The following is a 54,596-nucleotide window of genomic DNA, read 5'->3' as shown; positions in this document are numbered from 1 at the left end:
GGTCCGCTCGGGCGACGTCGTGCTGATCCCGCACGGCTGGCACGGCCCGTCGATGGCCACCCCCGGCTACGACCTCTACTACCTCAACGTGATGGCCGGGCCTGGCCAGGAACGGGCGTGGCTGATCTGCGACGACCCGGCCCACGGCTGGGTGCGCCAGACCTGGGAGTCGCAGGACGTCGACCCCCGCCTGCCCTTCGGAGGATCAGCATGAAGACCATCCAGCACTGGATCGGCGGCACCGCCACGGCAGCGGGCTCGACCCGCACGGCGGCGGTCCACGACCCGGCCACCGGGCAGCAGCGGGCGCAGGTCCTGCTCGCCGGGCCCGCCGACGTCGACAGCGCCGTCGCGGCCGCGAGCAAGGCGTTCGCGTCGTGGGGCGACTCGTCGCTGTCCCAGCGCGTCAAGGTCATGTTCGCGTTCCGCGAGCTGCTGGTGAAGCACGAGGACGAGCTGGCCCGCGTCATCTCCGCCGAGCACGGCAAGGTGGTCGACGACGCCCGTGGCGAGATCGTGCGTGGCCGCGAGGTCGTCGAGTACGCCTGCGGCATCGCCGACGCGCTCAAGGGAAGCTTCTCCGACCAGGTCTCCCGCGACGTCGACGTCCACAACTTCCGCACGCCGCTGGGGGTCGTCGCCGGCATCACCCCGTTCAACTTCCCGATCATGGTGCCGTTGTGGATGCACCCGATCGCGATCGCCACCGGCAACACCTTCGTGCTCAAGCCGAGCGAGCGTGACCCGTCGGCCTCCGCACTGGTCGCCAAGCTGTACGCCGAGGCAGGCCTGCCCGACGGCGTGTTCAACGTCGTCAACGGCGACAAGACCGCGGTCGACGCCATTCTCGACCACCCGGACATCGCGGCGGTCTCGTTCGTCGGCTCGACCCCCATCGCCAGGTACGTGCACGAGCGCGGCACCGCGGCCGGCAAGCGGGTGCAGGCCCTCGGCGGCGCGAAGAACCACGCCGTGGTCCTGCCCGACGCCGACCTGGAGTACGCCGCGAACCACCTCACCGCGGCCGCCTTCGGCTCGGCCGGGCAGCGGTGCATGGCGATCTCGGTCGGCGTCGCCGTCGGCTCGGCGGGCGACCGGCTGGTCGAGATCCTGGAGCGCAAGGCCCGCGAGGTCACGGTCGGGCCGGGGTCCGACCCGGCCAGCGACATGGGGCCGGTGGTCACCGCGGCCGCCCGCGACCGGGTCGTCGACACCGTCACCGACGCGGCTGGGCAGGGCGCCACGGTGGTCGTCGACGGCCGGGAGCTGACCGTGGCGGGCCACGAGGACGGCTTCTTCGTCGGGCCGTCGCTGCTGGACCGGGTCACCACGGACATGCGTGCCTACCGCGAGGAGATCTTCGGCCCGGTGCTGGTGATCCTGCGAGCCGACACCGTGGACGAGGCGATCGGCATCATCAACGCCAACCCCTACGGCAACGGCACCGCGATCTTCACCGGCAGCGGTGAGGCCGCCCGCAGGTTCCAGCGTGAGGTCAAGGTCGGCATGATCGGCGTCAACGTGCCGATCCCCGTCCCGATGTCGTACTACTCCTTCGGTGGCTGGAAGGACTCCCTCATCGGCGACAGCCCGATCCACGGGCCCGAGGGCGTCCGGTTCTACACGCGGGCCAAGGTCGTCACCACCCGCTGGCCGGACACCGGCGGGCACACGGCGGCGTTCAGCTTCCCCACCAGCTCCGGCTGATCCCGTCCGGCGGCGACGGCACGGTGCCCTAGGATCGGGTCACTGAGGGTGCTGTGCCGACCGCGGGCTGGTAGGGGGACGCCATGAGCCTGGTACATCTGCCACGCAGGACCGTGCCGTTTCTCAACCGGACGAAGCTGCGGCGCGACCTGGCGGCGCTCGTCCGCAGGCGGCGGTCGGAGGGCCGGTTCTGCGGGATCGTCCTGCATGGACTCACCGGGTCCGGCTGCTTCAGCCTCGCGGCGGAGTTCGGCCACGAGCACCGGGAGCTGTTCGACCGCTACGTCGAGATCGACGCCGAGAAGCCGGACGGGCAGCCGGCGTCGCTGGGCGACATGCTGGGCCAGGCACTGGGCTGGCTGCAGGTCGATCCCCGCGAGCTTCCCGACGCCGACCAGGAACGTCTCGACATGTTCCGCCGCAAGGCCGCGGGGCTCCGGTTGCTGGTGGTCGTCCGGGACGCCACCGACGCCGCGGTGCTGCGGCGGATGCTGCGGGACGTGGGCGCCGAGACGACTGTCGTGGTGACCTCGCCGAACCGGCTGAGCATGGTCGCCGACGGCTACACCGTGTTCGCGGTGGCCCCGCTTCCCCCGCGGGAGGCACGGGAACTGCTCGCCGACACCCTCGGGCCGGCGGCGGACGAGCTTCCCGCCGGTGTCCTGGACGAACTCGCGGCACTGTGCGGCGGTCACCCGCTGACGCTGAAAATCCTCGCCGCCCGACTCGCCACCGAGGAGTACCCGGTCGCGGACACGCTGGCCCGGCTGCGGTCGTCGGTCGGGGAACTCGGCCAGGAGGAGGAAGCCGAGCGGCTGACCAGGGCCATCGGTGTGCTGGTCGAGGGGCTGTCACCGGAGCTGACCGAGGCCTACGGTGCGCTGGCACTGCTGCCGGGGCCGGACTTCTGCGAACGCGCAGCGGCGTCCACTGTGGACTCCCCAGACGTTCGCGCCCTACTCGGCGGGCTGGTGGCCCGTAACCTGCTGGTCCGTGACGGCGAGCGGTACTCCTTTCATCCGTTCGTCCGGGCCGACGCCCGCCGCCGGATCGGACTGGAGGCGGGGCGGGCGGCAACCCGCCGGTTCGTCCGGTGGTACCTGGACCAGGCCGTGCCGATGGACGCCGGGCTGAGCGGGCGCTGGCGGGAAGGCCCGGTGTTCCGGAAGTTCGACGAGACCGGCCGGCCCGTGTCCCGGGCGGCGGCGCTGGCGTGGTTCGAGGCCGAGTGGCGGGCCGTGGCCGAGTCCGTGCGGCTCGCGCACCAGGCCGGGGAGTACGAGGTCGCCGCCCAGTTGTGTGTCGCGGTCTTCAAGTACCTGCACATGCACCGGCACATCGACGCCTGGCTGGACAGCCACCGGTACGGCCTGCGGGCCGCTCGCCAGCTCGGTGACCACGGCCTGATCATGCAGGTGAGTTCGCAACTGGGCTCGGGCTGTCTGGCGGCGGGCAGGCTGGACGAGGCCGAGGAGGCGTTCGCCCGGTCGCTGGAGGCCGCGACGACCGCGGACAAGCCGAACGGTGTGCAGAGCGCGCTCGAATGGCAGGGCAAGATCCGCGCCGAGCGGGACGACGTCGCCGGGGCGCTGGCGCTGTACGACGAGTCGGAGCGGGTGATCGACGACGCGGGGGAGCGGATCGCGCCGGGGCAGCGGGACCGGATGCGGGCCCTGCTGGCGCTGCACCGCGCTCGTGCCCTGCTGCGGGCACGGCGGTGGGCCGACGCCGAGCGGCACGCCGCAGCGGCGGTGGAGTATTTCGCCGCACAGGACGAGCGGGAGAACCACGCCAAGGCCCGGTACGAGTTCGGCCGCGCGATCGCCGGTGCGGGACGCGCCGCCGACGCGATCGAGCCGTTCACGGCCGCGGCGGCCCTGTTCGGCGAGGACGGGCTGCGCCGCCCGCAGGCTCGGACGCTGGAGCGGCTGGCCGACGCGCTCGACGCCCTCGGCAGGGCCGAGGAGGCAGCACAGCGGCGCGGGCAGGCACGGGACCTGCGCCGGGAACTCGGTGACCCGCCTACCGGCGAGTGAGCACCAGGCCGCGTCGGCCGAGCGTCACCTCGAACACCTCGGACTCGCCCAGCACGTGGACCACCGATCCGGCCACCTCGGCCGCGGGCCCGCTCGCGTGCCAGGCGCTGACGGCGCCGTCCCGGTGCTGTACCAGGCAGCCGCCGGCCGTGGGCGACACGGCGACGGCGGCGGCCGGGACGTCACGGAACACCTCCGCCGCGTCGCTGCCCCGTTCCAGCAGGACCACGGTCGCGTTGCTGAGCAGGTCGCGGCGCGGGTGATCCGCGGCCACCACCAGATGACACGCGGCGGCCCGCGGACCGTGACCGGGGCGGGCGACCACGTCGGCAGGCCACCGGCGCACGGTGACACCGTCGTCCGCGGCCTCGACCGCGACCCACCAGGCGCGGGCAGCCGCTCGCTCGGGCACGAGGTCGCCGGCGCGGTAGCGGGTGAGCACGGGGCCGGTGTCCGGTTCGGACAGGCCGAGCAGCCGGTAGAACTCCCGGCGCAGCAGGCCGGCGCTTTGCCCTGGCGTCGAGGTCGCCAGCTCCCGCACCGCCCCCAGCGGCGCCCGGCGTGCCGCGTCGAGCTGGGCGGCGAACCGGCTGCCCGGATCGAGCCGGGGCGCGTGTGCGCCGAGGGCGTCGATCGCCGTTCCCGGTACCACGGCGTCCTCCGGGAACGCCGCGAGCAGCACCGGACGCCCGGCGGCCGCGGCGTAGCCGGTCACGGCGCCGTTGTCGCCGATCACCACGTCGGCCGCGATGATCGTCTGCTGCCAGCCGGCCAGCGGCGGGATCAGCCGCAGCCCCGCCCGCAGGCAGTCGGCCAGCCAGAGCCGGATCTGCGCGGGCCCGTGGGCGTACCAGGTGTTCGGGTGCAGGATCGCCGCGACGACGTGGCCCTCGCCGAGTTCGGCCAGCAGGTCCGCGATGAGGCCCGGCCTGCTGCCGAACAGCGAACGCTCACCCCACGTCGAGGTGACCGCCACGACGGTGGTGTCGTCGTCCGCGCCGAGACGGGCCCGGTACCGGTCGCGCTCGGCGAGGCTGGCCGCGATCCGGTCGTGGCAGGGATCCCCGGCCAGTACCGCGGCGTCCACGGCACCGGGAACGGCCGTGGCCAGCCGGTCCAGCTGCTCCGGGTGGGACAGAACGATCGAGGCGGGCACCAGCGCGCCGTCGCGTTCCAGCCACTGGGCGGAAAGGCCGTACACCGACCCGACCCGGTTTCCGGTTTCCGGTTCCCGGTTCCCGGTTCCCGCAGAATACTTAGTGTAGCCAATTCCGTGTGACAGCAACACGAGCGACGCGCTGATCTCGTGCAGGTTCCCACTGTGGTGTGCCGACAGTGCCAGGTCGAACCGGGTGTGCAGTGCCTGTTCCCACGGCAGCACAACGGCTCCCGCGTCGGCGAGGAACCGCTCGACGTCCGCGGACACCGCCGACGCGGCGGGAAACGTGAACACCAGCTGGATCCTGCGGTCGGAGTCGAACACCGGCAGGATGTCGGCGAACCGGTTCATCGCCGTCACCGTGTGGACGACGACCAGCACCGTCCGTTGTGGAGCGATCGTTCGCCACCGTGAACCTCGGGGCCCCAGTGGAGCGGTGAGCCAGCGAGCGGTCGACACCCGGTCACGGTACCGGGGCCCGGCGGCGCACGAACAGCGTGTACACGCCGAGGATCACCGCGAGGCTGATCACGCTGAGGTAGAGCTGCGCGCGGGCGGTCGCGTCGACGAACAGCATGGAGGCGAGCACGGCGAGGATGAGCGCCAGCGTGAGCCAGCTCAGCCAGGGGTAGCCCCACATGCGTAGTTTCAGCTGCCCGGGCTGCTCGGCTTCCAGTCTCCGGCGGCTGCGCAGCTGGGAGCCGGCGATGATGGCGTAGACGAACAACGCGACCGCGCCAGCGGAGTTGATGATGAAGTAGAAGATCCGGTCGGGGGAGACGTAGCTCATCACCACGGCGACGTAGCCGACCGACGTGGACACCAGGATCGCCTTCCACGGCACGCCGCGCTTGCTGGTGTCGGAGATCCAGCGCGGTGCCCAGCCGTGCCTGCGCAACGCGAACAGCATGCGGGATGCCGTGTAGAGCCCGGAGTTCAGCACCGACAGTGCCGCGGTGAGCACCACCACCGACACGATGGTCTCGGCGGCCGGGATGCCGAACCGGCCGAAGGCCGCGGCGAACGGGCTGGTCTCGCTCGGTATCTCCCGCCACGGCGTGATCATCACCAGCAGCGCGACCGAGCCGACGTAGAAGACGATCACCCGCCACACGATCGTCGAGGTCGCCTTGCGGACGGCGGTCTCCGGCTCACGTGACTCCGCGGCGGCGATGGTGACGATCTCCGCGCCGAAGTAGGAGAAGATCACGATGACCACACCGTGTACCACGGAGAACCCGCCGTTGGCGACGAACCCGTCGAGCCCGATGTTGCCGACCGAGAACCGCGCGCCGGGCCACAGTCCCAGCACGAACAACGCACCCAGGACCAGGAACACGACGATGGTGGCGACCTTGACCGACGCCAGCCAGAACTCGGTTTCCCCGAACGAGCGGGCCGAGGCCAGGTTGGTGCCGGTGAGCAGCAGCATCAGTGCCAGGGAGAACACCCACTGTGGCACGCCGGGGAACCAGCCCTGCAGGATCTTCGCCCCGGCGACGGCCTCGAACGCCACCACGCCGACCCAGAAGTACCAGTACAGCCAGCCGATGGTGAAGCCTGCCCAGCCGCCGAGCGCGTCCCGCGCGTACTCCATGAAGGAGCCGAGTGCCGGCGCCGCGGTCGCCATCTCGCCGAGCATCCGCATGACCAGCACGACGAGCAGCCCGCCGATGGCGTAGGACAGCACCGCGGCCGGGCCGACGGTGTGGATCACCGCCCCGCTGCCGATGAACAGGCTCGCGCCGATGATCCCGCCGAGCGCGATCATCCGGACGTGCCGCTGGTGCAGTGTGGGCCGCAGCCCCTCGGGTGCGTCCGCCATGGTGCCGGACGTTAGTGCACGCAGGCGCGCAGCGCTGCCTCCAGGATGTCCACACCGGTGTGCAGATCGGACGGTTCGATGGTCAGCGGCGGTGCGATCCGGAAGATTCCGCCCATACCGGGCAACTGCACGATGTTGACGTGCAGGCCCCGGTCGAGGCAGGCGGCGGTGACCGCGCGGCCGAGCCGGTCGGCGGGGGCCTTGCTCTGCTTGTCGGTCACCAGCTCGATGCCCTGGAGCAGGCCGCGTCCGCGCACGTCGCCGACGACGTCGAAGCGGTCCCGCAGGCCGAGCAGGCGGTCGTGTAGTTCCTTGCCGAGCGTGCGGGCGCGGTGCACCAGGTCGTCGCGTTCCAGCACGTCCAGCACCGTCAGTGCCACCGACGCCGCCAGCGGGTCCGAGACGTGGGTGGTGAAGAACAGGAACCCGCGGTCGTGGCAGACCTGCTCGATCTCCGGCGAGGTCAGCACCGCGGCGACCGGCAGGCCCGCGCCGAGCGTCTTGGACAGGGTCAGCAGGTCCGGGACGACGCCGTCGCGCTGGTGGGCGTACAGGGTCCCGGTACGGCCGAGGCCGGTCTGCGCCTCGTCGACGATGAGCAGCATCCCGCGTTCCACGCAGTGCTGTTTGAGCCGGGCGAGGTAGCCCTCGGGAAGCTCGATGATCCCGCCGGAGGACAGGATCGGCTCGACCAGGCAGGCCGCGAGGCTGCCCGAGGACTGCTGGTCGAGGAGCCGGAATCCGTAGTCGAGTTCGGCCTCCCAGTCGTAGGAGCCGTCGGCGTTACGGAACGGGGAGCGGTAGGCGTTGGGAGTGGGCAGGGTGAGGCTGCCCGGCATCGGCGGTCCGCTGCCACGGCGGCCTGCGGAGAAGGTGGCCGCGCCCGCGCCGGAGGTCATCCCGTGCCAGGACCGGTCGAACGCGACGATCTCGTACCCGCCGGTGTAGGTCTTGGCCATCTTGATGGCGGCCTCGTTCGACTCCGCTCCCGTGCTGAGCAGCAACATCCGGCTCAGCGGGTCCGGCAGTGTGCCCGCCAGCCGCGTGGCCAGGTCGACCACCGGCCTGCTCAGCATCCCGGAGTAGAGGTGATCCAGTGTCGCCACCGACTCGCCGACGGTCCGGACGACGTCGGGATGCGCATGGCCGAGCAGCGCGCTCATCTGCCCGGACGTGAAGTCCAGGATGGCCTTCCCGTCCGCGTCGTAGACGTACGAACCGGCCGCGCGCTCGATGATGCGCGGGGTGAAGTCGCCGCCGTAGCGGACCAGGTGATCGGCCGCGTGCTGCCAGAACGTCCGGTCGTCCATGCTCATTCGACCTATTAGACTAGGTCTAATTGAATAGGTCAATCCAGATCTCGTCGGCCCGGTACGGGCGTTTCCCGGTAAATTCGGTGTATGACCATCCGTTACCTGCCCGCCGAGGCGATGGCGGCGCTGCACCGGCGGCGCGGGCCGGTCGTCGACACCGGGCTGACGGTGATGTTGCTGGGCCCGGAGGCCAACCGGTTCGTCCTGGCCAATTCCGGCCTGTTCCGGTGGCGGGAGGCGTTCGAGGCGCTCGTCCCGGTCGACGGCGAGACGGCGCTGATCGTCAGCGACGGCGCCGACCACACCCGGCGCAGGCGCCTGGTGCAGCCGGCGATGCACCACCGGCAGGTCGACGGCTACCTCAAGACCATGGCCGACAGCGCCGACGAGAAGATCGGCGCCTGGCGGGCGGGGCAGGTCGTCGACCTCTACGCGCAGTTCCGCTCCGCCATCCGGCGCAGCACGATCGCGTCGCTGTTCGGCGAGCGGATGGCGGCCGACGAGGCGTTCTTCGGTGAGTCCCTGCAGCCGTTGCTCGACCTGGTCGACAACGTGCCGCAGGTCATCGCGCTGCAGCGGCGGCTGCGCCTGCCCGCGTGGCGGCGGGCGATGGCCGCCAGGGCGCGGGTCGACGAGCGGGTGTTCGCCGAGATCGGCCGGGTGCGGGCCGACGGCGGCGGGGACAACGTGCTCGCCACGCTGGTGCACGGGCACGACGAGGACGGCGGCCGGCTGAGCGACCAGGAGATCCGCGACCAGACGGTGTCGCTGATCGCGGCCGGATACGAGACCACCAGCGCGGCGATGAGCTGGGCGATCTACGCACTGCTCACCACGCCCGGCGCGTGGGAGCGGGCCAGGGCCGAGGTGGAGTCGGTCGCCGGCCCGCGGATTCCCGACCGTGGCGATCTGCGGAAGATGCCCTACCTCAACGGCGTCGTGCAGGAAACGCTGCGGCTCTACCCGCCGGCGGTGGTGTCCGTCCGCAGCGTCGCCGAGGAGTTCACCTTCGCGGGCAGGCGTGTCCGGGCCGGACGGACGCTGCTGTTCAGTCCGTACGTCACGCACCGCCTGCCCGAGCTGTGGACCGATCCGCTGAGCTTCCGGCCGCAGCGCTGGGACCCGGCGGATCCGGGCTACCGCAAGCCGGGGCCACACGAGTTCCTGCCGTTCGGCGGCGGGCCGCACCGGTGCATCGGCGCGGTGATGGCGACGACCGAGCTGGCGGTCATGCTCGCCCGGCTGCTCGCCCGTGTGTCGGTGCGGCTGCTGCCCGGCCGTCCCCGCCCGGTCGGCTTCGCCGCGATGCGTCCCCGTGACGGCCTGCGGGCCGAGATCCTGGCGGTGGACCGGAACACGTGACGGCAGCCTACGGCCGGGTGGCGAGGTGGCAGGCGGCGTCGGCATGCTGGCGCTTGACGCCGATGGCCCTGAGCCCATCGCGGCAGGCCGCGTTGCCCGCTCCGGTGCCGGTAGACCCCTGCCGGCAGGCCTTCGTAACCTTCGGCCCGACCGTGTAGCCCTGCTTGCGCAGGTAGGTCTGGCAGTCGGTCACTCCCGCGGGTGCGACGGCCCCGTCGGTGAGCGCCGGTGCCGCGGAGGCGGCACCGGCCGGAGCGAGAACGCCCAGTGTGAGAACTGCTCCCGCCGCGAGCCGGGTGATGGTGGTTTTCATGCACCTACCGTCGTCGAAGCGGATCCGGCGGAGCAACGGGTTTGCACCACACCGCAAAACCCCGCCGGCCTCAGTCGGTGACCGCGCCGCAGGTGACGTTGAGCGACAGACGCCCGGCCACGTTGACCGACAACGTGGCGGCCTCCATCGGGAAACTGGAGATGGCGAACAGGCCGGGGTAGGGCACATCCGTGCGCAGCCGGCCCACCTCCCGGACCACCCTGGCGGCCAGCGCGATCAGGTAGGCGGCGGAGAGCCGGTCGGCTGGTTCGTGCCGGGCGCCGAGCGGCTCGGGCGCCACCACGTACCCGGGCTGCTGTGGCCACCAGCAGCCTCAAGGCGGGTCCACTCCGGACTCGATACGGTGGGCGCATGCGAACGCTGCACGTCGTCACCCATCCCGAGGCGACGCACCACGTCGACGGGCTGGTCGGCGGCTGGTACGACTCGGCGCTCACCCCGGCCGGGCACCGCGCGGCCGCCGCCGTCGCCCGGTCGCTGCGCGCCCGGATCGCCGAGGGCGCGGACGTCGAGCTGTTCACCTCCGACCTGCTGCGCACGGCGCAGACGGCCGCCGCGGTGGCCGAGCTGTTCGGCATCGAGCCGGTCGCGGACTCCCGGCTGCGGGAGAAGTCGTTCGGGGAGGCCGAGGGCAGGCCGAAGGCGTGGCTCGACGAGCGTTACGTCCGGCCCGCGCCGGGACGGGACCGGATGGGGCACGACGGTGTGCCGGGCGTGGAGTCCGTCGCTGCGCTGGCGAAACGGATCTACGCGGCGATGGACGACATCCTGGCGCGCCCGTGCGAGAACCAGATCGTGGTGACCCACGGATTCGCCCTCACCTACGTCGTGGCGCACTGGATCGGGATGCCCGTCGAGTCGACCGGTGTCGTCGCGTTCCCGGTCGCCTCCGGCAGCATCACGGTGCTGCGTGCGGACGACCGGTTCGGCGGCCGTGCGCTGGCCTGCCTCGGCGAGACCGGCCACCTCGACGGCCGGTGAAAACCGTTTGCCACCGGCACGCCGGCGCTCGATGATCACGGCATGGTTGCCGCACCGCCGGACGGCCGGGCCGGGATCGACGCCGGCCTGGTCCGCCGCCTGATCGCCACGCAGTTCCCGCGCTGGCGCGATCTGCCGGTCACCCCGGTGGAGTTCGACGGCTGGGACAACCGCACCTACCGGCTGGGCGCGGACATGACGGTGCGGCTGCCCACCGCCGAGGGCTACGTTCCCGCCGTGGCCAAGGAAAGCACCTGGCTACCCCGGCTGGCACCGCGGCTGCCGGTCCCGGTGCCGGAGATCCTCGCCGACGGCGTGCCGGGGGAGGGCTACCCGTACCCGTGGTCGGTGCGGCGGTGGCTGCCCGGCGAGCAGGCGAACCGGGCCCGGATCGACGACCCGGTGCGCTTCGCCGTCGACGTCGCGGAGTTCGTCCGCGCGCTGTGGCGCTGCGACACCACGGGCGGTCCCGCGGCGGGGGCGCACTCCTGGTACCGCGGTGGCTCGCCCGCCCACTACGACGCGGAAACCCGCCGCTGCCTGGCCCAGCTCGCCGGACGGGTCGACACCGGCAGGGCGACCGCCGTCTGGGAGGCCGCGCTGGCGGCCGAGTGGACCGGACGGCCGGTGTGGTTCCACGGCGACATCTCCGTGGGCAACCTGCTGGTCGCCGACGGGAAACTGGCCGCGGTCATCGACTTCGGCACCTCCGGCGTCGGCGACCCGGCCTGCGACCTGATCATCGCCTGGAACACGTTCACCGGCCGCACCCGCGAGGCCTTCCGGGACGCCGTCGGCCAGGACGACGGCACGTGGGCCCGCGCCCGCGGCTGGACGCTGTGGAAGGCGCTGTTCGTCCTGGCCGGCTGTATCGACAGCGACCCGGTGAACGCCGCCGAGCAGCACCGGATCATCGACGAGGTGCTCGCCGACCACGACTCGGTCAGCTGAGCGCGCGCCCGACCAGGTCCGCCACGGCCGCCATTCCCGCCGCGTTGGGGTGATAGGGAACCCGGCCGGGGGAGGTGGTGAACCGTTCCATCCACGGCTGCGCCGCGCAGGCGTCGTGTGCCGCGCTGGCGGCCGCGGCGTCGACCAGGGTGGCCCGGCCGCTGACCGCGGCGAGCCGGGTCGCGGCCGCCAGGCGCAGGGCCACGGTGCGCTCGAACCGCAGCTGGGCCGGTGTCAGCGGCACCCCCTCGCAGGCGGGGCCGGTCCGGGGCAGGATCGTCTGGTAGTTGACGACGAGAACCCTGGCCCGCGGCGCCTTTCGGTGCACGGCGGCGATGACGTCGCCGATCTTGCCCGCGACCCCGGCCAGCGCGGTGTTCATCGCGTCCTGATCGACGTCCGGGCAGTTCGGGGCGCCGGTGTTCTGGCAGGCGTAGGCGAACAGGCTGCCGACGTAGTTCACGTCGTTGCCGCCGATGGTGACCGTGACCAGGTCCGTGCTCGCGGTGACGGCGTCGATCTGCGGGCCCTGCCCGTGCTGGGACCGGGTGAGGATGTCCGCCGTGGTGGCCCCGCTGCACGTCGCGTCGACGAGCCGGAGGCCGAAGCGGGCCGCGACGAGGGTGGCGTAGTTGTTCGCCGACCTGCCGCACGCGGCCGGGCCACCCGGCTTCGGCGGCGGGATACCGGGGCCCGCGGCGAAGGAACTGCCCAGTGCCACGTAGGTCGCCTGCGCCGCCGCCGCGGGTGGTGCCGGTACGCCGATCAGTGCCGTCGCCACCGTCACGGCGGCCAGTCCCAGCCAGTTGCGCTTCACCGGATCATCGTCCACCCCGGTGGCAGGAAGGTGTCAAGAGCCAAGTGGGCACGGTGGCGCGGGCTAACGTCGGTGGAGTCGGGATGTGCGAGCGGGAGGCCGGGTCATGGTGGTGAGGACACTGGGGGTGCTTCTGGGCGTACTCGCCCTGGCGGCCTGCCAGCCGGGTGGCGAGCAGGCCCCCGCCGCGCAGCCGTCGGCCGCACCCGCCCCGCCGGTCGCACCGGTCGCGGCCGACGGGCGCGACTACGCGGCCTGCGCCGACGGCAACTGCGAGGTGCAGGTCAGCGCGGGCACGCGGATCGCGCTGGGCGGCCACGGCGGTGCCGACACGCTCGCGGTCGACGCCGTGGAGGGCCGCGGGATCAAGTACCAGCGGCAGGGCAAGCGCAGCGGCTCCGGATCGCTGTCCACCGGCTGCGTGGCGCGGATCTGGTCGACCGGCGGCGGGTCGGCGTGCAGCACCACCGGCGAACCTCCGGCGATCTACCCCGAGGACGGGATCCTGGCCATGCAGGTGGTCGGCGTCGACGGCGGCACCGCCGTACTGCGGCTCGTCGCCGGAAAGGCCGGGCCGCCGCCGACCTCCCTGGTCATTCCCATGCCGTCGTTCACCGTGCCCACACCCTGAGCCATGTTGTTCGGCGTACTGGGCCCGCTCGACGTCCGGTATCCGGACGGGCGGCCGGCCGAGATCGGCGACGGAATCCACCCGCGGGTGCTGTCGGCGTTGCTGCTGCGGCCCAACAGGTGGGTCGACGCGGACAGCCTCGCCGAGGTGGTCTGGCCGGACCGGGTCGTGGCCCGGGCCGACCGGCTGCTCTGGGACTGCGTGCACGACCTGCGGCGGCGCACGCCGTTCTTCGACGACACCGCGGCCCGCATCGACAGCCGCCCGCACCACCACCGGGTCAACATCGGCGAGAACGAGCTCGACAGCCTGCTGTTCGAGGAACTGATCGACATCGGCAGGGACCTGCTCGACAGCGACGCGCCGCTGGCGGCCGACTACCTCGGCGGCGCGCTGCGGCTGTGGCGCGGCGTCCCGTTCACCCTGCTGGACACCAACTACAGCCGCCTGGAGGCACAGCGGCTGGCGGATCTGCGGTGGGACGCGCTCGGCAGCCTGGTCGACGCGCTGGTCCTGGCCGACCGGGCCGCCGACGCCGTGGCGGCCCTGCGGTCGGCGGCGGCCGAGCCGCCCGGCCGCGAGGACACCTGGCGGCGCCTGGTCGCCGTACTGCGCCAGGCGGGCCGCCCGATCGAGGCGGCCGCCGCGGCCCGCAAGGCCGCCAGGGTGCTCGGGCGGGACCTGGGCTAACGACCGTCCACAGTGGTCGCCATGTCGCCGAACACGAACGAGCTGGGCTCGCACTCGGCGATGAAGTCCGACGGGAACCCCGGCTCGAAGTCCACCGCGCCGTCCAGCCGGCGCACCGCCTCGGCGGGCAGGTCGAGGCCGAGTGCCCCCAGGTTCTCGGTCAGCTGCTCGGGCCTGCTCACCCCGACCAGCGGCAGCACCGCGCGCGACTTGGCACGGGTCCACGCCAGCGCCACCTGCGCCGGGGTCGCCCCGAGTTCACCGGCGACGGCCCGCACGGCCGCGGCCGCCGCGTGGTCGCGGGCGGTGAGGGAGTCCGGGTCGACCCGGGTGGAACCGGGCCCGGACAGCTTCCCGGCCGCGAGCGGCGCCCAGGCGGCCACGCTCATCCCGAACGCCTCGGCCATGGGCAGCAGTTCCCGCTCGACGTCCCTGCGCAGCAGGTTGTAGGGCACCTGCAGGCCGGCGAACGGGGTCCAGCCCCGCCACTGCGCCAGCGTGTTCGCGTGCGCGACCAGCCAGGCCGGGGCGTCGGAGATGCCGACGTAGAGCACCTTGCCCGCGCGGACGGCGTCGTCCAGTGCGCGCATGGTCTCCTCGACCGGGGTGTGCCGGTCCCAGATGTGCACCCAGTAGATGTCGATGTAGTCGGTACGCAGCCTGCGCAGGCTGCGGTCCAGCGAGTGCACCAGGTTCTTGCGGTGGTTGCCCGCGCCGTTGGGGTCGGCGGCGTCGCGGGACAGCGTGTACTTGGTGGCCACGACGAACCGGTCCCGCCGGTCGATGACGGAACCGAGAAGGCTCTCCCCGTCGCCGTAGGCCGACGCGGTGTCCAGGACGTTGCCGCCCGCGTCGGCGTAGGTGTCGATGATGCGCCGGGCCTGGTCCGCGTCGGTGAACGCCATGGTGCCGAGGAGCAGTTCGGAGACTCGCAGACCGGTCCGGCCGAAAAGGCGGTATCGCATGCCGCACAGCCTCTCCGGCCGCCGCCGGGTGAGGGAGGCCCTGACAGGGACCCCCATGGCCTACTGTCGTCGGCATGGCGGACAACCCACTCGGCGGATTCCTGCGGACCCGGCGGGAGGCGACCGGTCCCGGCGACGTCGGGCTGCCCGCCGGCCCGGGCAGGCGCACGCCCGGCCTGCGGCGGTCCGAACTGGCCGACCGGGCGGGGATCAGCGTCGAGTACCTGACCCGCCTGGAGCGTGGCCGCGACCGTAACCCGTCCGGGCAGGTCCTCGGCGCGCTCGCCGACGCGCTCGGGCTCTCCCCGGACGAGCGGATCCACCTGTACCGGCTGGTCAAGGCCGAGAGCGGCGCGGTGTGCGCCCAGGCCGCCCGCGTGCCGAGGCAGCTGCGCCCGACGGTGCGTGCCCTGCTGGACCGGCTCGACACCACGCCCGCCTACGTCGCAGGCTCGGCGGGCGACCTGCTGGGCTGGACGAACGGCTTCCGCTGGCTGGCCGAGCCGTCCGGCCTGCTCGGCGACGAGCCGCCCAACCTGGCCCGGTTCGTGTTCGCCGACGGCAGGGCGCGCACGGTGTTCCCGGACTGGGAGCGGGTCGCCGACGAGCAGGCCGCCGCCCTGCGCGCGGCCGCCGACCTCGGCGATCCCACCGCGGCCGTGCTCGCCGAGGAGCTGTCGATCACCGCGGGCGCCGGGTTCGCCGGCCGGTTCGCGGTGTCGGCGACGCTGCCCGCGCCGACCGGTGTGCTGCGGTGGGCGCACCCGGACGCGGGCGTGCTGACGCTGGCCTACGAAAGCCTGCTGCTGCCCGGGGAGGAAGGGGACCGCCTGGTCGTCCACCTGCCTGCCGGGCAGGACGTCACCGAGGCTGCCGGCACAGCTCGTCCAGGTGCCTGGTGATCACCGCCGTCATCCGCTCGGCGGTCATCCGCTCCGGGCGGGTGACGCCGTGAACGGCGAGCCCGTCCAGCAGGGCGTGCAGGCGGTCCGCCTCGAATTCGACGTCCACTGTGGACGGTACGAGGCCGGCTTCGGCGAGGCCGGTCACCAGCATCGCCGACAGTTCCCGTAGCCCGTCGAAGCTGCTGTCGTTGACCTCGCGCAGCCGCGGGTCGCTCAGCGCGGCGCCGGTGAACGCCAGCCAGACCTCGGACTCGGCGCGACGGTCCTCGTCCAGCGGCAGCACGTTGAGCACGGCCTGCTCGACGGCGGCACGCAGGTCGGGGCCCGGGTCGATCGCGCCCATCCGGCCGCGGATGCGCTCACCGGCCACCTGGAGCGAGAACGCCAGCAGGTCGTGCTGCGAGGCGAAGTAGTGCCGCACCGATCCCTGGACCAGGCCCGCTTCCTTGGCCACGTTGCGTACCGACACCTTGGCCACGCCGTCGCGGTGCACGATCCGCAACACGGCCTCGGCGAGGTCCGCCCGGCGCCGGGCCGGGTCGACTGGTTTACCCACGGCACGTTCTTAGCACAGTTGTGCTACGGTCGCCGTGTAGCACAGTTGTACTACGAGCTGGTGGGGGTCCGATCATGCGTGTGGTGGCGGCGGTCGTGGCGGTTGTCCTGCTGGTCACGGGGTGCTCGGCGCCGCGGGCCGTCGACACGGTGGACACCGGCGGCGGCCGGCTCATCGGCTCGGTGACCGGGGACATCCGCACCTTCCAGGGGATCCCGTTCGCCGCACCGCCGACGGGACAGCGGCGCTGGCGGCCGCCGGAGCCGGCCGCGCCGTGGACGGGAACCCGCGACGCCCGCCGTCCGGCGCCCGCCTGCGTCCAGTCGCCGCACGACCCGGTGCCGGGGCCGCAGTCCGAGGACTGCCTGTACCTCAACGTGACCACGCCGGCCGCCGGGCTCGACCGCCCACGGCCGGTGCTCGTCTGGCTCTACGGCGGCGGTTTCTACCAGGGCAACGCCGCCGAGTACCACGCCGCCAGGCTCGCGGGCAGCGGCGACGGCACGGTGGTGGTGACGCCGGGCTACCGGCTCGGGGTGTTCGGCTTCCTCACCCACGCCGGTCTTCCCGACTCCGGTGCGTTCGGGCTGGCCGACCAGCACGCGGCGCTGCGGTGGGTGCGGGACAACATCGCCGCGTTCGGCGGTGACCCCGGCAACGTCACACTGGCCGGCCAGTCCGCCGGAGCGATGAGCGTCTGCGCCCACCTGACCTCTCCCGGCTCGGCGGGGCTGTTCCACCGGGCGATCCTGCAGAGCGGGACGTGCCTGGTGGAGTGGCCGCCGTATCCGCGTGGCGGCAGGGGATTCACGCCGTACGAGCCGCCGGACGACTACCGGCGGCAGGCCGGCGAGATGTCCGCGGAGCTCGGGTGCCCGGACGTCGAGTGCCTGCGGGGCCTGCCCGCCGACCGGTTCGGCGGGTGGATGGCGCGGTTCTCCCCGTCCTACGGCAACAGCGTGCTGCCCGTCCACCCGGCGGAGGCGTTCCGGCAGGGGCGGTTCCACCGGGTTCCGGTGCTCGTCGGCCACACGAGGGACGAGGCGCGCCTGCCCTTCGCCGGGCCGGTGCCCAGCCCACTGTCCACAGCGGACTACGTGGGCCGGATCGAGGGCGAGTTCCCCGGGCGCGCCGCCGGGATCCTCAGCGAGTACCCGCCGGTCGACGGCGACAACGGCCAGCGTTACGCCCAGCTCGCCACGGATCGCAGCTGGGCGCTGACCACCCGCCGCGCCCAGTTCGAGTTCGCCCGCGCCGTGCCCACCTTCGCCTACGAGTTCGCCGACCGGGACGCCCCGCGGTACGACCGGATGCCCGCCGTCGGGTACCCCTACGGGGCCTTCCACGGCTCCGACGTGCCGTACCTGTTCGACCTCGCGGGCGAGCGGGCCGCGTTCACCCCGCGGCAGGTGGAGCTGACCGGCACGCTCGCCGGGTACTGGACGCGGTTCGCCGCGACCGGTGATCCGAACGGTCCCGGCCTGCCGCCGTGGCCGGCGTTCACCGCCGCCGCGCCACACGTGCAGTCGCTGGCCCCCGGAGCGGTCGGCCCGGCCGACGTCGTCACCGATCACCGGCTGGCTTTCTGGGAATCCGGCTGACGACGGACCGTCCGCCGGTCAGGCACCACACGGCGATCACCGGGTCGCAGATCGCGCAGCCCAGCGAGGAATGGTCGGCGAACGGGACGATCGGCTCACCCCGCAGGTGGTGCACGAGGTCCCAGGCGGTGTGCAGCAGCCAGCCGATTCCGATGAACGCCCACGACTCGAGGCCGCGGTAGGCGCAGTAGGTGACCGCGGCGGTGAAGACGAACTCCCAGCCGCCCAGCCCACCACCGCTGAGGTACGCGGCGCCGGCCCCGGCGATCATGACGGCGTTGAACTTGCGCCGGTGCGGTTCCCGGATGAACGAGTTGAGCACGACATAGACGACGCCGATCAGGACGGCCGAGACAACGATCATGGCGCCGACGCTAGAAGTGGCCACCGGACCGCGGGAGTGGCTGGACTGCCAGGCTCCGACGGATTCTCGCCCGGCCATGGCAGCTCCCTGCCAAGCGGGGGCCGTCGCGTCCCGGTGGCTGCCGATACTGGCCCCGGCATCGTCGCCGAGCACGAGGGAGAAACGGGTATGCGGATCGTGAAGTGGGCCGCGGTCGCGGGAGCCGGGTGTCTGGTGGGGGCCGGGACGGCGCTGGCCGCGCCCGCGCTGGCGGCGCCGTCGGCACCGCAGTACAAGGTGGTCACCGCCGGCGGCCCGTATGGCGCGTTCGCCCGGTGCCCGGCCGGCTACACCGTCACCGGAGGCGGCTCCGACGGCGTGCCCAACGTGGAGCTGTCGACCTACTACAGCAAGCCGGCGGACGACCTGTCCGGCTGGGCGGTCACCGGCGGCAAGTCCTACATGCTGGCCTACGCCGTGTGCGTGTCCGGCGGCTGAACGATCTCACTATAGTGGCGCTATAGTGAGATCGTGACGGAGAAGATCGGCCGGGCCGAGCGCACCCGCCGCACCCGGGCGCGGATGCTGGACGCCGCGAGGGCGCTGTTCGTCGAACGCGGCTACGCCGGCACGTCGGTGGAGGCCGTGGCCGCTGCCGCGGGCGTCGCCACGCCGACGATCTACTTCACGTTCGGCAGCAAGCGTGTGCTGCTCAAGGAGGTGCTCGACGTCAGCGTCGCCGGTGACGACAGCGCGGTGCCGACGATGGAGCGTCCCTGGTTCGCCGAGGCACTGGCCGAACCCGATCCGGCCGCGCAACTGCGCCTGCAGGTGCGGGCCGCGCGGCGGATCCTCGAGCGGGCCGCCGCCGTGCTGGAGGTCGTCCGGGCCGCGGCGCCGGCGGACGACGAGGTCGCCGCGCTGTGGCGGGTCAACCAGGAGCAGCGGCTCACCGTCCAGCGGCGGCTGGCGGCGGCACTGGCTGGCAAGACCCGCCTGCGGCACGACGTGGACACCGCCGCGGACATCCTGTTCGCCGTACTCGGCCCCGAGCTGTTCGGAGTGCTCACCACGACCCGGGGCTGGTCCTCGGCCCGGTGGGAGGACTGGGCGGTGGACAGCCTCGCGGTCCAGCTGCTGACCTCGCGGGAGGAACGCGATGACGCTCCTGGACGTTGACGGGATCCGGCTGCGCCACCGGTCCGACGGTGCCGGGCCGCCGGTGGTGCTCGTGCACGGGTCGTGGGACGACCTGCACGGCTGGGACCGGCTGGTACCGCATCTGACCGGCGCTCACCGGGTCGTGCGCTATGACCGGCGCGGGCACGGCGGCAGTGACAGCGTGCCGGGGCAGGGGCGGATCGGCGAGGACGTCGACGACCTCGCCGGTGTCCTGAATGGACTCGGCGTCGCGCCGGCCCACGTCGTCGGCCATTCCTACGGCGCCACCGTGGCGCTGCTGCTCGCCCTGCGTCACCCGCGGCTGTGCCGGACGCTGACCGTCCACGAGCCGCCGCTGTTCGCCCTGCTCGCCGGCACCCCCGACGCCGGCCTGCTGGACACGGTGCGCGGGCGGATGGACCGCGTGGCCGGGCTGATCACCGCGGGCAGGCCTGCCGAGGCCACACGGCTGTTCGTCGACGAGGTCGGGTTCGGCCCCGGGACCTGGGAGCGGGTGCTCACGCCGCGGCTGCGGGAGACCTTCGTCGCGCACGCGGACACCTGGCTCGACCAGGCCCGCGACCCGGACCGGCTGGCGCTGGGTGCCGGTGACCTCGCCGCGCTCGCCGTGCCGACGCTGCTCACCCACGGCGACGCCGGGCTGCCCTGGTATCCGCCGGTGATGCGGTCACTCGCCGCGGCCGCGCCCGCGGTGCGGCCGCACCTGATCACCGGGGCGGGGCACGCGCCACACCTGACGCACGCCGCGGAGTTCGCCGCGGCCGTGCTGTCACACACGCGGGCGCGGCCGAGGCCTCAGGCGTAGAGCGCCATCCGGATCGACTCGGGCTCGAAGCCGAGCGACGACCAGAACGCCGCGACGTCCTCGCGGTCCAGCCAGGTCTCCAGGTGCAGCGGGTCGGCGCCGCGGTCGCGCAGCCACCGCATGGCGGCCCTGGCGAGTGCGGAGCCGACCCCGCCGCGGCGGGCATCCGGGACCACGTAACAGGTTTCGATCTCGCCGGTGAGACCGTCCTCGCCCCGCAGCGAGCCGTTGACGAAGCCGACGATCCGGCCGTCGCGCAGTGCCACCAGGCAGAAGTCCCGCTCGTCTGCGGCGCCCGCCGCCAGCAATCGCTCGATCGACGCCAGCTCGCCGGGGGTCATGCGATCGCCATCCGGCAGCTCGCATCCCATGCCGTCCCACAGCCGCGCGACGGCGGGGGCCTCGTCCGCGTGGATACGTCGAACGTTCACCATCAGTGTCTCCTCGTCTCGGGTGGTCGGGTGCCGGTCCGGGACGAGGAGGCGCGCGGGCGCGTCAACCTGGCATGTCCGCGATTCTAGCCCTGCGGGTAGAACACGAACAGCGTGCAGCCGGTGGCGCTCGCGGGCACGTGCCACGACCCGGCCGGGGCGTGCAGGAACGTGCCCGCCGGGTAGTCCCGCGCGCCGTCGTTGAACGTGCCGGCGACCACGTAGACCTCCTCCGGCCCGGGCTCGTGGACGTCGCGGTGCGGCCAGGACGTACCCGGGTCCATCTCCAGCACGTTGGCGTGCGCACCGTCCGGTCCGGTCCACAGTGGACGCAGGCGGATGCCGGGGAACAGTTCGCGGACAGGGGATTCGGCGACGGACACCGAGGTGTAGCCGTCCTGGGTGAGGATCTCGGGGTGCATGCCACCACGGTGCCGCGTGCGGGCCGTCACGGAACAGTGTCCGTGAAGACATCATGGGGTACTTTTCTGCCATGCATCGTGTGGTGGCTCTGGTGCGGCCGGTCCAGTCGACGTTCGAACTCGGCTGCGGCGCCGAGGTCTTCGGCACCACGCGGGCCGAGGTGCCGCAGTACTACGAGTTCGAGGTGTGCACGGAGACCCCGGGCCCCGTGCCGACGACCGCCGGGTACGCGATGTCCGTGCCACTCGGCCTGCGGGCACTGGACTCGGCGGACACCGTGCTCATCCCGGGCTGGCAGCCGGTGGAGCAACCGCTGTCCCCGCGTGTGCGCCGGGCGCTGCTGCGGGCACACGCCCGCGGGGCCCGGCTGGTCACCATCTGTTCCGGGGTGTTCGCGCTGGCCCGTACCGGCCTGCTCGACGGCCGCGCCGCCACCACGCACTGGGCGCGCGCCGGACAACTGCGGCGCGAGTTCCCCCTGGTCCAGGTCGAACCGGACCGGCTCTACGTCGACCACGGCGACGTCGCCACGAGTGCCGGCGCGGGTGCGGGAATCGACCTGTGCCTGCACCTGGTCCGGCGTGACCACGGCGCCGCCCACGCCGCGCTTCTCGCGCGCCACATGGTGATGCCGCCGCACCGGGAAGGCGGCCAGGTGCAGTACGCGCCGCCCCACCAGCCCGCCGACCTGCTGGACGGCCTCGTCGACTGGGTGGACGCGCGGCTGGGCACCGCCCTGTCGGTGAGCGACCTGGCGGCCCGCCTCGGTGTGTCGTCACGCACCCTGGCGCGACGGTTCGCCGACCAGCTCGGCACGAGCCCGGGCGCGTGGCTGCTGGCCCGCCGGGTCGCCGCGGCCCGCACCCTGCTGGAGGAGACGGACCTGCCGGTGGAGGCGATCGCGGCCAGGGTCGGGCTCGCCTCGGCGGTCAACCTGCGCCGTCGCTTCCGTGCCCTGGTGGGAACGAGCCCGGGTGCCTACCGGCGGGCGTTCCGGCTGTCCTGAGCCTGTGTATCGAAAGATACGGCGGGCATAGACTTTCGATTGATGTTTCGCTCGCGTGTTCGATTCTACTGTGGCTGTGTGTACGAGAAACAGTGGTTGAGTTCAGGCGGCGGGCGGGCCGAAGGCGGTCAGGAACCGGTCGCGGAAGGCGCTCATCGGCCAGACGGGTGCCCGCGGGCCGGGTTTCAGGCCGTCCTCCCAGGCCCAGCCCGAGATCCGGTCGAGCACCTCACGGTCCCGGGTGATGATGCTGACCGGCACGTCCTTGCCCGCGTTGTCGCCGGTCACGAACTGGGCGGGCTGGTGGTCGCCGACCATGACGACGACCAGGTTGTCGTCGCCGTGGGTCTCCACATAGGACACCACGGTGTCCAGCGAGTACCGCAGCGACTGGGCGTAGTCCGCGCGCACCGCGGCCGGCTCACTGCCGAAGATGGAGTCCATCCGCTGGTTGTCGCTTGCCGGCATGCTGTGGAAGACGGCGCCGTCACCCACGGCGTCCCACGGCACCGGGCGGGGCGCGGCCGGCCACGGCGAATGGCTGGTCACCAGCGGGATCGCCGCCATCAGCGGACCGCGGCCGGGCGCCTGGCGTTCGGTGCGCTGGAACGTGGCCAGGGTGTACTGGTCGGGCATGGTGGCGTAGCCGAACCGCGGGCCGCGGTAGCCGAGGTCGCCGGCGGCGTAGATGCGGTCGTAGTCGAAGAACCGGCCTTCCGGCCACGCCTCGGTGATGCCCGGCAGCACGCCGACCGCCCGCCACCGCGCCCGCCGGAACGCGCCGCCCAGCGTGAGCCGGTCGCTGGCCAGCAGGGTGTGGTAGCGCAGCTGGTTGTCGATCCACAGCCCGGACAACAGGGTCGCCTGCGCCAGCCAGCTGCCCGCACCGGCCACCGGCGAGGTGAGAAAGCCGCTGCGCGATCCGTACCCGGCCGCGCGCAGCCGCGTGGTCCCGGCGTCGAGCGCGGGGCCGATCCGCGGTGCCAGCTCGGGGTGTTCCAGCGCCGACCGGCCGTAGCTCTCCACGAACGTGATCAGCACGTCCTTGCCGCGCAACGCGGTCAGCAGCCGCTCGCCCGCGACGTCGCGGAAGGGATCGCCCGCGGCCTGCTCGGCGAACACCCGCTGGTCGTGCAGCCCGGCCTGGACCTGGCGGACGTGATCGGCGGCCACCGTGGCCGAGGAGGTGGACACGAGCGGCAGGCCTGGCACGGTGACGAGAATCGACACCACGGCGAGCAGGAGCACGGCCCGCGCGGTCGTCGTGCGGTGCCGGACGGCGACCCGGCTCAGCCGCAGTGCCGCCCACGTCGTGAGCACCAGCAGTCCCGCGGCGAGCAGCACGGCCGCGACCACGGCGCCGACGGCGGCCGCCGCGCCGAGGGTCACGTCGAGATAGTCGACGGCGGGGCCGAGCAGGTACCAGTCGAGCACGAGGTCGAACGGCCGGTTGAGCACCGCGTCGAAGCCGAGGTCGGCGATCTTCAGGATCGCCACGACCCCGGCCAGCACCCCGCAGGCCACCACCGCGACCCGCCGCACCCGTTCCGGCAGCACCAGGACGAGCACGGCCGCGAGCAGCCCCTCGACGGGGAGCCGCAGGAACGCCAGCGGATTCAGGTTCTCCTCGGTGGCGGGCAGGACCAGCGCGGCGAACACGAGCAGTGCGGCCAGCGCCGTGGCCGCGCGCCCCCGCGTCACCGCCGGACGAGCGCGCGGATCGTGTCCCGGCGCAGCCACGCGATCAGGGCCGCGACCACGCCGAGGAGCGCGGGCAACAGCGCGTCACCGTTGGCGAGCAGGAACAGTTCGGTGCCGACCGCGCCGACCATGACGCCGGTCAGCCCGAGTGCCGCCAGCCCGCACAGGCGCGGGATCAGCAGGCCGATCGCGCCGGCGATCTCCAGCACGCCGGTGGTGTAGCGCAGCCACTGGCCCAGGCCGATCTCGTCGAACTTGCGCACCACACCGTCACCGAAGAGGAGGAAACCGCTGTAGACGAAGTAGGCGGCCAGCGCCACCTGCACCACCCACAACACGATCTCGCCGGTGAGACGGAGCGGACTGGTCCGGTCAGACATGGCAGCACCTTTCTGATGTCGGCTGACGGTACAGCCACACGACGTCGCGGCCGAACGACCAGAGCAGCGCCGCCAGCGCCAGGCCGACCGCGACGGCGGGCAACGGGACGGCGCCGGACGCGGCGGCCACGAGCACGATCCCCTGCGCGGCGGCGACCGCCTTGCGGGCCAGGCTCGGCGGCAGCGGCGCGGACAGCCACGGCCACACCCAGGCCGCCGCCACGAACAGGTACCGCAGGGCGCCGACGGCCAGCACCCACGGGCCCAGCGTGGCCGCCACGTGCACGCTGAGCACGAGGATCAGGAACGCGTCGACTTCCATGTCGAAGCGGGCGCCCAGCGCCGAACTGGTTCCGGTGCGGCGGGCGACCCGGCCGTCGACGAAGTCGAGGGCCAGCGCCACGGCGGCCAGCGTGGCGAGCAGCGCGGCCGGGGGCCCACCCGGGTCGGCGACCAGGGCGGTCACCCCGCCGGCCAGGGTCGTGCGGGCCAGGGTGACGTGGTCGGCCGGGCCGAGCGCGAGCCTTCCCGCGTGCCGCATCGCGCGGTGGAGCAGGACGCACGCGGTGGCGCCGACGGCGACGCCGGTGAGCCAGCCCCACGGGCCGAGGCCCGTGGTCGTGGCCAGCGCGGCCAGCAGCAGGACCTGGACCGTGAGCCACGGTGCCCAGGCGGCCGCGTCCGGTCCGGGCGGTGCCGCACCGCGGACGGTGTGCTGAAGTGTGCTCATGCTGCTCCTCGCGACGGCTCGGTGGAGGCTCGCTGTATGACACGTGAGGCACGGGCGTTGTGGTTCAACGCTCCCGGAGAAAGTGCGGTCGGCTGGGTCACAGTCGCCGAGCCGGGGCCGGGCGAGGTCGAGGTCCGCACGCTGTGGTCCGGCGTCAGCCGGGGCACCGAGACGCTGGTGCTGCGCGGCGGGGTGCCTGCCCGCCAGCACGAGCTGATGCGGGCTCCGTTCCAGGACGGTGACTTCCCGTTCCCGGTCAAGTACGGCTACCTCAACGTGGGAGTCGTCGAGACCGGCCCGCCCGAACTGCTCGGCCGCACGGTGTTCTGCCTGTACCCGCACCAGACCCGCTACGTCGTGCCCGCGGCGGCGGTCACCCCGGTCCCCGGCACTGTGCCCGCCTCCCGGGCGGTGCTGGCCGGAACGGTCGAGACCGCGGTCAACGTCGTGTGGGACGCCGCGCCGCTGGTGGGGGACCGGATCGCCGTGGTCGGCGGTGGCATGGTCGGCTGCTGTGTTGCGGCCGTGCTGGGCAGGATCCCGGGCGTCCGGGTCCAGCTGGTCGACACCGACCCGGCCCGGGCCGAGGTGGCAGAGGCCCTCGGCGTCGGTTTCGCCTCGCCCGAGCGGGCCGACGGCGGCCGCGACCTGGTCGTGCACGCCAGCGCGACCGAGGCCGGGCTGGCCCGTGCGCTGGAACTGGCGGCCCCGGGGTGCCCGGTGGTCGAGCTGAGCTGGTTCGGCGACCGGCGGGTCGGCGTGCCGCTGGGGGAGTACTTCCACTCCCGCCGGCTCGTCCTGCGCAGCAGCCAGGTGGGGACGGTCGCGCACCCGCGGCGCACGTTCGCCGAGCGGATGGCGCTGGCGCTGGACCTGCTCGCCGACCCGGTGTTCGACGTGCTGATCACCGGGCGGAGCCCGTTCGAGGAGCTGCCCGCGGTCCTGTCCCGGCTGGCCGCCGGGCCGTCGGCGCAGCTGTGCCATCTGGTCGACTACGGTGCGGCGCATGCTTCCCGGTGACACCACCACCGACGTGCGCGACCGCGGCGCGACCGTGGCCGTCCTGCCGGTCGGCAGCTTCGAGCAGCACGGGCCGTACCTGCCGCTGGCCACCGACACCGCGATCGCCTGCGCCATCGCCGCGCGGATCGCGCGGGCACATCCGGTCCGGCTGCTGCCGCCGGTGACCATCTCCTGCTCACACGAGCACGCCGCCTGGCCTGGCACGGTCAGCATCTCGGCGGCCACGCTCTACGCCGTCGTGCGGGACGTCGCGGGCTCGCTGCGCCGCTCCGGCGTGCCGAACCTGGTGCTGGTCAACGGCCACGGCGGCAACTACGTCCTGGCCAACGTGGTGCAGGAATCCGAAGGGATGGCCCTGTTCCCCGGCCAGGCGGACTGGGAGCGGGCACGGGCGGCCGCGGGGATCGAGACCCCCGCCGACAGCGACATGCACGCCGGTGAACTGGAGACCTCGATCCTGCTGCACGCCCATCCCGAGCTGGTCCGCCCCGGCGCCGAGACGTCCGACCACCTCGCCGACGACCGGCCGCACCTGCTCACCCTCGGCCTGCGGCCCTACACCGAGTCCGGTGTCGTCGGCCTGCCCTCACGCGCCACGGCCGGCAAGGGCGAGGCGCTGCTGGCTGCGCTGACCGACGCGTTCGGCGAGTACCTCACCGTGCTGGGGACGCCGGGATAGCACCAGCACCCCCGGCGCCGCGGCCGCCAGCGCCAGAACGCCGTACACCACCGCCGTCGTCAGTCCCTGCCCGGCGCCCAGTCCGGTCGCGCCGAACGCCACGGCGAGAAACGCCTCCCGCGGCCCCCAGCCGCCGATACTGACCGGCACCGCCATCACCAGCAACGCGGGCAGGGCCAGTGCCACCAGGTGCCCCACCGGCGCGGCCACCCCCGCAGCCCGTGCGGCCACGACGAACAACGCCAGGTGCCCGGCCAGCACGGCGGCCGACGCCAGGGTCACCCTGGGCAGCGCGTACGCCGACAGCAGCCCCGCCCGGGCGTCGGCCCAGGTCGTCCGCGCCACCCGGCGTACCCGGGCCGACGCCACCGCGGCCAGCCCGCACCCGGCCACCATCGCCGTGACCACCATCGCCGCCACGGTGCCGTCCACGGCCACCCCGGGCAGCGGCCGCGCGACCAGCACGGCCACCGCCGCGGCCACCAGGACCGCCTGCCCGGCGAACCGTTCGAACACCACCGCCCGCACCCCGCGGCCGAGGTCGCCGCAGCGCCGCCCGTGGTCGACGGCACGGTGCACGTCGCCGAGCACCCCGGCCGGCAGCACCGCGTTGAGCAGCAGGCCCCGGTAGTAGTCCGCGACGGCTGTCCACAGTGGAAGCGACAACCCAAGCCCCCGCGCAACCACACGCCAGCGCCAGGCGCTGGCCACCGTCGTCACCAGCCCGATGCCGACCGCGGCGGTCACCGACCGGACGTCCACCGCGGCCAGCCCGTCGGCGACGGCGTCGGTGCCCAGCCGCCACACCAGTGCGGCCAGGATTCCCACTGCCAGCAACGGCCGTACCCACCGCCAGATCCGCCGCGTCATGCCGCCGCACCCGGCAGCGCGAGCAGGTCGGCGTGGCCGACCGTCACCCGGACACCGGCGGCCAGGCGCCCGCGCAGATACCGCTCACCCGCCTCGGCCAGCGCCGGTTCCTGCTCACAGGCCGCGCCCACCCAGCCACGCAGCCACTCGGCGGTCAGCGCGGCCTGATCGGGCCCGAGCCGCCAGGGACTGGGCCTGGTCACCACCTCGGCCCCGCGGCGGCGGAACGCCACGGTGGCGGCCTCGACCGCGTCCGGCCCGAGCAGGTGCCTGCCGCCGGTCTCCCGCCGCTGGTGTGCGTTGAACGCCGCCTCGAACTCCGCGTCGAGCGGATCGGCGGGGTCGAGGTCGACCCGGCCGGTCACCGACAGCGTGAACAACGCGGGCACCCCGGCTGCCACGCAGGTCGCGGCCAGTGCCTCCACCTCGCTCGTGGTGAGCAAGTCCAGCAGTGCCGACGCGGTCACCGCCGACGTCCCCTCGAGGTCGGCGGGGCGCAGCCCGGTGAGGTCACCCAGCCGCGTCTCGACGGTCACCCCCTGCCCGGTCATGCTCGCACCGGCCAGTGCCAGCAGGCCGGGGTCCCGGTCCTGCAGAATCCAGTGCCGCGCGCCCGGCCAGCGCTCGCGCAGCCAGCGTCCCATCGATCCCGTGCCACACCCCAGATCACGGATCACGGCCCGATCCGGTTCACCGACGTTGTCCCGGAGCAGGCCGGCCAGGTCGTCGGCCCTGGCGGCCGCGTCGGCGGGCTCGCGCAGGGCGAGCCAGTCCGGCGAGAAGCCACTCATGCGCGCAGGCTAACCAGGATCGCCGCCAGGTTCCCGGCGGACACGTCCCAGCCGGGCAGCCGGGAACGCCGCTCGCGGGCCGCCGACCGCAACCGTTTGCGCCACGGTTCGTCGGTGAACCAGCGGCGCAGCGCCGCCGCCAGCGCCGCCGCGTCGCCGGGCGGGACCAGCAGCCCGGCCTCGCCCAGCGCGTCCGCGACCCCGCTGGCGACGACCGGGATTCCCCTGGCCAGCGCCTCGGTCACCACCATGCCGTAGGTCTCCGCCCGCGACGCCAGCACGAACAGGTCGGCGGCGGCGTAGGCGCGCTCCAGCGGGACGCCGGTGAGCGGCCCGGGAAACAGCACCCGGTCACCGATGCCCGCCCGCCGGGCGAGCGCCGCCACCCGCGCGGCCTGCCCGGCATCGCGGGGCGGGCCGGCACAGGTACACGTCCACGGCAGGCCGGCGACCTCCGCGAGCGCCGCCACCAGCACGTCGTGGCCCTTGCGGGGCGTCACCGACGCCACGCACAGCAACCCGGACACCCCGTCGGTGCCCGGCGCGAGCGGCGCCGGATCGGTCCCGGGCACGACGGTGTGCACCCGGCTCAGCCGGTGCCGCCGCGCCAGCCGGCCCGCCGCGGCGGGACCGGTGGCCACCACCGCGGCCGCCGCCCGCAGGCAGGCCCGCTCGGCCGCGTCCAGCTCCGCCGCCGTCGCCGGATCCAGCCCGGTCTCCTCGGCCAGCGGCAGGTGCACGAGCACGGCCAGCCGCAGGCGCCCGGCGTGCGGGACGACCACGTCCGGCACACCACCCGCGACCAGTCCGTCGAGCAGCACCACCGCGCCGTCGGGAATACCGGCCAGCGACTCCGCCAGCCGCGCGCGGGCACGGGCGTCCGGCCGCGGCCAGGACCCCGGCACGGCGTGCTCACGCACGTCGGCGCCGAGCGCGGCCAGTCCGGCGCTGATCCGGCGGTCGTAGACGTTGCCACCGCTGGCCGCCGCCGGATCGTCGACGTCACCGGGAAGGACGAAGTGCACCCGGCGGTCAGAGGCGGCGTTCGTAACTGGCCCAGGCGACATGGGACTCGCGCAGGGTGACCTCCACGGCGGCGAGCCCGCGGGCAGCCTCACCCAGCTCGCCCGCGGCGATCCGGTCGGCGAGGCGATCGGCCACCACCTTGGCGAGGAACTCGGTGGACGTGTTCACCCCGGCGAACGCGGGATCCTCGTCGAGGTTGCGGTAGTTCAGGCCGGCCAGCACCTCGCCCAGCTGGGTGGTGGCCAGCCCGATGTCGACCACGATGTTGTCGGCGTCCAGCTCGGTCCGGGTGAACCGCGCGTCCACCACGTACGTGGCTCCATGCAGACGCTGCGCCGGTCCGAAGACCTCCCCGCGGAAGCTGTGGGCGATCATCATGTGATCGCGAACGGTGATGCTGAACAGGGTGACCTCCACGGGAGGAGCGGGCTACGGTGTGCGTCCGGCCGAGCGTAATCACGCCCGGCCGTGTTGGCAGCGAGGGGACCGGATGCGTGAGCACACCGACGACACACTGAGCGAGGCCGATGTTGCCGAGTCCGCGCTGGTCACCCGCAGGGGCACCTTCCGGGCGGTGGCGTTCCGCGCGGGCGGGCACGAGCACATGGCGCTCGTCTTCGGCCAGGGGCTCCGGGACGACGTGCTCGTGCGTGTGCACTCCGAGTGCATGACCGGCGACATCTTCGGCGCCCTGCGCTGCGAATGCGGCGAACAGCTCGACGCCGCGCTGGACACGATCGTCCGTGAGGGCGGCGGGATCCTGGTGTACCTGCGTGGCCACGAGGGCCGCGGGATCGGCCTGGTCGCCAAGGTCCGCACACACGTCCTGCAGGACGAGGCCGGCCTGGACACCCTCGACTCGGCGACCTCGCTCGGCCTGCCCGTCGACGTGCGGGACTACACGCCCGCGGTCCGCGTCCTGCGCCACCTCGGCGTGCGGTCGGTGCGGCTGCTGTCGAACAACCCGGACAAGGTCGCGGCGCTGGAGTCGCACGGCATCCAGGTGACCGAGAAGGTCCCGCTGCTCGCGCCCCCCAACGACCACAACATCCGTTACCTGTCCGCCAAACGCGACCGTCTCGGCCACGACCTGCCCCAGGTCGACCTGTTCGGCCGCGGGCACTCGCCCGCGGCGGAGACGTGACCGGCGACTGGGCCGGGCTGCTCCCGGTGGCTCGCGCGGCCGTCGCGCTCGGCACCCGGATCGTGGCCGAGCGCGCGCCCCGGTCGGTCACCGCCAAGGGCGACCGCGACCTGGTGACCGACGTCGACCTCGCCGTCGAGGACGCCGTGCGCGGCTTCCTCGCCCGCGAGACGCCCGGTATCGGCCTGCTCGGCGAGGAACACGGCCGGAGCGGTCCCGGCGACGACACCCTGTGGTGGGTGCTCGACCCGGTGGACGGCACCGCCAACCTGGCCCGCGGCAGCCCGCTCTGCGCGGTGTCGCTGGGCCTGGTCGCCGGCCGGCGGGCCGTGCTGGCCGCCATCGACATGCCGTTCCTCGGCACCGGCTACACCGCCACGGCCGGCGGCGGCGCCTTCTGCGATGACGAGCCCATCCGCGTGGCCGGCACCGCGGCGCTGCCCGACGCCGCGGTCTCGCTGGGCGACTTCGCCGTCGGCGAGGGTGCGGAGCCGAAGAACCGGCTGCGGCTGGAACTGCTGGCCCGGCTGGGCGCGCGGGCGCACCGCGTGCGGATGCTCGGCAGCGCCGCCATCGACCTGGCCTGGGTCGCGCACGGCAGGCTGGACGCGACGGTCATCCTGGCCAACCTGCCGTGGGACACCGCGGCTGGCGTCCTGCTGGTGCGCGAGGCCGGCGGCGTGGTGGCCGACCTCGACGGCACCGACCACACCACCGACTCCGCGGCGACCATCGCCGTCTGCCCCGGCCTGCGGGACGCGCTCACCGGCCTCCTGCGTGAATCTGGCGGCCGCTAGAACCGATCTGGCGCCTCAGGGGTGACAACGACACCGAACCTGAGGGAGATCAGCGCATGACCGTTCTCGTCACCGGAGCCACCGGAACCGTCGGCCGCCAGGTGGTGGCCCAGCTCGCCGCCGCGGGACACCCGGTGCGCGCGCTGACCCGCGACCCGGCGAAGGCACGGTTGCCCGAGGGGGTCGAGGTCGCCCGCGGCGACCTCACCGAGCCGGACAGCGTCGCACCGGCACTGGACGGCGTCACCGGGCTGCACCTGATCACCTTCGGCGGCGACGACGGCGAGCCGCTGGCGACCGGACCGCGGCTGGTGGAGCTGGCCACCCGCGCCGGGGTGCGGCGGGTGAGCGTGCTGTCCGGGTTCGACCGGGGCGGGGTGGAGGCCGCGCTCGCGGACAGCACGCTGCCGTGGGCGCACCTGCAGCCGGTGGAGTTCATGGCCAACGCCCTGGAGTGGGCGGAATCCGCCCGGACCGAGGGTGTGGTGCGGGTCTTCGGCGACAAGCCCGGTTCGGTGGTGCACGAGGCCGACATCGCCGCGGTCGCGGTGGCCGTGCTCACCACCGGCGGCCTGGCCACCGCGGGCGGCAGCGAGTACCCGATCACCGGGCCGGAGCCGCTCTCGCCGCGGCAGCGGGTGGCGATCCTGGCCGAGGCCGCCGGCCGGCCGATCCGGTTCGAGCCGCTGACCGAGGACCAGGAACGGGCCCGGCTGGCGGCCATGGGCTGGCCGCCGGACTACGTCGAGTTCGGCATCCAGCTCGCCCTCGACCCGCCCGCGGAAGGCGCGGCCGTGACGCCGACCGTGCGGGAGGTCACCGGCCGCCCGCCCCGGACCTTCGCCCAGTGGGCGAGCGAGCACGCCGCGGAGTTCCGGCCCTGATCAGCGGCGCCAGCTGAGCGGCGTCGCGGGCTGGTACCGGCACGCGGTGCCGGTGGTCACCGATTCCCGCAGGTGCCGGGCCAGCTCGGGATGCTGGCTGTCCAGCCTGCGCAGCGTGTCGTGGATCCGGTTGGTCACCGCCTTGCGGGCCCGCTCGGCGTCGTCGCCGAGGCGGCGTGGCCTGCCACCCAGCCCGGTGGCGGTACGCAGTTCGTCGAGCAGGGCCTGCCGTTCCCGGTCGAGTCCGGCCGCCCGCTCGTCGGCACCGCGGCCGGTGGCGGCCTCGATGTCCGAGTCCAGCTCGGCGAGCCGCCGCCGGTACGCGGCACGGGCCCGCTCGTCGAGCACCGGGTCCGCCCCCGGCGGGCGGGCGCCACCGGCCAGCCGGACGGCCGGAATGTCGCGGCCGGGCTGGCCGAGCAGCGTGTGCAGGTCGCGCAGTCCCTTGGCGTCGGGCAGGTGCGCCGTCCGGCCGCCGAATCCCAGTTCCCACACCTCGCCGGTGAACCGGAACGTCGGCGGGCTTGCCGGGGACATCCCGCAATCGTGCGCGATCCGGGACGCGGCGGCACGCAGCGACTCCGCCGCGGCGTCGTCGCCCGGCCCGCCACGGGCCGTCAGCGCGGCGGCCAGTCCGTCCCTGGCCTCCACCGCCCACGGCAGGGCACCCAGCCGGTCGGCGGCCGCGACGACGGTGGACCACCGGCCGACGGCCGCGTCCCACTCGCCCTCGGCGGCGTCGAGCCGGGCCAGCCACCCGTCGACCGGCCCGTCGACGACGACGGTCGCGGTCACCGCCCACTGCCCGGAGAACGGCGCCACCTGCTCGCGGACCGCCGCGCACAGCCCGGGATCACCGGACAGCGCGGCCGTCTCGGCTCGCAACCGCAGCCACAGCGGGGCCAGCCAGCGCGGAATGTCGTCCCCGGCAACGGACAGCTCCGCCAGCCGGGACAGCGCACCGGGAAGGTCGCCCGCCGCGACCGCGGACATGCCTTCCAGCAACGGCAGGAACGCTGGCGGATCGGCCCGCAGGCCGGCGAGCAGGCCGACGGCCTCGCCGGTGCGGCCCTGCCGCAACGCGATCGACCACCGTTGCAGGCCCCACAGGTGATCGCGGTCGAAATGCGGCTGCTCACCGAGTTCCCTGGCGGTGTCGGCGGCGGCGCGGGCGTCGTCGAACCGCCCGGTGAACGCGGCCACCAGCGTCTCGGTGACGGCGGCGTCGTGGCGGTGAGCCGCGGGCCCGGAACCGGCCGCGGCGGTGAAGGCGCGATGCTCGGCCAGGTACCGCGGGTCGCCCAGCTCCAGCAGCGCGCCGATCCGCCAGGGCGCCACCCGTGCCGGCTGCCCGGTCAGCGTCAGGAGTTCGTCGGTGACGGCCAGCCGTTCCGCGGCCGTGCCCAGTCCCCAGACCGACGCGAGCCGGGACAGCAGGGCGAACTCCAGCTCGTCGCCGTCGCCCGTGCGCCGGGCCAGTTCCACCGCAGAGTCGCTCAGCTCGCGGGCGGCCGGGTCCAGCCGGTGCGGGCGTCCGGCGGGCGGGGCCGCGTGGTCCCCGCCGCCGAGGCGGGCGTGGGCGTGCTGGATGAACGCCTCCTGGTCGGCTTCGACCGGTCCTCGCTTGTCCAGCAGGAGCAGGGTGAGCGCGGTGCGGGCGAGCACGGCGGGGTCGCCGGTCCGCCGCGCCGCGGCCATGGCGGTACGCAGGGCGTTCCTGCTGCCGTCGAAGTCGCCGGCCGAATGCAGGGCGCTGCCCAGTTCCACGCCGAGTGCGGCGTGGCGGTCCAGGGCGTCGGCGGGTACGCGGTCCAGTGCGTGCCGGTAGTGCCGGGCGGCTTCGGCCGGGGCCAGCCGGCCGGCGGCGTCCTCGGCGGCGGCCACGAGCTGGCGCACCACGTCCCCTGGCGGCAGCGCGGTGCCCGCCGCGAGCGCGTGTGCGGCGCGTTCGGTGGGCAGCACCGCGAGCGTGGGATCGGCTTCGGCCGCCCGCACCACCGCGGCGTGCCGGGCAGCGGCGTCGAGTCCATTGTGGAGTGACTCGCGGACGAGGTCGTGGACGAACGCGTACCGGTCACCGGGCAGTTCCACCACCAGGCGCGCCGCGACGGCCGCGTCCAGCGCCGCCGGACCGGTCCCGGTGACGGCGGCCAGCAGCGGCGCGGTGAACTCGCCGCCCAGCAGCGCGGCGGTGCGCAGCACGTCCACGGTGGCGGCGGGCAGCCGGGACAGCCGCCGCTCGACGACCGCCCTGGCGCCGGGCGGGATCGAGCCGAGCGCGCTGCCGCCCTGCCACAGGCGGGCCAGCTGCTCGACGAAGAACGGGTTGCCGCCGCTGCGGCGGCTGATCACGTCGACGGTGTCCTCGCCGGGCGAGAATCCGGTGACCTCGCGGACCAGCTCGGCGACACCCGCGCGGTCCAGCCCGGTCAGCGGTACCGGGAACGCCGTGGCCAGCAACGGGGTGAGACCGGCGCCGGCCTCGCCGTCGCGGTAGGTGCCCAGCACCAGCACGCGGTCGTGGCGGGTGTGCTGGACGACGAACTCCAGCAGCCGCAACGAGGCGTCGTCGGCCCAGTGCAGGTCTTCGACGACGACCACCAGCGGCGCGGCGGCCGTCAGCAGCGACGTGACGGCCTCGCCGAGGGCGAATCCGGGCTCGCCGAGGGCGGTGCTGCCGGGGGAGAGGGTGCGCACCACCTGCCGCCACGGCCACAGGTCGGGCGCGCCCCCGGACCAGCACGCCGCGTTGACGACGGGCACGGCGGCGCCCGCGGTCACCTCGGCGACCAGCGCGCTCTTGCCGATGCCCGCCTCACCGCCGATCAGCACGAGTCCGCCGGCCGTCGTGGCGATCCGCGCCCGCAGTTGCGCGACCGGGCGGTCGCGCCCGATCAGCACGGCGTGTCCTCGCCGAGCGCGGCGGCGAACGCCCGGACCAGCGCGGTTTCCCCGGCCGTCCGCCAGACCAGTCCCCAGTGGACGGACGGTGCGCCGGTGAACGGGACGTAGGCGATGGTGGGCCGGGCGAAGTAGGCGGCGGCGTGTGCGGCGAGCGGGCAGATTCCCTTGCCCGCGGCCACACTCGCCAGCAGTTCCTGGAACGTGGCGACGGGCTCACCGCGGCGTACCGGCTCGCCGCCGGGCGTGTGCCACGGGTCGTCTGGCTCCCAGTACGGCCGGGGCGGGTGGGCCGCGCGCAGCACCGGATCGTGGGCGAGGTCGTCGAGCGTCACGCTGGCCCGGCCGGCCAGCCGGTGCCGGGCGGGAACGGCGAGCACCATCGGCTCGGTGTACACCGCCGGTCCGGCGGTGAGGCCGGGTTCGTCCACCGGCAGCAGCGTGACCAGGACGTCGACCTCGCCGTCCCGCAGCATGGCGAACGGGTCGGCGAAGTCGACTTCGCGGATCTCCAGGACGCAGCCGGGGTGGCGGGCGCGGAAGCGGTCCAGCGCCACCAGATCGGCGACCCCGGGTGCCTCGAACCCGGCGCGGAGCACGCCGGTGACACCCCGCCCGGCGGCGACGGCCCGGTCGATCCCGGCCAGGATGGCCCGGTAGCCGGGCAGCAGGTCGTCCCGCAGCCGCGCGCCGATCGGCGTCAGCGCGACCCGGCGGCTGGTGCGGTCGAACAGCGGAGCGCCGATGCGGCGTTCGACCTTCCGGATCGACTGGCTGACCCGCGCCTGCGACACCCGCAGCCGCTCGGCGGTGCGGCCGAAGTGCAGTTCGTCGGCCAGCGTCAAGAAGATCTCGATCTCACGCCACTCCACCGCGCAACGATAACCCAGAGGTTATCGATCGTGTCGGGATCGGCCGTTGTTCCGGCTCCCGGCCGAGCCGACCATGGGTGTCAACGAGACCACAGGGAGGAACCATGACGATCGTCCGCGGCGCCGAGGCGGAAGTGCTCACCGACGGCCCCGGCAGCGTGATCACGCTGCTCACCGACGACGCGGCGCTGACCAGCAACCGCGCCACGCTCGCGCCCGGGGCGGCGGGTGCGCCCGCCCACTTCCACACCAAGGCGAGCGAGGTGTTCTTCGTCCTGGACGGCACGCTGGAGGTGCTGGTGGGCGAGGAGGTGGTCACCCTGGGCAAGGGTGACCACCTGGTCGTCCCGCCGGGTACCCCGCACGCCTTCGCCCCGGCTCCCGGCAGCGCCGCCGACGTGCTGGTCACGTTCACCCCGGGCATGGCACGCTTCGACTACTACCGCCTGCTGCACCGGGTCAACCTCGGCGAGGCCGACCCAGCCGAGATCGGCGCGTCGGGGAGCGCTTCGACAACCACTACGTCGACAGCCCGGTATGGGCCCGCCGGCGTGAAGTGGCCGTGTGACGGCACCGGCGGCCGCATACGGTAGGTTCGCGAAAAGCGGCCGCGCGCGGTCGGGCCGCGTCGCCGGGGGCGGTAGCTCAGCTGGTTAGAGCAGGGGACTCATAATCCCTTGGCCGCGGGTTCGAGCCCCGCCCGCCCCACAACCAGCCCAAACCAAGGGATTCGATCCCGTACAGCGCTGCCAGGCCAAGGGATTTGTGCCCTGGCCTTCCGTAGGTACCGTCGACTTCAAGACGGATCGACGGGGAGGGCGCATGGTTGTTCGAACGATCGCACTGGACGATCTCCGGGAGTTGCTCCCGGACTTCGCGCGGCACCTGCGGTCGCAGAACAAGTCGCGCAACACCATCGACAGCTACACCGTGGTGGCGGAAGAGTTCATCGCCTTCCTGATCGCACAGGGCATGCCCACCGCCGCGAGCGCGACAACGCGTGAGCACGTCGAGCACTACCTCGTCCACCTCCAGGAGCGCCCGCACAAGCGCACGGGCAAGCCGCTGGCTCCGGCGACGGTGGCCAAGCACTACCGCAGCCTGCAGCAGCTGTACCGCTGGCTGGAGGAGGTCGAGGGCGAGGTGACCGTCAATCCGTTCGCCAAGTTGTCCCCACCGGCGGTGCCGGAACAGCCGGTTCCGGTGTTGACCGAAGGCCAATTGAGGGATCTGCTGGCGACGGCGAAGGGCCGGACGTTCGAGAACCTGCGCGACACCGCGATCATCCGCCTGTTCATCGACTCCGGCTCCCGTTGCGGCGAACTCGCCCCGCTCACGGTGGACGACCTGGACTTCGAGGTCGACGTAGCCCGGGTAATGGGCAAGGGCCGCAGAGCGCGCGACGTGCCCTTCGGTGCGAGGACCGGGGAGGCGCTGCGCCGGTATCTGCGAGCCAGAGCCCGCCACGCAGCTGCTGACACGACCGATGCTCTGTGGATCGGCCGCAAGGGTCCGCTCACCGAGTGGGGCATCCGGCACATGCTCACCCGCCGTGCCGCCGACGCGGACGTTCCCGACGTCCACCCGCACCTGTTCCGCCATACGTTCGCCCACCGCTGGCTCGCCGACGGCGGGCAGGAACAGGACCTCATGCGCCTGGCCGGCTGGCGGTCGCGCGAGATGATCGCCCGTTACGGTGCCTCCGCTGCCGACGAGCGAGCTCGCGCCGCTCACCGTCGAGCCGCACTCGGTGACCGCCTGTAGTGGCTCTTTGGCGATCTCGCCGGCCGTTGTTAGCGTTGATCCAGTCCTCCCCGACGTTGACAGGGGAGGACTACGACATGCCAGGTGGCTCGCGCAGGCTCACGCCGGAGCAGAGGTCCTCACTCGCCAGACTCGCCGCCTACACGTCGTGGGCGAATACCGTCGATCGCGCCGAGCGAACGCGGCGCGCCCGGGAAGCGGCGGCCACTCGTTTCGAGCGGCAGGTGGACCCGCGAAATGAACTCGACCCGACCACTCGCCGTCAACGAGCCGAGTCGGCACGCCGCGCGCACTTCCAGCGGATGGCCTACCTGAGCTCACTGGCTCGTCGCCGAAAAAGGCAATCTTCCAAGCGCAACACGGCTTCAGGTCGTTGAGGCGTCAGATCTCCGTCCGATAACGGCGGTTCTTGTGTTGTTCCCGAGCTAATGCGCGGCGTTGCTGTCGTGACAGCTGGTAGCCTTCGGACTTTGGTGACGGTGCGGTGCCCTCGGTAAGAGTCGTGGGCGACGTCGGCGCCCGCTGAGACGCGGCTTCGTGGAGGTTGCGCACGGCCCTTGCCAAATCGTGAAGCTCGCCGGGACGGCGCGCGAGCATGTCCGGTCTGTAGCGAACTTTCCGCTCCAGTTGCTTGAGGAGCGGGAGCCAGTCGGCGACCAGTTGCGGAGTCACGGACACCCGCCGTTCTCGCTCGATGACGCGCTCGCGCACGACGACCTCGCGGACCATCGTCGGCACTGGCTCCGGCTCGCCGAGCCGTTGTGCGGCTCGGCGTAACTCCCAGGCGCGGCTACGGCACGTGTGGCTGCAGTACCGCGGCCGTCTGCCGGTGCCCCGGTAGTGAACGGTCGTCCCGCACACCGAGCAGTCGATGCTGACCAGTCGCGTGTGGACACGTGCCTTATCAACCACGTTGATCACCCTCCCCGGTGCTCTCCAACCGACGGTACGTCAGTGGCGATCAACTTCCCACCGAGCGCTTGCCTGACTCAGCGTTTCGTCACAACGCTTCCCGGTTCAGACGATCTGCAAGAAGTGCTCCGTGTGATGTGGGTGATTGGTATGGGGTGGGGCGTGGTGGTGTGTGTGCGTGAGGTTGTTGTGGTGCCCAGAAGGTGGGTGATAGTGGGCGTGAAGGTGATGTGTGGGGCGTGAGGTGGATTGGCGAGGAGTGAAGGTCCCCGTGGTCCGACCTCGTGCTGGCGACCTGGCTACCGTGCCGCGTCGTCGGCCGCCATCCTCTCTGCCTCGGCAAGCGCGAGTGCCCACGGGTACTGGTCGATCACCGTGTCACCGGTTCGCGGCGGGTGGGGTTCGAACTCGCCGGGGCCGAGGAGGACGCGGACCCCGGCGAGGCGCAGTTCTTCGACGGCGCGCCTGAACGGCCGGTTGTTGGCCAGTCCCTGGTTCACGAATGGGAGCACGACGATGGGCACGCCCATGCCGTTGAGTTCGGCGAGCTGAGTAGTGACGTAGGTGTCGGCGATCCCGGCGGCGAACTTGTTGATCGTGTTGTACGTGGCAGGTGCGACGACGACCGCGTCGGCCTTGGGAAGGTTGGCGTCACCCGGCTTGCGGTGACCGGTGCGCACCGGGTGGCCGGTCAGCTCGGTGAGCGCGGGCAGGTCCAGGAAGTGTTCGACGGCTGCGGGTGTGGCGATGCTGTGCACACTCCATCCGGCTTCCTGGGCGAGGCGCACGAGCCGGTCGACATGGCGTGCCGGACCCGCGCCGGTGATGACGACGTAGAGGACACGTTGGCTCACGCCTCGACTCCCGCTCGTTCGGCCATCGTCCGGACGACACGGGCGTCCCCGCCTCGTGTGTTGTTCCGCAGCCTGCGGAGCAGGCCGTGCGCGAGCGGGCGGCAGCGGACTTCTTCGGGCGCGACGCGTTCGGCTTCGCTCAAGGTGCGGACCGCGGTCTTGAAGTCGCCGGTGATCGTGTTCGCCTCGGTGAGGTCAAGGAGGTAGTTCGACCGACGCTCAGCCGAGAGCGCGGCCACCTCTGTCTGGTCGACGCGCCTGGCGTACTCCAGCGCGCGGCCACCCTCGTGCAACCGGACGAGCGAGGCCACCCGGTGGATGTCGACGTTGGCCTGACCGAAGAACGTGTGATGCCTGTCGTGCCCCGGTTCAAGCCGTCGTGCTGCTGCCGTGGCCTCCTCATGCATGGACAACGCCAGCGCCTGGTCTCCTTCCTGGGCGGCGGCGATCGACGCGGCCAGGAACAACATGCCGTGCAACGCCAGCAGGTGGCTCGACTGCCGTGCGACGTCGGGCCGCATTCGGTCGGCCATCCCGAGCAGTGTCTCGATCGCCTGCGGGCGCTGGCCGCTGTCCGTCATCGCGCGGGCGACACTCCGGGTCGCCCGCGCGAGTGCCCATGTGTCGTCGGCGGTCAGCGCCGTCTGCATCGCTCTGTCTGCGGCCAGCCAGGCGATGTGGTTGGTCCCGAACTTCAGCAACATCGACGAGGCGAGTCGGTAGCCGGTGACGAGAACCCGCTGGGCTTCGAGCTGGTGTTCAGCCGGTAGTTCGGAGACGGCGAGCTGGGCGGAGGTCACCAGGCCGGGCAGGTGCTGGGCGACGACGGTAAACCGTGACGCGGCCCAGGCATGCTCCAGGTGCATGGCACGCCGACTCAGCTCGGCAATGCCCGGGACGGTCGCGTCCGGTGAGATTCGAAGAGTTGGGTAGGTCCCGAGCGCGGCGCGGATCGCGCGAACTTCGGCCGCGTCGACACACTGTGTCGCCCGTTGCGCGGCCGGCTCGTCGAGGAGGGCCGGCGGGTCGACGCCGAGGGCCTCGGCTACTCGTTCGAGCAGGGGCAGTCGTAACAGACTGCGTTCGCCGGACTCGATCTTGTCCAGCCACGACACTGACCGGCCGACTAAGTCCGCGAAGTGTTTGCGGTCGAACCCGCGTCGGAGCCGCCAGTAGCGCACCCGCCTACCGACCGCTCTGGCCTGCTCGTCCATGTCGTTCTCACCTGCCCCGGTCGCCACACCCAGCCTAACGGAACAGTGAGTCACACATTTTGTACAGCTTGTAGCCTGACGAGCGTCCTACCGTCCTGAACAGGCCAGACCCACTAGTCGCCTGGCCAGGAACGGAGCCCGGTCACGTGAACCCTCAGACACTCGTCGCTGACCTGCTCGCCGTCCATTCGGATGCCATTCGCCGCTGTCGTGACCGGCGGACGTGTGCCGCGACACTTCGCAGACTGAGCCGAGAACTGGCAGATGCAGCGTCCGAACTGGTGGATGAACCGGTAACCGATACGTCGGCAGGGATCGCGCTGACGATCGGCTGGCCAGGTGTCTTCGGCAGCGCCGCGCTACATGATCCGACCGAGGAGAGTCTGGCAGCCAGGAGAGCGGATCCCCGACGGTTGGCGCGGGGCACGTGCGGCGAGCCCTGCTACCCGCGAGAACCTGCTGACCGGCGGTCACGTGCTTGGTGTCCCGTGTGCTTTCCCGGCACGACGCGATGCTCCGTCTGTCCCTTCCCTCGTCGCTCGGCATGACCGGCAGATTTGCACCAACGAAGGAGCCAAACCCGATGGGGTACGCCGAGAACAAGCACGTCTTCCGGCTGAAGGTCGACGAGGAGCTGAGGGACTCTTTCGAAGCCGCCTGCCTGAGCTTGTCGATGCACCCGCTGGCCGTGCTGCGGTCGTTCGTCCGGTGGTACTGCCGGGTTCCTGACTGCCCTCTGCCCGAGCGGCCGGGTGACGGGCCGTTGGAGTTGATCGAGGCCGCGCAGGCAGCACATCGCTCGCAGCTCACGCTGGCGCGCGTAATGGCCCAGCTGGAACTGCTGCGCGTTGACCTAGACCGGATCGATGCGTCGCCTGTACAACGGCAGGCAACCCGACCGTTCGCTAAGTCTAAGGAACTTCCGCCGCTGAGGCGTCATTAATACTTAGGTGTCGCTAGCCGCTGCCAATCACTGTTAGGTCGGTCACGTATTTCACTGCGGCAATCCGGGCCATTTTGAGCTGCATCTCAAGCAACTGAAGGCGCAGTGTGTCTTGACTGACGAGGCCGTTATCAATATCCTGCGACAGTTTGAAGTACAGTTCCCGTCTCATATTGGGTTGTACAACCACCACTTCGGTTACCCCTTTGGATCGGGTTGCCTTTAGTTTATCGAGAAAACTTCGTCGTCGATCCTTAATGCGTTCTCCGTCGAGCCAGCAAGCTGGCTCCGCGAGCTTCGTGCTCGCCAGCCGGTGTGCTAGCCTCTCTTTGTCGAGGTACAACATGTTCTTCTGTGCTTGGCCGAGTACGACGTCGTAGTCGGTGACCTTCACGCCCCGGTGGTCTGACTTATTAGTTGAAGCCTTCACATGAAATACGCGCAACAGATTTTCGTGGTCGATATGGAAAAAGTCAGCAGCCTCCCCTGAGCTGTCATCGCAAATGAGCCAGCCCTCGTTGCAGTAGTCAACCACCCAAGCGAACAGTGAATCATCACCTGGTTTGGCGATTCCATCGTGAATTGTTCCTGTTGATTGCGACCTTTCTGGCTTTTCTTTGGTGATGTCAAATCCAGTGAAGTCCTCCCAAGCCCAGCCTGGGAACGGCGTCGGCGTGAAGTCTTGTTTCCAGAGTCGGCCCGACGAGTACTTATGGCCTGAGGCGAAATAGACCTCGAGTAGTTGGCCGTTGTTTAAAGCGGTGCAAATCTCGCGAGCTGAGGGCAAAGGCTCGCGGGCGCTGCGGTCGAACCCGACGTCAAGTTCAAACCGGTCATCAAGTCGATTGAGGCTCGCGGCTAATTGGCCGCCCACCACCCCGTTGGTTCCGACATCGAGCTTGAATTTGGTTCCTTTCGCCCCTTCCTGGACGTTGAGAAAAGAGTCTTGGAGCAATGTTGCGGCATTCTCCAGTTCCTCGCCGCCGCGCAACGACTCCGGCAACGCTTCCAGGTCTACTGGGATTACTTCGTATGCTTCGGAGACACCGGTAAGGTCGAACACCTCGCGAGCAGTGACGGGGAAGGCGGAGAAGCCCGTTGGTTTCTTGTTCACCTCTGCGATGATGTCTAGAATCTCGCCCATTGTAAGGACATAGGTTTGAAAGTCAGGGGAGTCCTTGAACCAGATTTGCGAGTTGCTGATTGTTACACCGATCTTGCCCTTGAGGTAGACGATCTCGGGGTCGTCTGGCATCGCGCAGCGGGCCGCATCCCAAGCAAAGAACCCGTCCTCTACCGGGTCGAGAGCAACTCCGACATCGTCGCCGCCCACCGCTTTACTGGCTGGCCGGAGGGCACTTCGGCGTTGTATTGAGCGCATCCAAATGTTCTTCGCAGCCCCTTGCATAAAAGCTTCTTCAAGGATGCTTGACCCAAGGCGGCGTAGTGGTGGCCGCGGCACCGTGTCCAACTGCCTCTGGAGGCGGTCGAGCACATTACGCTCCGCGCGCACCGCAATTAGCTCTTCCCGGCGAAGGGCCACCGTAAGTTCATGTGACACATTCACGTAGTCTGAAGTCGCCAAGGCCCAGCCTGGCCGGCCCTGCTGCCGCTTAACGCAGCCGAACAATTGATCGACCTGTAGTGATTCCAAATCGCCCAGACCGGGAATGACACCGTTACTAGCTGCAGTCAGTTCACTTTCGGCCACAGTCCATACGTTCGCGCCTTGGCGAGCCCTTCCTGGCTTTTTCAGAAGCCGAACGAGGGCGCCAAACGCATGAGTAGGGTTGCCAGCGCACTGGAGCACGATGACCGACATGAACGGCTTCAGATCGCCCCATTGCACCTCGCCGAGTGCGTCATCAGGTTTGCTCGTCATGTTCTGTCACCACCATGGCAAGACGTAGGACGGCACGGTGTCGTTCAATCAGGCGACATGTAGGTCTGTTATCGAGCGGTTCTCTTGTGACTCACTGCAACAGCGTGACACAAGCGAAAGATCAACTTAAGTAGCTCACGCTCAGTAGTAATGATTACGTGACAATGGGCTGTCGTGGCATCAAGCAGGGAAAACAGGCCAGAAATTGACTACTTCATGTCATGTTCGCCGCGGTGGTGATCCACTTTGGCAAGGTAGAACGATGCCGACGGGCCGACGATCGCTACACTGTGTTGCCTTCGCGAGTCCGCAATGCGCGGGGGCACGTGTCGGCTGACGGAGTCCGTGGTTCGAGTCGAGGGTTCTGCGGCGGTAGGTGCCACGGGAGATGGCGAGTCAAGGGTGTCGTTGTCGACGAGTCGGCCTGTTGTCAGAGGGTCGACCTCTGGGGGGCCGTGACGCAAAGTCGCCAGGGCGGTTGCTGTGACGTACGACACTCGAGCTCTTGACCTGCGTTTTTGCGTGAGGCCATCGAGCTAAGTCTGGCCCGTGGGGTATCGGTGCGGCCCCAAACCGGAAGCGACTTTGAAGGCCAAGGGATTCGGCGGCAGATGTTCCTCGGCGGGCTGGGTTTGCGCAGGTCGGCACAGTGTTGAAGATCTACTCCCTCATAATCCCTTGGCCGCGGGTTCGAGCCCCGCCCGCCCCACCCAGTCTGATCAGGCAAACCTCCCCACAAGAGCACGCCTTCGGGCCTTGTCCATGGTTCTGTCCATTGACCGGCGGTCGGCGCAGCCACCGTGGAACCGGGTGTCGCGTCAGGGCATCCGCGCGTGATCGGTGGGCGACGTCGGCTTGGCGGCCTTGACGTCGGTTGGGGAGGTTGGCTTCGGCGCATGCATTTCAGTGGGATTGGCCAGTTCGTGGGACGGGAGCAGAACCGTTACCGCCACGACGCCGGCGACTGTGCTGAGTGCGATGGCCACGGCGCCCACGACCCGTGCGACGTTGCTCAAGTGATCTCCTTGGTCGAGCCCTGGGTGACCCCGGCCGAGGACACCTCGGTCACGCTATCGAGACCACGTTGCAGGAACCTTGCACGCCGCTGGTAGTCCGTGGTTTCGTCCCCGCATGACACCTGGTGGAATTTCACCGCCCGCCGAGGGCGCTGGACAGCGCTGCCCAGGCCTCCGGGGTACGGGAGGGAGTGCGTCGGGCGATGACGAAGCGCCAGCACAGGCCGAACAGGCGGCGCAAATCCAGCCACGGCTGCAATCGCGACACATCTGGTGAGTCCGGGTAGGCAGCGAGGGCGGCGACGCCGTCCGGCCGCATGGTGTGCACCACGGTCGCCATGTCGTATTCGACCGGCCCAAGCCAGGTGTCTTCGAAGTCGATCCAGCGCAAGCCTTCCGGCGTGACCAGCAGGTTGCCGGGGTGGGCGTCGCCGTGCAGCGCCTGCCGGGGCGGATCCAGTCCGTCGAGCATCGCCGTCACCCGGTCCGCCTCCGCGCGCAGCCTCGGAACCGCGGATGACCACTCGGGATCCGCCGCGAGCTGCCCGATGATCCGCTCCACTTCCGTCAACGGGCCGTTCGCGGGCAGATCACCCGGGTAGTCACGCAGCACCGCGTGCAGCTCGGCCAGTGAGCGGCCCACCAGAGCCGGCTCGGGCAGCGCGGACGGGTCGTGCTCTACGTACCGCCACAGCGTCACCGGTAGATCATCGACGAGATGAGGTCCGGCCGGCGGGTCGGAACAGGGCGGCACCACTGGGGCACCGCGCTCAGCGAGGAACGTGCACAGTGCCACGTCCCTGGCCAGTGCGGCGGTGGGGGCTGGCCTGGTCAGAGCCGTCGTGCCGGGCACTCGTGCCACCACGTTGCCCAGCCGGACCAGGACGTTCGACTTCTCCGCCAGCACCACCGGTTCAGCCGCGGGCAGGCCGAACCGGACGGCGGCCTCCACCGCGGCCGCCACGGCCCGGGTGGTCGTTCCCCCATCCATGGGAGTGATCTTGCCACCTGCGCCCACCCCGTCGACGGGCTACTACGGGCTTGCTGCAACGACCTTGCGACAACCTTGAACTTGCCCCGATGTCACGTCATACCTTCTCGTCGCCCGGAATCCTTCCTCTGGCGGACTCGCGGCTCGCCGGTCACCTGGTTGTCTTCGGGTCATGTTCACTCGTCGCCGGATCGCTGTGCTGGCAGCGCTGATGTCGCTGACCGCGTGCGCGACCCCCGCTCCCGACGCGGGACCACGCTGGACACCATGTCCGTCCGCACCCTCCCCATTGGACAGAATGGAGTGTGCCGAGGTCAGTGTTCCGCTGGACCACGCCGATCCGGGCGGCGAGAAAATCGAGATCTCGGTCTCCCGGATCCCGGCCGCCGACCGGGCGAACCGCCTCGGGTCGCTCGTGGTGATCCCCGGTGGCCCGGGCGGCGGCAGGGACCTGACGGTCCCGTTCGCGCTGGCACACCCCAGGCTGGTCGAACGCTACGACTGGATTGCCTACGACCCCCGCGGCGTCGGCGAGAGCGAACCGATCACGTGCCGTGACGAGGCAGGCGACGCGGTCGCCCGCCTGAATCCGCCACGGACGCCGGCGGACTGGGCCGCCGCCGACACCCGGATCACCCGGTTCGCCGAGGCATGCCGCGCCGGCGCGGGCCGGATGGCATCACTGGCCGGAGCCGCGAACGCGGCCCGTGACCTCGACGTCCTGCGCACCGCGCTGGGCGACGCCAAGCTCAACACGGTGGCGACCTCCTACGGCGGACAGGTCGCGGTGACCTACGCACAGCTGTTCCCCGCCTCCGTCGGCCGGATGGTGCTCAACTCGCCAGGCAACCCCACCAAGACCCACCGCCAGGTCCTGCTGGACCAGGCCGCGGGCCTCGAACGATCGCTGGCCAGCCTCGCCGACTTCTGCCTCACCCAGGACAGGTGCCGTCTCGGCACCGACCGCGCCGCCGCCCTGCGGTCGATCGACGAGTTGTTGCGGCGGCTGGAAAGCGCTCCCGCAGGTCCGCTCACCAGGGGCCTTGCCGAACTCGCCATCACCACCGCGCTACCCGCACCACCGACATGGCCCGCGCTGCTCGACGGCCTCGGCGCCGCCCTCACCGGCGACGGCACCATGCTGGCCGCGCAAGCGGAAGCACTGCTCGCCGGGGCGGGCAACTTCCTCGCCGCCAACTCCGTCATCAACTGCACCGACACCCCCGACCGCCACCGGCTCGCCGACGTCGAGACAGCAGCCAAGGAGTTCGCCGCCGTCTCACCCAGGTTCGGCGTGCGCGTCGCCACCCGCCTGCTGGAATGCTCACGATGGCCACCCGGCACAGGCCGGGTGGCGATCACCGGCACCCCCGGCGTCCCACCCGTGCTCGTGCTGGGCAACACCGGAGACCCGGAAGCACCGCTGCACTCGGTGACCCAGGTGGCCGGCCTGCTGCTCTCGGCACGGCTGCTGGTCAACCACGCCGACGGCCACGGCGCCTACGGCGAGGGCTTCGGCTGCGTCGACGCCCACACCGACCGATACCTCCTCGACGGCACACCGCCCCCTTCGGGCACCACATGCCCCTGACCGCTGGCTACGCCGGTTCGATGCACAGCCCGGCGGCGAGATAGCCCGCGAGGTCGGGCTCCTCGGGCCTGCCGAGTACGTGCCGCACCCACGCGTCGCGCTCGTGTGCGACGGCCACCAGTTCCCACACGCAGGCGGTCGGGCCGTCCGGCCCGACCCGTTCGAACCGGGTCGTTCCCAGCTCGGCCCGGAACAGCCGCTGGTAGAGGATGTCCAGCTCCCACCAGCCCATCAGCGCCCACAGCGCCTCCTCGCCCCGGTGCACCACCAGGAATGCCGCGCCGGTCTCGTTCACCGGCGGCAGCAGGCCGGCGGCGGCATCCATGGCCGCCGCCAGCTCGGCCTCCCCGGGTAACTTGTCGTCGACGGTGATGCCGATCCGCTTCACCGCCCAGCCGTCGCGGTGTGTCAGGCCCTCGGTGCGGGTCCGGCGCGGTCGGTAGGCCGCCACCGCCAGGGAGTCGGTCATGGTTTTACAGCTCCAGTCCGGTCATCAGCGACCGCCACGGTTCCACGTCACCGTGCAGCGAATCCGGGTCGGTGTCACGCACTCTGGCCAGCTCCGCGGTGAGGCGCTGGAACGGGACGATGGCCACGAACGGTCGCAGCCACGGGTCGATGTGCCCGAACCGCAGGGGCTCATCGTCGTCCCCGACCGTCCACACGCGAGCGCCGAGCCCGGCCAGCAGCTCACGTAGCGTCGCCATTCTGCCGCCGTCGTCCGTGCCGGGGGTCAGTGTCAGCACGTCCATTCCCGGCCGGAACGCCGCTGGGGTGCCGTGCAGGGCGAACTCCGTCGACATCGCCTCGGCCCACAGCCGGGTGCCCTCCTTGAGCTTCAACGCGCCCTCGGCCGCGGTGACCGCGTCCAGGTCGGACCCGACGATCAGCAGCGGCTCACTGGCCGCACACTCCTGCGCGACCTCTGTCGGCGCCGGTTGGGCGAGCGTCTGCTGGAGGATCTCCGGCACGCAGCTCAGCCTGCCTCCGAACCGGTCCGCGCCGGGCCCTGGCAGCGTGGCGACCAGCCTGGCCAGGACCGTCAGCGACGCCAGGTAGGACACGGTGAAGGTGCCCGCCGTCTCGTTCGGGCAGGTCCGCAGGACGTACTCGGCGTTCTGCTCGGGCGCGTCCGCGCCGACGACCGCGAAGGTGGTCGCGCCGGCCTGACGCGCCACGTCCAGCACCGCACGCGGGTACCGCTTGTAGCCCCGGTGGCTGATCACCACGACCTGGTCAGCGGGCCCGAGTGGGTAGCCGAGGGCCAGGTCGTGGGCGTCGACGGCGCTGGCACGCACAGCACCGCCGGTAACCAGCCAGGTCCATGCCGCCGCGATCCTCGCGGCGTGCAGCGAGGTACCGATTCCGCTGAACACCAGTGGCCGGCCGGGGTCGAGGGCCGGTGTCTTCTGCCGGAGAAGGCCGGCGACCGTATCGGCCTGGACAGCGATCTGCGAGTCGAGCGCGAAAGACATGCGGCGACCGTAGACACATACTGGTATGCACGACAGATCCACTTTCGAACTCTGGAGCAGACCACTTCATGGCTCGCCGCAGCGCCTCCCTGCCCCCGTCCGTGCTGCCGCTGGCCGGTGAGAGCGACCGGCCGCTGCGGTGGCGGTTGCATCAGGGGCTCAAGGCCGCGATCCTCGGTGGCCAGCTGGCACCGGGCACCCGCCTGCCCTCGACCAGAGCGCTCGCCGAGTCGCTCGGCGTGTCCCGCTCCACCGTCGTCGAGGCTTTCGATCAGCTGGCGGCCGAGGGCTTCCTCGACCGCAGGGCGGGATCGGGCAGCTACGTCGGCGAGCAACTCCACGCCCTGCGTCCCGCGACCACCCCGCGGCGACCCGCACCGCCGGTGCCCGACGCCGGGCGGACGACGGAGCCGCCGACGGCGTTCACGCCGTGCGAGCCGGACGGCGATCTGTTCCCGCATCAGCTGTGGGCCCGGATTCTGGCCCGGCACACCCGCCGGCGGACCACCGGCTTCGACCCGGCCGGCCTGCCCGGGCTACGACAGGCGCTCGCCTCGTACCTGACGCTGGCCCGCGGGGTGAACACCGCCCCGGACCGGATCTTCGTCGTGACCGGCGCCCAGCAGGCGATCCTTCTCGCGGCCCACGCTGTGCTCGCACGAGGCGACCGGGTCTGGTTCGAAGACCCCGGCTACCCCACCGGCCGAGCTGGGCTCGCACTCGCCGGTCTCGAACCGGTCGGCGTCCCGCTCGACGCCGACGGCCTGAACATCACCGAGGGACAACGGCTCGCACCCGATGCCCGCGCCGCGTACCTGACGCCGTCGCACCAGTACCCGACCGGCGTGGTGATGGGCCTTCGCCGCCGCCTGGAGCTGCTGAGCTGGGCCGAGCGCGCCGGCGCCTGGTTGTTCGAGGACGACTACGACAGCGAGTTCTCCTACGCCGGCAGACCGTTGCCCGCCCTGCAGGGCATCGACCGGGGCGAGTCCGTCGTCTACATCGGAACGTTCAACAAGATCACGTACCCGGGCTTCCAACTCGGTTTCGTGGTGGCCCCGCCCTCGGCGGCCGGTAGTTTCGCCGGGGTAGCCGCCGCGGCCGCGGCCACCCCGCCGGTGCCCGTGCAGTCCGCGTTCGCCGAGTTCGTCGCAGACGGCCACCTGGCCCACCACGTCACCAGAGCCCGGACCCTCTACCGGCACCGCCAGGACACCCTGATCGCCGAGCTACACGATCAGCTCGGCGACCGGGTGCGGATTCACCAGCCTGCCGTGGGCATGCACCTGATCGCCGAGCTGACCGGCTGCTCAGCCGAGGCGGTCGCCCGGCACGGCAGGCGGGCAGGTCTCGACCTGCGGCCCCTGTCGGCCTACTCGTCCGGGACGGCACGGGTGGCCGAGGCACTCGTCCTCGGCTACGGCCACCTCAGCCCGGACCAGATCAGGGAAGGCGTGCGGTCGCTCGCGGGCTGCGCCGGGCGGAGACGGCAGTAACGACGGCAACCGGGAAGGTAGGGACAACCCGAGGCCGGACACGGGTGCTGGCGGCACTGCGCCGGGTCGTCGGCGTACGACAGTGTCCCCGCATGGTAAACAACGTCAGCCGACGAGGATTCCTGGTGGCGACGTCGGCCGCTGCCGGCAGCCTCGCACTACCGGCGCCGGGTGCGGTCGCCGCGGACGACACCAGGCACCGCGGGCGGATCGACACACATCACCACGCGACTCCGCCCGCAGTACAGGAATGGGCGGTACGGCAAGGCCTTCTCCCTCCCGGCCGCGACCAGTGGCCACGCTGGGCGGACTGGGATCTCGCCGAAACGCTGGCGACAATGGACGCGAACGGGATCGCCGTGGGCGTCGCGTCGGCACCGCTGCCGACCGCGGTCGTCGAAGGTGACCCGGCGGTGGCTCGGCAGGCGGCACGGGTGATCAACGAGGCGCTCGCCGAGCTGGCCCGCGACCGGCCGACGCGATTCGGTTTCCTGGCTTACGTTCCGCTGCCGCACGTCGATGTCGCACTGTCCGAGGTGGACTACGCGTTCGACCAGCTCGGCGCGGACGGGGTGCTGATGATGAGCCATGTCGGGCAGACGCCGAAGACGGCCCGTTATCTCGGTGATCCGTCGTTCGCCCGCGTCTTCGGTGCGCTGAACGAGCGAAGGGCCGTGGTCCTCGTCCATCCGGACAACCTGCCGGGAGAACACGAACCCGTGATTCGCGGGGTGGACAACTACGTCGCCGAGTACATGGTCGCGACCACCCGCACCGCGCTGAGCCTGATGACCTCGAAGACCCTCGACCACAACCGCGATCTGTCGATCATCCTCAGCCACGGTGGCGGCTTCCTGCCCTACATCGGTGGCCGGCTCGAACTCGCGGGCAGGCTTGGCGAAGGCCCCGACGTGCGGAGTGTCCGCGCGGCGCTGAACCGGTTCTACTACGACACGGCGCAGCCGACCTCACCGTACGCCACCCCCACGCTCCTGACTGCCGTGCCGTCGACGCACCTGTTGTACGGATCGGACTGGCCCGCCGCACCGGCGAAGGAGGTCGCGGCAGCCGCCGGAGCGCTCGATCGAGATCCCCAGCTGGACCGGCGGCTGCTCGACTCGATCAACCGCCGCAACGCCCTGGCTCTCTTCCCGTCCCTTGCCTGATCCGGAATCGGCGTGATCAGCCCACCGGAGGCCGTAGCTGCGCCCAGGGGCGTTCGGCCTCCAGCTGGGCGGACAGCGCCAGGAGGGTGGTTTCGTCGTGTGGCCGGCCGACGAGTTGCACACCGATGGGGAGACCGTCACCGGTACGCCCGGCAGGCACCGCGGCGGCCGGGTTGCCCGCCAGGTTCCACAGGGTCATGAACGCCGTGTGGCGCTGCGCCCCCAGCGCGGTGGCGAACCAGCCGCGTTCGAACAGCTCACCCACCCGCAGCGCCGGGCGCGGGGTCACCGGGGTGAGCAGCACGTCGACCGTGTCGAACACGCGGTTCGCGCGCTCGGCCACGCGATCGCTGTACCGGCGGGCGGCCGAGACCATGACCTGCGGGTGCAGCCTGCCGAACGCGGCCAGCCGGCGGGTCGACGGCGACAACCGTCGCGGCTCGTCGACGGCTGCCGCGGTCACGGCGGCCGAGTGCACGTAACGGGGTGCGTAGCTGAACATGCCCGTCCGGTCGGTCAGCGGCGGCTCGATGCGGACGACGTCGTGCCCCAGCTTCTCGATCACGCGAGCCGTTTCGTGCACGGCCCGGACGACCTGCGGATCGAGGCGGCCACCGACCGGCCAGGGGCGCAGCGACACCCCGACCCGTAGCCGATCTGGTGGCGTGCCTGCCGCCTCGGCGAACGGGACGGCCGGTGGTGCCGCCGTGTGGCGGTCGCCTGGCGCCGGCCCGTGCAGCACGTCCAGCAGGAGCGCCGCGTCGGCCACGCTGCGGCTTCAGGCCGAACAGCCCCGTCGCGGCGGCCGGCATCCGGATCGACCCGCCGCCGTCGCTGCCCAGCGCCGCGGAGACGAGACCGGCCGCGACGGCTGCCGCGGCACCGCCGCTGGACCCGCCGGGCGAGTAGGCAAGCGACCAGGGATTGCGTGTCGGGCCCGCGAAAGAGGTCTGGGTGAACGGCCACAGGCACAGCTCGGGCGCCCGCGTCCGCCCCAGGATGATCGCTCCGGCCCGCCGGAGCCGGGTGACGACCTCCGCGTCGTGGTCCGCGACACGGGTGACGGCGTCGGTGCCGTTCGTCGTCGGCAGCCCGGCCAGGTCGGTCTCCTCCTTGACCGCGACCGGGATTCCCAGAAGCGGAGACCGGTCGCCTGCCGCCCGCCGCGCGTCGGCATCCTCGGCGGCCCGGCGCGCGGCATCGCCGAACACCACGCGGAACGCGTTCAGTTCGCCGTCCAGCCGCGCAATACGGTCCAAATAGGACTCAACAAGGGCGGTGGAGGTCACCTGCCCGCGCCGCAACGCCGTCAGCTGATCACGCACACCGGCGAAGCACAGGTCCATGGTCACCTACGGCAGGGGTCGGCTGGTGCCCTCACGCGGGGATTGTCTCACGCTCGGGCCGCCCGGGGCCGCGGTTCTTTCGCCGGTCGGCCCCGTCCGCTTGGATAGCGGGTGAGCCGCCACGGCGGCGACGGTCTCGGCCCGAGCGGAGGACATGTGACTATCGAAGGCCCTGTGGTGCGCGGCGGTTCCGTCTACGTGCCGGTCGACGTCGAAGGCCGGCAGGTCTACGTCGAGGCTGCTGTGGTCGGTGGCGGAGAGGACGAGGAGGTCGCCGCCCGGCTGCTGGTGTTCCGCGAGTTCACCGAGGCCGTGGGGTCGGTGACCAAATCCGTCACGGATGCCGTGCTGAGCGGCCTGGGCACGGTGAAACCGGACAAGGTCGCCGTCGAGTTCGGCTGCGAACTCGGGATCGAGAGCGGCAAGCTGACCGCGATCCTGGCCAAGGGCACCGCGAAGGCCACGGTCAAGGTCTCCCTGGAAGAGCGGCCGCGGCCAGAGCTGCGCGCTGCCCGGACAACGTGACCCCCTCGGTTCGGCCGAAGGTACACAGTCCGGTCGGTGACTCGCGTTGTCAAGCCGCGACATACTTGCCCGGTGCTCAGAATCTCGGACCCTGCCGCGCTCGAGGCGTGGCTCGGCGAGCGCAACGGCTTCGAGGACGGGCACCTGGCACGGGCCGAGCGGTCGCCCGGGGGCGCGGTCACGCTCGTCCTGGAGAACTACCTGCGGTTCGGTCCGCGCCCCGGGGACGTCTCGGTGGTCGAGGTGGTCCGGCTGGTCGCGGACGAGGTGACCGTGGAACACGTGGTGACCGAACGACGGGTGACCGAGCCGTGGGTGAGCGACGAGTTCACCGTCGTGACCGGCGCCGCGCACGACGCCCGGTTCTGGACCGACGGGGCGAGCCGGGCGCTGGGAACTCCGGTCGTCTGGCGGATTCTCGGCGGCCGGGAGCCGCGCGAGGCCGGGGCGAGTGCCGACGGCTGTTTCCTGCAGACCCTGTCCCGGTTGCCGTCCACCGACCACGGTGTGTTCTGCGCGCGGTGGTCCGGCGGCAGGTACACCACGTTGCGCCGCTATGGATCGCCGCCGAGTTCGGCAGGCTCCGGTCGGGCAACTGTGTTTTCGACTCGGCTGACTGGCTGACTTTCCTTGACACGGGCGAGTTTCCGCCCGGTGAGCGGCTGCGGGGCGAACTGGCCGCGGAGGCGTAGGACCATTCGGCCTACTTTCGAACCGTGCGGCCGTTCTTTCGTTGACTCGAAACGAAAGGGTCCATAGATTTCATCTGGACCTCACAGAGGTGCGTCCCCGCCGTCCCCACTAGGAGCACCGATGCTTCTCGCTGCCCGCAGACGCCTGCGCCGTTCCGCCGTCGCCGCGATCGCGCTGTCCACCGCGCTGGCCGGGCTGGCACCGGCGCAGGCGGCCGCCGACATCCCGCCCCAGGAACCGGGTGTCACCCTGCGCGTGTTCGACCTGCAGACCGACCTGGCGAAGCTCTGCGTGATCAAGTCGGGCCAGACGCCCAACGTGGACAAGCTGATGCCGGTGATCGACTGGAGCGCCACGAGCGACTTCGGTGTCGCCGACCGGTTCGTGTCCGAGGTGACCGCCAACCTCAACATCGCCACCGCGGGCCGGTACGAGTTCCGGCTCACCAGCGACGACGGGTCCCGGCTGCGCCTGGACGACAAGGTCGTGATCAACCACGACGGGCTGCACGGGGCGACGCCCGCGACGGGGGCGGCCGAACTCGGCACGGGATACCACGCGTTGCGGATCGACCACTTCGACAACGGCGGGGGTCAGCAGGTCACCCTGGAGTGGCGGCCGCCGGGTGCCGCGGGCTTCACGCTCGTGCCGAACTCGGTGCTCAGCACCGATGCCGACGTCGTGCGGGTCACCTCGCCGGGCCGCAAGGAGTGCGAAGCGTCCACCGACTCGCCGGGGGACGGCCTGCCGCTGGCCGGGGTGCACCCCGGTCTCACCCTGACCGACCTGCGGCCCGAGGGCTTCGAACCGCAGGTCACCGGGATGGAGTGGCTGCGCGGCGGGCGGCTGGCCATCACCACGTGGGGCGGCTCCGAGCAGGTGGCGGGCGAGGTCTGGGTGCTGGGCA

Annotated in this window: 55 protein-coding genes, 1 tRNA gene and 2 pseudogenes (2 of these 58 running past the window's edge); 29 read left to right on the top strand and 29 right to left on the bottom strand. The window is 71.9% G+C overall.

Annotation, left to right across the window (positions count from 1 at the left end):
- From iolB to EWH70_RS25605, 3 genes are all read left to right on the top strand, one after another.
- Positions 1-214, top strand: partial view of a 5-deoxy-glucuronate isomerase gene (gene iolB / locus EWH70_RS25615; protein WP_130478061.1) — the 3' portion only. It extends 626 nt beyond the left edge of the window; 214 of the gene's 840 nt are visible here — the last part of the coding sequence; the start codon falls outside the window, past its left edge; it ends in the stop codon at positions 212-214.
- Positions 211-1,707, top strand: a complete 1,497-nt coding sequence (locus EWH70_RS25610) for a CoA-acylating methylmalonate-semialdehyde dehydrogenase (protein ID WP_130478060.1) — start codon at positions 211-213, stop codon at positions 1,705-1,707. Before iolB ends, EWH70_RS25610 begins: the two co-directional genes overlap by 4 nt.
- 83 nt (positions 1,708-1,790) lie before the next feature.
- On the top strand, positions 1,791-3,743 hold the full coding sequence (locus EWH70_RS25605; protein ID WP_130478059.1) for an NB-ARC domain-containing protein: 1,953 nt from the start codon (positions 1,791-1,793) through the stop codon (positions 3,741-3,743).
- Here the strand turns inward: EWH70_RS25605 and EWH70_RS25600 are convergent.
- From EWH70_RS25600 to EWH70_RS25590, 3 genes are read right to left on the bottom strand one after another with little or no spacing between them, the layout of a single operon-like run.
- A complete protein-coding gene (locus EWH70_RS25600; RefSeq protein ID WP_130478058.1) occupies positions 3,730-5,361 on the bottom strand; it encodes a hypothetical protein in 1,632 nt (543 codons plus the stop codon). The genes EWH70_RS25605 and EWH70_RS25600 overlap by 14 nt on opposite strands.
- Before the next feature lie 4 nt (positions 5,362-5,365).
- Complete coding sequence (locus EWH70_RS25595) at positions 5,366-6,727, bottom strand: amino acid permease (protein WP_130478057.1); 1,362 nt, start codon at positions 6,725-6,727, stop codon at positions 5,366-5,368.
- Between the two features lie 11 nt (positions 6,728-6,738).
- Positions 6,739-8,037: an aspartate aminotransferase family protein gene (locus EWH70_RS25590; protein ID WP_130478130.1), complete on the bottom strand. Its 1,299-nt coding sequence runs from the start codon at positions 8,035-8,037 to the stop codon at positions 6,739-6,741.
- A gap of 90 nt (positions 8,038-8,127) precedes the next feature.
- Here EWH70_RS25590 and EWH70_RS25585 point away from each other — a divergent pair, with 90 nt between their 5' ends.
- On the top strand, positions 8,128-9,402 hold the full coding sequence (locus EWH70_RS25585) for a cytochrome P450 (protein ID WP_130478056.1): 1,275 nt from the start codon (positions 8,128-8,130) through the stop codon (positions 9,400-9,402).
- 7 nt (positions 9,403-9,409) lie between these two features.
- On the opposite strand, the gene EWH70_RS25580 is transcribed toward EWH70_RS25585, so the two are convergent.
- Together EWH70_RS25580 and EWH70_RS35895 are read right to left on the bottom strand one after the other, a co-directional pair.
- Complete coding sequence (locus tag EWH70_RS25580; RefSeq protein ID WP_130478055.1) at positions 9,410-9,715, bottom strand: hypothetical protein; 306 nt, start codon at positions 9,713-9,715, stop codon at positions 9,410-9,412.
- A 70-nt stretch (positions 9,716-9,785) separates the two neighbouring features.
- Positions 9,786-10,019, bottom strand: coding sequence for a hypothetical protein (locus tag EWH70_RS35895; RefSeq protein ID WP_205669251.1), 234 nt, complete (start codon positions 10,017-10,019; stop codon positions 9,786-9,788).
- A gap of 68 nt (positions 10,020-10,087) precedes the next feature.
- Between EWH70_RS35895 and EWH70_RS25570 the strand changes: the two genes are divergently transcribed.
- Both EWH70_RS25570 and EWH70_RS25565 read left to right on the top strand, forming a co-directional pair.
- Positions 10,088-10,717, top strand: a complete 630-nt coding sequence (locus EWH70_RS25570) for a histidine phosphatase family protein (RefSeq protein WP_130478054.1) — start codon at positions 10,088-10,090, stop codon at positions 10,715-10,717.
- Between the two features lie 42 nt (positions 10,718-10,759).
- On the top strand, positions 10,760-11,668 hold the full coding sequence (locus EWH70_RS25565; protein ID WP_130478053.1) for an aminoglycoside phosphotransferase family protein: 909 nt from the start codon (positions 10,760-10,762) through the stop codon (positions 11,666-11,668).
- Here EWH70_RS25565 and EWH70_RS25560 read toward each other — a convergent pair.
- A complete protein-coding gene (locus EWH70_RS25560; RefSeq protein ID WP_240687224.1) occupies positions 11,661-12,485 on the bottom strand; it encodes an SGNH/GDSL hydrolase family protein in 825 nt (274 codons plus the stop codon). The two genes, EWH70_RS25565 and EWH70_RS25560, sit on opposite strands and share 8 nt — an antisense overlap.
- A 106-nt stretch (positions 12,486-12,591) precedes the next feature.
- Between EWH70_RS25560 and EWH70_RS25555 the strand changes: the two genes are divergently transcribed.
- Together EWH70_RS25555 and EWH70_RS25550 are read left to right on the top strand one after the other, a co-directional pair.
- The gene (locus EWH70_RS25555; RefSeq protein WP_240687223.1) at positions 12,592-13,116 is read left to right on the top strand and encodes a hypothetical protein; all 525 of its coding nucleotides are present in this window, start codon (positions 12,592-12,594) and stop codon (positions 13,114-13,116) included.
- Between the two features lie 3 nt (positions 13,117-13,119).
- Positions 13,120-13,806 carry an AfsR/SARP family transcriptional regulator gene (locus tag EWH70_RS25550; RefSeq protein ID WP_130478052.1) on the top strand — a complete coding sequence of 229 codons (687 nt, stop codon included), beginning with the start codon at positions 13,120-13,122 and terminating at the stop codon, positions 13,804-13,806.
- On the opposite strand, the gene EWH70_RS25545 is transcribed toward EWH70_RS25550, so the two are convergent.
- Positions 13,803-14,771: an aldo/keto reductase gene (locus EWH70_RS25545; protein ID WP_130478051.1), complete on the bottom strand. Its 969-nt coding sequence runs from the start codon at positions 14,769-14,771 to the stop codon at positions 13,803-13,805. The two genes, EWH70_RS25550 and EWH70_RS25545, sit on opposite strands and share 4 nt — an antisense overlap.
- A gap of 74 nt (positions 14,772-14,845) precedes the next feature.
- On the opposite strand from EWH70_RS25545, the gene EWH70_RS25540 reads away from it, so the two are divergent.
- The gene (locus tag EWH70_RS25540; RefSeq protein WP_130478050.1) at positions 14,846-15,673 is read left to right on the top strand and encodes a helix-turn-helix domain-containing protein; all 828 of its coding nucleotides are present in this window, start codon (positions 14,846-14,848) and stop codon (positions 15,671-15,673) included.
- Here the strand turns inward: EWH70_RS25540 and EWH70_RS25535 are convergent.
- Positions 15,633-16,232 (bottom strand): TetR/AcrR family transcriptional regulator, encoded by a 600-nt coding sequence (locus EWH70_RS25535; protein WP_130478049.1) that lies wholly within the window; start codon positions 16,230-16,232, stop codon positions 15,633-15,635. The genes EWH70_RS25540 and EWH70_RS25535 overlap by 41 nt on opposite strands.
- 74 nt (positions 16,233-16,306) lie before the next feature.
- On the opposite strand from EWH70_RS25535, the gene EWH70_RS25530 reads away from it, so the two are divergent.
- The gene (locus EWH70_RS25530; protein WP_130478048.1) at positions 16,307-17,833 is read left to right on the top strand and encodes a carboxylesterase/lipase family protein; all 1,527 of its coding nucleotides are present in this window, start codon (positions 16,307-16,309) and stop codon (positions 17,831-17,833) included.
- On the opposite strand, the gene EWH70_RS25525 is transcribed toward EWH70_RS25530, so the two are convergent.
- Entirely contained in the window at positions 17,796-18,197 is a 402-nt protein-coding gene (locus tag EWH70_RS25525) for a DUF6010 family protein (protein WP_130478047.1), read from the bottom strand. The two genes, EWH70_RS25530 and EWH70_RS25525, sit on opposite strands and share 38 nt — an antisense overlap.
- Before the next feature lie 168 nt (positions 18,198-18,365).
- On the opposite strand from EWH70_RS25525, the gene EWH70_RS25520 reads away from it, so the two are divergent.
- From EWH70_RS25520 to EWH70_RS25510, 3 genes are read left to right on the top strand one after another with little or no spacing between them, the layout of a single operon-like run.
- The gene (locus EWH70_RS25520; RefSeq protein ID WP_130478046.1) at positions 18,366-18,674 is read left to right on the top strand and encodes a hypothetical protein; all 309 of its coding nucleotides are present in this window, start codon (positions 18,366-18,368) and stop codon (positions 18,672-18,674) included.
- A gap of 33 nt (positions 18,675-18,707) precedes the next feature.
- Positions 18,708-19,355: a TetR/AcrR family transcriptional regulator gene (locus tag EWH70_RS25515; RefSeq protein ID WP_240687222.1), complete on the top strand. Its 648-nt coding sequence runs from the start codon at positions 18,708-18,710 to the stop codon at positions 19,353-19,355.
- The gene (locus EWH70_RS25510; protein WP_130478045.1) at positions 19,336-20,163 is read left to right on the top strand and encodes an alpha/beta fold hydrolase; all 828 of its coding nucleotides are present in this window, start codon (positions 19,336-19,338) and stop codon (positions 20,161-20,163) included. The genes EWH70_RS25515 and EWH70_RS25510 overlap by 20 nt, the downstream gene beginning before the upstream one ends.
- Here EWH70_RS25510 and EWH70_RS25505 read toward each other — a convergent pair.
- Both EWH70_RS25505 and EWH70_RS25500 read right to left on the bottom strand, forming a co-directional pair.
- Positions 20,154-20,597, bottom strand: a complete 444-nt coding sequence (locus EWH70_RS25505) for a GNAT family N-acetyltransferase (RefSeq protein WP_130478044.1) — start codon at positions 20,595-20,597, stop codon at positions 20,154-20,156. The two genes, EWH70_RS25510 and EWH70_RS25505, sit on opposite strands and share 10 nt — an antisense overlap.
- An 83-nt stretch (positions 20,598-20,680) precedes the next feature.
- Positions 20,681-21,016, bottom strand: a complete 336-nt coding sequence (locus tag EWH70_RS25500; RefSeq protein WP_130478043.1) for a cupin domain-containing protein — start codon at positions 21,014-21,016, stop codon at positions 20,681-20,683.
- Between the two features lie 71 nt (positions 21,017-21,087).
- Here EWH70_RS25500 and EWH70_RS25495 point away from each other — a divergent pair, with 71 nt between their 5' ends.
- Entirely contained in the window at positions 21,088-22,023 is a 936-nt protein-coding gene (locus EWH70_RS25495; RefSeq protein WP_130478042.1) for a GlxA family transcriptional regulator, read from the top strand.
- Between the two features lie 102 nt (positions 22,024-22,125).
- On the opposite strand, the gene EWH70_RS25490 is transcribed toward EWH70_RS25495, so the two are convergent.
- Genes EWH70_RS25490 through EWH70_RS25480 form a run of 3 tightly spaced genes read right to left on the bottom strand, consistent with a single transcriptional unit; the run spans position 22,126 to position 24,834 of the window.
- On the bottom strand, positions 22,126-23,724 hold the full coding sequence (locus EWH70_RS25490; protein WP_130478041.1) for an alkaline phosphatase family protein: 1,599 nt from the start codon (positions 23,722-23,724) through the stop codon (positions 22,126-22,128).
- The gene (locus EWH70_RS25485; RefSeq protein WP_130478040.1) at positions 23,721-24,104 is read right to left on the bottom strand and encodes a DoxX family protein; all 384 of its coding nucleotides are present in this window, start codon (positions 24,102-24,104) and stop codon (positions 23,721-23,723) included. Before EWH70_RS25485 ends, EWH70_RS25490 begins: the two co-directional genes overlap by 4 nt.
- Positions 24,097-24,834 carry a CDP-alcohol phosphatidyltransferase family protein gene (locus EWH70_RS25480; protein ID WP_130478039.1) on the bottom strand — a complete coding sequence of 246 codons (738 nt, stop codon included), beginning with the start codon at positions 24,832-24,834 and terminating at the stop codon, positions 24,097-24,099. Before EWH70_RS25480 ends, EWH70_RS25485 begins: the two co-directional genes overlap by 8 nt.
- Positions 24,835-24,870: 36 nt before the next feature.
- Between EWH70_RS25480 and EWH70_RS25475 the strand changes: the two genes are divergently transcribed.
- On the top strand, positions 24,871-25,854 hold the full coding sequence (locus EWH70_RS25475) for a zinc-dependent alcohol dehydrogenase (protein ID WP_130478038.1): 984 nt from the start codon (positions 24,871-24,873) through the stop codon (positions 25,852-25,854).
- On the top strand, positions 25,841-26,536 hold the full coding sequence (locus EWH70_RS25470; RefSeq protein WP_130478037.1) for a creatininase family protein: 696 nt from the start codon (positions 25,841-25,843) through the stop codon (positions 26,534-26,536). The genes EWH70_RS25475 and EWH70_RS25470 overlap by 14 nt, the downstream gene beginning before the upstream one ends.
- Here EWH70_RS25470 and EWH70_RS25465 read toward each other — a convergent pair.
- The 4 genes from EWH70_RS25465 to EWH70_RS25450 are packed head-to-tail and all read right to left on the bottom strand — an operon-like array spanning position 26,444 to position 29,628.
- Positions 26,444-27,406, bottom strand: coding sequence for a lysylphosphatidylglycerol synthase transmembrane domain-containing protein (locus EWH70_RS25465; protein ID WP_130478036.1), 963 nt, complete (start codon positions 27,404-27,406; stop codon positions 26,444-26,446). The two genes, EWH70_RS25470 and EWH70_RS25465, sit on opposite strands and share 93 nt — an antisense overlap.
- Positions 27,403-28,197 carry a methyltransferase domain-containing protein gene (locus EWH70_RS25460; protein WP_130478035.1) on the bottom strand — a complete coding sequence of 265 codons (795 nt, stop codon included), beginning with the start codon at positions 28,195-28,197 and terminating at the stop codon, positions 27,403-27,405. The genes EWH70_RS25465 and EWH70_RS25460 overlap by 4 nt, the downstream gene beginning before the upstream one ends.
- A complete protein-coding gene (locus EWH70_RS25455; protein WP_240687221.1) occupies positions 28,194-29,222 on the bottom strand; it encodes a glycosyltransferase family 4 protein in 1,029 nt (342 codons plus the stop codon). The genes EWH70_RS25460 and EWH70_RS25455 overlap by 4 nt, the downstream gene beginning before the upstream one ends.
- Before the next feature lie 7 nt (positions 29,223-29,229).
- The gene (locus EWH70_RS25450) at positions 29,230-29,628 is read right to left on the bottom strand and encodes a 6-pyruvoyl trahydropterin synthase family protein (RefSeq protein WP_130478126.1); all 399 of its coding nucleotides are present in this window, start codon (positions 29,626-29,628) and stop codon (positions 29,230-29,232) included.
- An 85-nt stretch (positions 29,629-29,713) separates the two neighbouring features.
- Between EWH70_RS25450 and EWH70_RS25445 the strand changes: the two genes are divergently transcribed.
- The 3 genes from EWH70_RS25445 to EWH70_RS25435 are packed head-to-tail and all read left to right on the top strand — an operon-like array spanning position 29,714 to position 32,048.
- Positions 29,714-30,367, top strand: a complete 654-nt coding sequence (locus EWH70_RS25445) for a GTP cyclohydrolase II (protein ID WP_130478033.1) — start codon at positions 29,714-29,716, stop codon at positions 30,365-30,367.
- Entirely contained in the window at positions 30,364-31,164 is an 801-nt protein-coding gene (locus EWH70_RS25440; RefSeq protein WP_130478032.1) for an inositol monophosphatase family protein, read from the top strand. The genes EWH70_RS25445 and EWH70_RS25440 overlap by 4 nt, the downstream gene beginning before the upstream one ends.
- A 56-nt stretch (positions 31,165-31,220) precedes the next feature.
- On the top strand, positions 31,221-32,048 hold the full coding sequence (locus tag EWH70_RS25435) for an NAD(P)H-binding protein (RefSeq protein ID WP_130478031.1): 828 nt from the start codon (positions 31,221-31,223) through the stop codon (positions 32,046-32,048).
- On the opposite strand, the gene EWH70_RS25430 is transcribed toward EWH70_RS25435, so the two are convergent.
- Positions 32,049-34,949 (bottom strand): ATP-binding protein, encoded by a 2,901-nt coding sequence (locus tag EWH70_RS25430; RefSeq protein ID WP_130478030.1) that lies wholly within the window; start codon positions 34,947-34,949, stop codon positions 32,049-32,051.
- The gene (locus EWH70_RS25425) at positions 34,943-35,821 is read right to left on the bottom strand and encodes a LysR family transcriptional regulator (RefSeq protein ID WP_130478029.1); all 879 of its coding nucleotides are present in this window, start codon (positions 35,819-35,821) and stop codon (positions 34,943-34,945) included. Before EWH70_RS25425 ends, EWH70_RS25430 begins: the two co-directional genes overlap by 7 nt.
- Before the next feature lie 104 nt (positions 35,822-35,925).
- Here EWH70_RS25425 and EWH70_RS25420 point away from each other — a divergent pair.
- From EWH70_RS25420 to EWH70_RS25410, 3 genes and pseudogenes are all read left to right on the top strand, one after another.
- A pseudogene (locus tag EWH70_RS25420) lies at positions 35,926-36,389 on the top strand (cupin domain-containing protein).
- A 66-nt stretch (positions 36,390-36,455) separates the two neighbouring features.
- Positions 36,456-36,529, top strand: a tRNA-Ile gene (locus EWH70_RS25415).
- Positions 36,530-36,643: 114 nt separating this feature from the next.
- A complete protein-coding gene (locus EWH70_RS25410) occupies positions 36,644-37,585 on the top strand; it encodes a tyrosine-type recombinase/integrase (RefSeq protein ID WP_130478028.1) in 942 nt (313 codons plus the stop codon).
- Between the two features lie 381 nt (positions 37,586-37,966).
- On the opposite strand, the gene EWH70_RS35575 is transcribed toward EWH70_RS25410, so the two are convergent.
- The 3 genes from EWH70_RS35575 to EWH70_RS25390 form a co-directional block, all read right to left on the bottom strand.
- Positions 37,967-38,314: a hypothetical protein gene (locus tag EWH70_RS35575; RefSeq protein ID WP_165436413.1), complete on the bottom strand. Its 348-nt coding sequence runs from the start codon at positions 38,312-38,314 to the stop codon at positions 37,967-37,969.
- 482 nt (positions 38,315-38,796) lie between these two features.
- Positions 38,797-39,351, bottom strand: a complete 555-nt coding sequence (locus EWH70_RS25395; protein WP_130478025.1) for a flavoprotein — start codon at positions 39,349-39,351, stop codon at positions 38,797-38,799.
- The gene (locus tag EWH70_RS25390; RefSeq protein ID WP_240687220.1) at positions 39,348-40,592 is read right to left on the bottom strand and encodes a helix-turn-helix domain-containing protein; all 1,245 of its coding nucleotides are present in this window, start codon (positions 40,590-40,592) and stop codon (positions 39,348-39,350) included. Before EWH70_RS25390 ends, EWH70_RS25395 begins: the two co-directional genes overlap by 4 nt.
- A gap of 556 nt (positions 40,593-41,148) precedes the next feature.
- Here EWH70_RS25390 and EWH70_RS25385 point away from each other — a divergent pair.
- A complete protein-coding gene (locus EWH70_RS25385; protein ID WP_130478024.1) occupies positions 41,149-41,508 on the top strand; it encodes a hypothetical protein in 360 nt (119 codons plus the stop codon).
- Between the two features lie 13 nt (positions 41,509-41,521).
- On the opposite strand, the gene EWH70_RS25380 is transcribed toward EWH70_RS25385, so the two are convergent.
- The 3 genes from EWH70_RS25380 to EWH70_RS25370 all read right to left on the bottom strand — a co-directional run bounded on the left by EWH70_RS25380 (position 41,522) and on the right by EWH70_RS25370 (position 45,397).
- A complete protein-coding gene (locus tag EWH70_RS25380) occupies positions 41,522-43,390 on the bottom strand; it encodes a hypothetical protein (RefSeq protein ID WP_130478023.1) in 1,869 nt (622 codons plus the stop codon).
- Between the two features lie 818 nt (positions 43,391-44,208).
- Positions 44,209-44,406, bottom strand: a complete 198-nt coding sequence (locus EWH70_RS25375) for a hypothetical protein (RefSeq protein WP_130478022.1) — start codon at positions 44,404-44,406, stop codon at positions 44,209-44,211.
- Between the two features lie 133 nt (positions 44,407-44,539).
- Positions 44,540-45,397 (bottom strand): phosphotransferase enzyme family protein, encoded by an 858-nt coding sequence (locus EWH70_RS25370; RefSeq protein WP_130478021.1) that lies wholly within the window; start codon positions 45,395-45,397, stop codon positions 44,540-44,542.
- Between the two features lie 298 nt (positions 45,398-45,695).
- Between EWH70_RS25370 and EWH70_RS25365 the strand changes: the two genes are divergently transcribed.
- Positions 45,696-46,988 (top strand): alpha/beta hydrolase, encoded by a 1,293-nt coding sequence (locus tag EWH70_RS25365; RefSeq protein WP_240687231.1) that lies wholly within the window; start codon positions 45,696-45,698, stop codon positions 46,986-46,988.
- 7 nt (positions 46,989-46,995) lie between these two features.
- On the opposite strand, the gene EWH70_RS25360 is transcribed toward EWH70_RS25365, so the two are convergent.
- Positions 46,996-47,457 carry a hypothetical protein gene (locus tag EWH70_RS25360; protein ID WP_130478019.1) on the bottom strand — a complete coding sequence of 154 codons (462 nt, stop codon included), beginning with the start codon at positions 47,455-47,457 and terminating at the stop codon, positions 46,996-46,998.
- A 4-nt stretch (positions 47,458-47,461) separates the two neighbouring features.
- Positions 47,462-48,463 carry an SIS domain-containing protein gene (locus tag EWH70_RS25355; RefSeq protein WP_130478018.1) on the bottom strand — a complete coding sequence of 334 codons (1,002 nt, stop codon included), beginning with the start codon at positions 48,461-48,463 and terminating at the stop codon, positions 47,462-47,464.
- A gap of 68 nt (positions 48,464-48,531) precedes the next feature.
- Here EWH70_RS25355 and pdxR point away from each other — a divergent pair, with 68 nt between their 5' ends.
- Together pdxR and EWH70_RS25345 are read left to right on the top strand one after the other, a co-directional pair.
- Complete coding sequence (gene pdxR, locus EWH70_RS25350) at positions 48,532-49,959, top strand: MocR-like pyridoxine biosynthesis transcription factor PdxR (RefSeq protein WP_130478017.1); 1,428 nt, start codon at positions 48,532-48,534, stop codon at positions 49,957-49,959.
- 92 nt (positions 49,960-50,051) lie between these two features.
- The gene (locus EWH70_RS25345) at positions 50,052-51,125 is read left to right on the top strand and encodes an amidohydrolase family protein (RefSeq protein ID WP_130478016.1); all 1,074 of its coding nucleotides are present in this window, start codon (positions 50,052-50,054) and stop codon (positions 51,123-51,125) included.
- Positions 51,126-51,141: 16 nt separating this feature from the next.
- Here EWH70_RS25345 and EWH70_RS25340 read toward each other — a convergent pair.
- A pseudogene (locus EWH70_RS25340) lies at positions 51,142-52,471 on the bottom strand (amidase family protein).
- Between the two features lie 111 nt (positions 52,472-52,582).
- Here EWH70_RS25340 and EWH70_RS25335 point away from each other — a divergent pair.
- The 3 genes from EWH70_RS25335 to EWH70_RS25325 form a co-directional block, all read left to right on the top strand.
- A complete protein-coding gene (locus EWH70_RS25335) occupies positions 52,583-52,996 on the top strand; it encodes a CU044_2847 family protein (RefSeq protein ID WP_240687219.1) in 414 nt (137 codons plus the stop codon).
- Positions 52,997-53,068: 72 nt separating this feature from the next.
- On the top strand, positions 53,069-53,620 hold the full coding sequence (locus tag EWH70_RS25330; RefSeq protein ID WP_130478015.1) for a hypothetical protein: 552 nt from the start codon (positions 53,069-53,071) through the stop codon (positions 53,618-53,620).
- A gap of 189 nt (positions 53,621-53,809) precedes the next feature.
- Positions 53,810-54,596, top strand: the start of a protein-coding gene (locus EWH70_RS25325) for a 3-keto-alpha-glucoside-1,2-lyase-like domain-containing protein (protein ID WP_130478014.1). 2,201 nt of this gene lie beyond the right edge of the window; 787 of the gene's 2,988 nt are visible here — the first part of the coding sequence; it begins with the start codon at positions 53,810-53,812; the stop codon falls past the right edge of the window.

The sequence above is a fragment of the Amycolatopsis suaedae genome (genome assembly GCF_004214935.1).
In the GTDB taxonomy this organism is placed as follows: domain Bacteria; phylum Actinomycetota; class Actinomycetes; order Mycobacteriales; family Pseudonocardiaceae; genus Amycolatopsis; species Amycolatopsis suaedae.
This window is presented reverse-complemented; position numbering and strand designations above follow the sequence as displayed.

Excerpts from the sequence above, each read along its gene's own strand:
- EWH70_RS25610 (WP_130478060.1), top strand. The coding sequence starts at position 211 with ATGAAGACCATCCAGCACTGGATCGGCGGCACCGCCACGGCAGCGGGC.
- EWH70_RS25605 (WP_130478059.1), top strand. The coding sequence starts at position 1,791 with ATGAGCCTGGTACATCTGCCACGCAGGACCGTGCCGTTTCTCAACCGG.
- EWH70_RS25595 (WP_130478057.1), bottom strand. The coding sequence starts at position 6,727 with ATGGCGGACGCACCCGAGGGGCTGCGGCCCACACTGCACCAGCGGCAC.
- EWH70_RS25590 (WP_130478130.1), bottom strand. The coding sequence starts at position 8,037 with ATGGACGACCGGACGTTCTGGCAGCACGCGGCCGATCACCTGGTCCGC.
- EWH70_RS25585 (WP_130478056.1), top strand. The coding sequence starts at position 8,128 with ATGACCATCCGTTACCTGCCCGCCGAGGCGATGGCGGCGCTGCACCGG.
- EWH70_RS25580 (WP_130478055.1), bottom strand. The coding sequence starts at position 9,715 with ATGAAAACCACCATCACCCGGCTCGCGGCGGGAGCAGTTCTCACACTG.
- EWH70_RS25570 (WP_130478054.1), top strand. The coding sequence starts at position 10,088 with ATGCGAACGCTGCACGTCGTCACCCATCCCGAGGCGACGCACCACGTC.
- EWH70_RS25565 (WP_130478053.1), top strand. The coding sequence starts at position 10,760 with ATGGTTGCCGCACCGCCGGACGGCCGGGCCGGGATCGACGCCGGCCTG.
- EWH70_RS25555 (WP_240687223.1), top strand. The coding sequence starts at position 12,592 with ATGGTGGTGAGGACACTGGGGGTGCTTCTGGGCGTACTCGCCCTGGCG.
- EWH70_RS25550 (WP_130478052.1), top strand. The coding sequence starts at position 13,120 with ATGTTGTTCGGCGTACTGGGCCCGCTCGACGTCCGGTATCCGGACGGG.
- EWH70_RS25545 (WP_130478051.1), bottom strand. The coding sequence starts at position 14,771 with ATGCGATACCGCCTTTTCGGCCGGACCGGTCTGCGAGTCTCCGAACTG.
- EWH70_RS25540 (WP_130478050.1), top strand. The coding sequence starts at position 14,846 with ATGGCGGACAACCCACTCGGCGGATTCCTGCGGACCCGGCGGGAGGCG.
- EWH70_RS25530 (WP_130478048.1), top strand. The coding sequence starts at position 16,307 with ATGCGTGTGGTGGCGGCGGTCGTGGCGGTTGTCCTGCTGGTCACGGGG.
- EWH70_RS25525 (WP_130478047.1), bottom strand. The coding sequence starts at position 18,197 with ATGATCGTTGTCTCGGCCGTCCTGATCGGCGTCGTCTATGTCGTGCTC.
- EWH70_RS25520 (WP_130478046.1), top strand. The coding sequence starts at position 18,366 with ATGCGGATCGTGAAGTGGGCCGCGGTCGCGGGAGCCGGGTGTCTGGTG.
- EWH70_RS25510 (WP_130478045.1), top strand. The coding sequence starts at position 19,336 with ATGACGCTCCTGGACGTTGACGGGATCCGGCTGCGCCACCGGTCCGAC.
- EWH70_RS25505 (WP_130478044.1), bottom strand. The coding sequence starts at position 20,597 with ATGGTGAACGTTCGACGTATCCACGCGGACGAGGCCCCCGCCGTCGCG.
- EWH70_RS25500 (WP_130478043.1), bottom strand. The coding sequence starts at position 21,016 with ATGCACCCCGAGATCCTCACCCAGGACGGCTACACCTCGGTGTCCGTC.
- EWH70_RS25495 (WP_130478042.1), top strand. The coding sequence starts at position 21,088 with ATGCATCGTGTGGTGGCTCTGGTGCGGCCGGTCCAGTCGACGTTCGAA.
- EWH70_RS25485 (WP_130478040.1), bottom strand. The coding sequence starts at position 24,104 with ATGTCTGACCGGACCAGTCCGCTCCGTCTCACCGGCGAGATCGTGTTG.
- EWH70_RS25480 (WP_130478039.1), bottom strand. The coding sequence starts at position 24,834 with ATGAGCACACTTCAGCACACCGTCCGCGGTGCGGCACCGCCCGGACCG.
- EWH70_RS25475 (WP_130478038.1), top strand. The coding sequence starts at position 24,871 with ATGACACGTGAGGCACGGGCGTTGTGGTTCAACGCTCCCGGAGAAAGT.
- EWH70_RS25470 (WP_130478037.1), top strand. The coding sequence starts at position 25,841 with ATGCTTCCCGGTGACACCACCACCGACGTGCGCGACCGCGGCGCGACC.
- EWH70_RS25465 (WP_130478036.1), bottom strand. The coding sequence starts at position 27,406 with ATGACGCGGCGGATCTGGCGGTGGGTACGGCCGTTGCTGGCAGTGGGA.
- EWH70_RS25460 (WP_130478035.1), bottom strand. The coding sequence starts at position 28,197 with ATGAGTGGCTTCTCGCCGGACTGGCTCGCCCTGCGCGAGCCCGCCGAC.
- EWH70_RS25445 (WP_130478033.1), top strand. The coding sequence starts at position 29,714 with ATGCGTGAGCACACCGACGACACACTGAGCGAGGCCGATGTTGCCGAG.
- EWH70_RS25435 (WP_130478031.1), top strand. The coding sequence starts at position 31,221 with ATGACCGTTCTCGTCACCGGAGCCACCGGAACCGTCGGCCGCCAGGTG.
- EWH70_RS25410 (WP_130478028.1), top strand. The coding sequence starts at position 36,644 with ATGGTTGTTCGAACGATCGCACTGGACGATCTCCGGGAGTTGCTCCCG.
- EWH70_RS35575 (WP_165436413.1), bottom strand. The coding sequence starts at position 38,314 with ATGGTCCGCGAGGTCGTCGTGCGCGAGCGCGTCATCGAGCGAGAACGG.
- EWH70_RS25385 (WP_130478024.1), top strand. The coding sequence starts at position 41,149 with ATGGGGTACGCCGAGAACAAGCACGTCTTCCGGCTGAAGGTCGACGAG.
- EWH70_RS25380 (WP_130478023.1), bottom strand. The coding sequence starts at position 43,390 with ATGACGAGCAAACCTGATGACGCACTCGGCGAGGTGCAATGGGGCGAT.
- EWH70_RS25370 (WP_130478021.1), bottom strand. The coding sequence starts at position 45,397 with ATGGATGGGGGAACGACCACCCGGGCCGTGGCGGCCGCGGTGGAGGCC.
- EWH70_RS25365 (WP_240687231.1), top strand. The coding sequence starts at position 45,696 with ATGGAGTGTGCCGAGGTCAGTGTTCCGCTGGACCACGCCGATCCGGGC.
- EWH70_RS25360 (WP_130478019.1), bottom strand. The coding sequence starts at position 47,457 with ATGACCGACTCCCTGGCGGTGGCGGCCTACCGACCGCGCCGGACCCGC.
- EWH70_RS25355 (WP_130478018.1), bottom strand. The coding sequence starts at position 48,463 with ATGTCTTTCGCGCTCGACTCGCAGATCGCTGTCCAGGCCGATACGGTC.
- pdxR (WP_130478017.1), top strand. The coding sequence starts at position 48,532 with ATGGCTCGCCGCAGCGCCTCCCTGCCCCCGTCCGTGCTGCCGCTGGCC.
- EWH70_RS25345 (WP_130478016.1), top strand. The coding sequence starts at position 50,052 with ATGGTAAACAACGTCAGCCGACGAGGATTCCTGGTGGCGACGTCGGCC.